Origin of the sequence: Corynebacterium evansiae (assembly GCF_027570065.1) — a bacterium.
Lineage (GTDB): Bacteria > Actinomycetota > Actinomycetes > Mycobacteriales > Mycobacteriaceae > Corynebacterium > Corynebacterium evansiae.
In genome coordinates, this window is record NZ_JAKMUT010000010.1 from 1 (window position 1) to 57,671 (window position 57,671).

Genomic DNA, 57,671 nt, shown 5'->3' on the forward strand with positions numbered 1-57,671 from the left:
AGCACAGCCCATGTCTTGCTCGAAACACTCCACCAGCTGCTCACGCTGATGCTCACTCAGCGAACTTCGTGCTCTCAATGAAAACTACTCCCCACTAGTCGGTAACTGATTTCTCAGTCCAACTAATGGGGAGCAGTTCAGAACAGGTGGGGCGTTCATGCCGCTCAGAACAGCATTTGACCGTTAGAACCGTCAGAACCGTCAGGCATTAGCCCTCGTCTTCGACGGCACCCAGGGAGGTGATAACCAGCCCCGGAGCATCAGCCACGCTAGCGCTACCACCGGCGCCCTCACCGCCAGCACTGTCAACGCCAGCACTGTCAGCGCCAGCACCAGCACTGCCACTGCGGTCAATGTCCACGCGCACCGTGTCACCATCGCGCACCTCGCCGGCCAGCAGCTTCTTGGCCAGCTGGTCGCCGATTGCCTTCTGAATCAGGCGGCGTAGCGGTCGGGCGCCGTAGGCAGGATCGTAGCCATGCTCGGCCAGCCACGACTGGGCGTCATCAGTAACATCCAGGATCAAACGACGGGCCGCAAGGCGCTCAGCAAGAGCTCCCACCTGGATAGACACGATGGACTTCAACTGCTCAGCAGACAGCGGGTCGAAGATCAGCACGTCGTCCAGTCGGTTAATGAACTCCGGCTTGAAGGCGCGTTTCACCGCCTCCATGACCTCCTCGTCCGTGCCGCCGGCACCGAGGTTAGAGGTCAGGATCAGGATCGTGTTGCGGAAGTCCACGGTCCGGCCCTGGCCATCGGTCAGGCGCCCCTCGTCCAGCACCTGCAGCAGCACGTCGAACACGTCCGGGTGAGCCTTCTCCACCTCGTCGAACAGCACCACCGTGTAGGGGCGGCGCCGCACGGCCTCGGTCAGCTGGCCACCGGCGTCGTAACCGACGTATCCCGGAGGGGCACCGACCAGGCGGGCGACGGAGTGCTTCTCGCCGTACTCCGACATGTCGATGCGCACCATGGCGGTCTCGTCGTCGAAGAGGAAGTCGGCCAGAGCCTTCGCCAGCTCCGTCTTACCCACGCCCGTCGGGCCTAGGAACAGGAAGGAACCAGTCGGGCGGTTAGGATCCGCAACGCCGGCGCGCGCACGGCGCACCGCGTCGGATACCGCATCGACTGCACGGTGCTGGCCAACCACGCGGCTACCCAGCACGAGCTCCATGTTCAGCAGCTTCTCGGTCTCGCCCTGCAGCATCTTGCCCGCGGGCACGCCGGTCCAGGCGGAAACCACGTCGGCGATAGTGTCCGGCGTGACCTCCTCCGTCAGCATCATGCCTTCTTGCTGCTCAGCTACGGTCTCTTCGGCCTCGGCCAGCTTCTTCTCCACGTCCGGGATATGTCCGTAGCGCAACTCGGCGACCTTGGCGAAGTCGCCCTCGCGCTCGGCGATCTCAGACTCGCGGCGCAGGTTATCCAGCTCTTCCTTCAGCTCGCGCAGGCTGTCGATGCTGCCCTTCTCGTTCTCCCAGCGGGCGGTCAGGCCGGCCAGCTTCTCCTTCTCGTCGGCCAGCTCGCTGCGCAGGCGCTCGAGGCGGTCCTTCGAGGCAGCGTCGGTCTCCTTCTCCAGCGCCATCTCCTCAATCTCGAGGCGGCGGACAACACGCTCCACGTTGTCGATCTCCTCAGGTCGCGAGTCGATCTCCATACGCAGCCTAGAAGCGGCCTCGTCCACCAAGTCGATGGCCTTATCCGGCAGGAAGCGGCTGGTGATGTAGCGGTCCGACAGGGTCGCAGCCGCCACCAGCGCGGAGTCCTGGATACGCACGCCGTGGTGCACCTCGTAGCGTTCCTTCAGGCCACGGAGAATACCAATAGTGTCCTCCGTCGTCGGCTCGCCGACATAAACCTGCTGGAAGCGGCGCTCCAGCGCGGCATCCTTTTCGATGTACTTGCGGTACTCGTCCAGAGTGGTCGCGCCGACCAGTCGCAGTTCACCGCGGGCCAGTAGCGGCTTGATCATGTTGCCGGCGTCCATGGCGGAGTCCCCGCCCGCACCGGCACCGACGATGGTGTGCAGCTCGTCGATGAAGGTAACAACTTCGCCCTCGGCCTCCTTAATCTCGTCCAGCACAGCCTTCAGCCGTTCCTCGAATTCGCCGCGGTATTTCGCGCCGGCGACCATGGAGCCCAGGTCCAGGCTGATTAGCTTCTTGCCGCGCAGGGACTCGGGCACATCGCCAGCGACGATGCGGCGGGCCAGGCCTTCGACGATTGCGGTTTTTCCGACGCCAGGCTCGCCAATGAGCACAGGGTTGTTCTTCGTGCGACGGGAGAGCACCTGGACGACTCGCCGGATCTCCTGATCACGTCCGATCACTGGGTCAATCTTGCCTTCGCGGGCGCGTGCAGTCAGGTCAGTGGAGTACTTCTCCAGTGCCTGGAACTGGCCTTCCGGCTCCTCGGTGGTGACCTTTCGGTTGCCGCGAACGGATTCGAAAGCTCCACGGATGGCCTCGAAGGTGGCGCCTGCCTCGTGCATCACCTTCGCAGCGTCGGAGTTGCCCTTGGCAATACCGGCCAGCAGAACCTCGGTGGAAACGTAGGTATCGCCCAGCTGTTCTGCCAGCTCCTGGGCGGCGGTCAGCGCGTTCAGCGCGTCGCGGTTGAACTGCGGGTTTGCCATCTCGCTACCGGTGGCCTGCGGGTATCCGGCGACCAGGTTCTTGGCCTTAGCCGCGATTGTCTGCGGCTCCACGCCTGCGGCCTGCAGCACTGGCAGAGCAATGGAATCTTCCTGCTCCAGCAGCGCAACGAGCAGGTGCGCCGGTCGAATGTCCGGGTTGCCCTTGGCGGAGGCATCCTGGAGTGCAGCCTGCATTGCAGACTGGGTCATTGTGGTGGGGTTGAAGCTCGTCATTTCTACATCTACCTCCTACGGCTTCATGCCGGTCGCGGTTGCACGCTCCCGACTTTACTTGAGTACACCTGACTCAACCACCACAACCTTGAGTCTATTCCGCTCAATTTACGTATATGAGTGTGATTTACCCCACAAGTTCACCCCCGATCTACTTTTCTCGACGAAAACTATCGCCTTTTGAATGCTTTAAAGGTTAGATGAAACTTATCCAAATCGGGAACAGATTACCTATATCCGTAAAACGCATCCGTAACGAGAAGGTGATAGGGACCATGCTCCGACTCCACAAAAACCGCCCCACCCGCCGGGTCGCCTCCGCCATCGCGGCAGTCGCCATGACGGCCGCCCTGCCCGGCGCGCTCACCGCCTGCTCCAGCTCCTCCGCTGAACCTTACGCCCCCGGCAGCACTGCGGAGCTAAAGATGGCGGATAGCTATTCGCTCACCCACCCCGTCGGCACAGGTGGCACTCAACCCTTCCTCGACCAGCTGGAAAAAGACTCTTCCGTGGACGTCGAGTATTACGCCTCCGGACAAATGGGCAAGCAGGCCGACATCCCCTCCGTCGTCCGCAGCGGCGTGGTCGACATGGCGGTCATCTCCCCCTCCTACGTCAGCTCCAGCTTCCCACTCAGCAGTGTGGGCGACCTTCCGGGGTTCAGCTCCGATGCATGCGTGACCGCCTACGCACTTCGCGACCTGGTGAAGCCAGGGGGCGTCCTCTATGAAGAAGAGCTCGAGCCCATGAAATTCATGCCGCTCTGGACCGGCTCCATCCCCGGCTACGAGGCCATGACGGCCGGCCAGGACCCCTCGCATCCGAACAGCTTCCAAGGCGCAGTGCTCCGCTCCACCGGCGGCGCCCTGGACCGCGTAATCGACGAAATCGGCGCCGCCGGCGTGAGCATGCCCATCGGCGACATGTACGAGGCAATGTCTCGCGGCACCGTCGAAGGCACGCTCGCCAGCCCGATCTCCATCACCCCCTACGGGCTGGAAGACGTGGTCCACGCCAGCACTTACGGCGCTCAACAGGGCAACTTCACCTTCTTCTACGGCATCAACCTGGATACCTGGAACCGACTGAACGACCAGCAGAAGAAGGCGCTCACCGACGCTGCGGACAAGTCCCAGCAGTCCGTCTGCGAAGAGCTCAACGCAGCGCGCGAAGACTCAGTGCAGAAGATGAAGGATGCCGGCGTGCGCTTCTACGACGTCACCGACGGCGAAACGGCCAAGGAGTGGGAGAACATCTCCCAGCCCGTCCTAGACAAGTGGATCGAAGTCGCCGAATCCAAGGGGCACCCCGCCCAGCGGGTCGTGGACGACTTCGAGGACGCGCTGAAGCGCCATGCGGATCGCGCGGGTGCGGGCGTCACCGACCCGAAGACCCGAGCGGAAGCAAAGAAGGAGCAATCATGACTAGCAGTAACTTCATCCGCGTCGGCCACCACGGCACCGCCGATCGCAGCACATACGGCTACCACACCGAGGACCACCCGGGCTTCGACAAGATCCAAAACGCGGTCTCCGCGGTGTGCGCCTGGATCGCCGGCGCGGCCATCCTCGGGCTGGCGCTGGTCACTTTGGCGGAGATCGTAGCGCGCGAGTTCTTCGGCGCGCCTCTGGGCTGGAACATCTCCGTCACCGAGCGCTACCTGCTGCCGATCACCGCGTTCTTCGGGCTGGTCACCACGTACCGCACGGGCACGCACATCGCCGTGGAGTCGCTGTTCAGCAAGTTCGCGCCCAAAGTACAGAAGACCATCCTGCTGCTGATCCACCTGGCCGTTGTCATCTCCATGATCTTCGTCTTCATCGGCGGGTGGAACGAGACCTACATGGCGTTTTCCCTGGGTCACGCCACCCTGCCCGGCATGGCTGACCTGGCCACTCCCGACTGGACCTACCGCGTGATCGTGCCGATCGCCGCCGCCCTGTGTGCCTTCGTCGCCGCGCTGGACTTTGTGCGCGAAGTGATCACCCCGTGGGATCGCCCCTACACCGACTACGACCCCGGCGAGGAAGAGGTTTAAACCATGCTTGCGCTTACTATCGTTGTGCTGCTGGTCGCGCTAATTATCCTGCGCGTCCCCGTCAGCTTCGCCATCTTCGGCACGGCCACGGTCGGCCTGATCGCCCTCGGCGGGGTCGAGCTGGCCATCGCCACCATGGAGACCTCGCCGTTCGCGGCCGTGCGTTCCAACTCTTTGTCCGCCGTGCCGCTGTTCATCCTGATGGCGCAGCTGATGCTGATGTCTGGTCTTCTGGATTCTGTTTTTGACGCCGCCAAGGCGCTCGTCGGCCGCATCCCCGGAGGCACCGCCATCGCCTCCATCGGTGCAGGCACCGCGTTCGCGGCTGTCTCGGGATCGTCCACCGCTGCCGCGGCCACGCTGGCGCAGACTTCCTCTACCCGCATGATCGAGGAGGGGTACCACAAGGGCACCGCCACCGGCCTGGTGGCCGTGGTCGGTACGCTGGCGGCGATGATCCCACCGTCGATCATCCTGGTCTTCTACGCGATCACCGCTGAGGCTCCCGTGGGGGACGTTCTGATCGCAGGTTTCTTTCCAGGCGTGGTAGTGGCGCTGGGCTTGGTGCTGGTGATGTACATCGGCTTCCTGAAGGACAGCTCCCGCGCCCCGCAGGGCGAGTCGGTTCCCCTCTCAGAGAAGGGGCTGCAGCTGCTGAAGTCTTCCCCACTGCTGCTGATCTTCCTGGCGGTAGTCGGCTCCATCTTCACCGGCATCGCCACGCCCACAGAGGCCGCCGCTCTGGGCGTGCTGGCCGCGCTGATCCTGGTGATCGCGAAGGGCCGCTGGAATACCAAGAAGTTCGGCGAAACTGTACTGGGGACGGTGAAGACCACCGGCATGATCTTCGCCATCATCATGTCCGCGCACGTGCTGGGCCACTTCCTCACCGAAACGCGCGTCACCCCGAAGCTGGTCAGCGCCATCGGCGAGTCCTCCCTGCACCCGCTGGTAATCATGGCTCTGATCGGCGCGGTGTACCTGATCCTGGGGTTCTTCATGGACCAGATCGCCATCATCGCCCTGACCGTGCCGGTGACCCTGCCCATCGTCGAAGCCCTGGGTTACGATCCCGTCTGGTTTGGCATCTTCATCGTGCTGCTGGCTGAGACCGGAATGGTCACCCCGCCCATGGGCCTGAACGTGTTCGTGGTCTCCAAGGCCGTGCGCATCAACCCGATGATTGTGTTCAAGGGAGCATTCCCCTATGTCGTGATCATGCTGGTCATCGCCCTGGCCTTCCTACTGTGGCCCCAGCTGGTGCTGTGGATGCCGGAGTTAGCCGCTTAAGCTGGCCCGTGCCCATCGGGGATGGGGTTCCTTTCTAAAACACTAGAGAACGCATAGTGCTCAAAACCTGTTTAAGCTGCAGAGCATCCATTAGCGTTTAGTCCATGTACAAGGATCGCTACGTTGTCCTGCAAGCATCCACCTTCACCGAAGAGAAGGTGGATCCCGACCTCTTTTTCGACCGGTTTCGCTGGGCCGAATTATCCCTGAGTTTTTCCTACACCGGCGATTCCGACGGAAAGGTAATCCCTCTTAGCCTTTGGGAAATTAATGATGCTACCCACGACACTATTGAAGATCTACAGACTATTCGCGCACACTTAACCGTGCGATCGAAAGAGGATCGCTTCCCTCTTCGCCCGTTATTTGCCGTGTGGGACTCCGCATTGCCAAGTTCCGCGCTCTCAGCTCTCCACTCCATCAGTATGAGCGCGATTTCCGACTTCGGCATACCTTCAGTTTCCGATATCGAAGCTATCTCCGCTTGCGAGCGAAGCGTCAACGCATATGAACAGGACGAACCTTGGGCCAGCTCCGTCAAATTGCTCGAACAGACCATCTCTCGTCACCACATGAAGCAACGAGGGAAGATCACCGCATTCTCCGGTGAAAAAGTGGTTTCCAAGGAGGCGTACTACGCGGAAAGCTTTCGCCCCGCACTAATCTCCAGCGCCTTTGAAACCATCTTGCACGCCCTCCCCCAGGGAGAGGACTGGCGAATCACCGCCACTTCTTCAACGACGAACTCAGCTTAAGCTGCTAACGGTTCCAGCGGGAGCTGTGGCGTCTTAAGACCTCAATAATCCGATCCGCGTCGCGCGCGATCTGCTCGGTCGAGGCAATGACGGACACCGAGGCCACCGCCACTCCCTGGCTCTCGACGCGCACGGCCACACCATCCGCACCGTTCAAAGCCACGCCGGGGGCCACGCACTCGCCGGTCGCGCGCATGTCTGGGTACCAACGCTGGAACTTATTGATGGTCTCCTGCGAGCTCTCAGACGCCGCCAGAATCCCCCACACTTGCTCGTGCCCCAGCCCGGAGAGGATCGCCCATCCCGCCGATGTCTCGAGCGGCGGGCGCTGCAGCCGGTTTTGCGCCAGGTACTCGAACTCGGGGTCCGATAGCGCGTAGTCGAGGTAGTAGACATTGTCGCCCACCAATGACGCCAACACGGCGATATAGCCTGTCTCTTCCACCACGTCTTCCAGCATCTCGTGGGTGACCTGATCCACGGGGCGGCTACCGGCGAGGGTGCTCAGCAGGTACGGAGCCAGCCCCAGGCGGAAGGCTTTATCCCGTTCCTCCAGGTATCCGGCCGCGACCAGACCATTCACCAGGGATTGGGTGGAACTTACCGGGGCGCCAATGGCCTTGGAAATGTCCGTGAGTCCGCGCGGCTGCGGGTTGCGGGCCACGAACTCCAGGATGTCCGCGATCCGGTCGACGGTGCGGTGGTGGGATCTACCGGGCTGCTGGTCGACGGGAAAGGGGAACCGCGGCGCGGACTCTGAGTGGGGCGCGTCGGACATTGGGGGTTCCTTTCGGCTTGGGGCGGCAGGACTGCGCAGAACGATAGCTGAGAAACTCAGTTTCACAGCTAAACGTCACAACTCCAAGTCTTCGGAATCCTGTGGTTGCCGCTTCTCACGACACTCGGTGTGTAGTGGATCCTCTTCATTTAAAGGTGGACGTCTTACACATTCTCGGACTCCGTCGACGTGTTCATTTAAGCTATCCGAAATACGTGCCCATAGTGGATCGATAATAAAATCAATGCCAGCACGCCGGGCATACTTCGCCGCAGGCACAAAATCACTGTCTCCTGAAATCATTATTATCTGTGTGACAATGCCCCGTTCTGCCATGGTGGCTATATCGAGACCGATCCTCATATCCACGCCTTTTTGGATGATATCCAGATAGAAATCCTCAAGCCGTAGATCATCGACGCTGATCGTGCCACGGCACAACTTCTTCAAAGGCGCGGACTTCAACATGTAGCCGTTTTGCGTCTCTAATTCTTCACCTCGTCGGAGGGCAACTTTGCGCTTCTTGACAATTTCCTTGAGAAATTCAGAGTTCCACCTGAACTCTTCGCTCTTACCAAGATTGACTTGCTTCTGAGCCAGCGGGGGAAACAAGACCCGTTCCGAAGGCTGACAGTCGTAATAGAAGATTCGGTAGAGATTAGCCCCTGCCGTACGGATATGACGGCGACAGTAATCCACTAATTCGTTAGCCCTTTCAGAAGGTTCCTTGTCCCCGAAGAGCAATCTAGCTCGTCTCCTGTAAAACCCTCCGTCCACCAAGATTGCAGTCACCACTGGCCGCTGAGCCCCCATTTCCTCCCCTTCACTAATCCCCCAGGAGCATGAAAGCCTTAGTCATCGGCGCTCTCCTGATCAATGGAGGGTCAACGGCTAAGGCTGATGGCTCTGATTCTAGTCAGCCCCACGACATACGCAACCCCTAACGCGCGCGCCTTCCCATGCGGGGCATGAAAGAATTTTCGCAAAAGCCTTTCGGAACGAAACAACTTCCCCTACACTCAATACTACGCAAATCAGTATCCCGATACCTATATACGTAAGGAACAGACTGGCATGACTACCTCCCCGCTCGACCTCACCTCCTTCAACAGCCTGCTCTCCGACGAAGAGCGCATGCTGCAAGAAGCCATGGCGGACTTCGCCAACAAATCCCTCAAGCCCAACGTTCAGGAGTGGTTCGACAACGGCACCCTGCCCGCCAAGGAGCTCGGCCCGCAGTTCGGACAGCTCGGCGCACTGGGCATGCACCTGGAAGGCTACGAGTGCCCCGGCGCCTCCGCCGTCGCCTACGGCCTGGCCTGCATGGAGATCGAGGCCGTGGATTCCGGCCTGCGCTCCTTCGTCTCCGTCCAGGGCTCCCTGGCCATGTTCGCCATTCACCACTGGGGCTCCGAGGAGCAGAAGGAAAAGTACCTGCCGAAGATGGCCGCCGGCGAGTACCTGGGCTGCTTCGGCCTAACGGAGCCCGATGCCGGTTCCGACCCGGCGTCCATGAAGACGCGCGCAACCCGCGACGGCGACGAGTGGGTCCTCAACGGCACCAAGATGTGGATCACCAACTCCCCTGTCGCCGACGTGGCCGTCGTCTGGGCCCGCACCGAGGATGGCTTCGCCGGCTTCATCCTGGAAAAGGGCATGGAGGGCTTCACCGCCCCGGAGATCCACAAGAAGCTCTCGCTGCGCGCCTCCATCACCGGCGAGATCGTGCTGGACAACTGCCGCGTGCCGGATTCCCAGCGCTTGCCGAAGATCGACACCCTCCGCGGCCCGCTGACCTGCCTGAACGAGGCCCGCTACGGCATCATCTGGGGCGCCCTGGGCGCAGCCCGCGACAGCCTGGAAACCGCCATCGAGTACACCGAGACCCGCGAGGTATTCGGCAAGTCTCTGTCCAGCTACCAGCTCACCCAGGCGAAGCTGGCCAACATGTCCGTCGAGCTCAACAAGTCCGTCCTGCTGGCCCTGCAGCTCGGTCGCCTGAAGGATAAGGGCGAGCTCGCCCCGCACCAGGTCTCCGTCGGCAAGCTGAACTCCACCCGCGTGGCCCTGGAAATCGCCCGCGAGTGCCGCACCCTGCTGGGCGCTTCCGGCATCACCCTGGAGTACTCACCGCTGCGCCACGCCAACAACCTGGAATCCGTGCTGACCTACGAGGGCACCGCCGAGATGCACCAGCTGATCATCGGCCAGGCCCTCACCGGCAAGGGCGCATTCCGCTAAGCCCTGCGCTCCCAAACCCAGCCCCCACCCCCTCCCAACCTTCCCCAACCAGAAAGGAACCTATGGGTCCCCTCGAAGGCATCGTCGTGGCCGATTTCTCCCGCGTCCTCGCCGGCCCCTACGCGACCATGATGCTGGCGGACATGGGCGCGCAGGTCATCAAGATCGAACGTCCGGGCGTCGGCGACGACACTCGCTCGTGGGCACCGCCCGTCAACGCGCAGGGCATGTCCACCTACTTCGCCGGTGTGAACCGCAACAAGAAGTCCGTGGAGATCGACCTCTCCACCGACGAGGGTCGCGAGCAGGCCCGCCGCATCGCGGAGGAAGCCGACATCCTGGTGGAGAACTTCCGCCCCGGCACGATGCAGCGCATGGGGCTGGACTACGAGACACTCCGCCAGCACAACGAGGGCCTGATCTACGCCTCCCTCTCGGGCTTCGGCTCCGGCAAGGGCGCGGACATCGGTGGCTACGACCTGATGGTGCAGGCCGTCGGCGGCCTCATGTCCATCAACGGCGAGGAGGGCCACCCCGTGAAGGTCGGCGTGGCGCTGGTGGATGTCCTCACCGGCCTGCACATGGGCATGGGCATCCTCGCCGCCCTGCATTCCCGTACCTCCTCCGGCAAGGGCCAGCACATCGAGATCAACCTGCTGCACACCCTGCTGTCCTCCCTGGCCAACCAGGCCAGCGCGTTCGTCGGTGCGGGCGTAATCGGCAAGGCGATGGGCAACACTCACCCTTCCATCGCCCCCTACCAGGTCTTTAAGACCCAGGAGGGCGACCTCGCCATCGCCGCGGGCAACGACTCGCTGTACCACCGGACCTGTCGGGTGCTGGGGCTCGAGGAGTTTATTGATGACGCCCGCTTCGCCACCAACAGCGACCGTGTCGCTCACCGTGCCGAGTTGGCGGAGATCATCGAAGGTGCTTTGGCACAGGCTGGTGCCCAGGAGTGGTTCCAGAAGCTGCGTGCCGCCGGGGTTCCTGCCGGCCCAGTGAACAACATCAAACAGGCCTTCGAGTTCGCAGAATCCTTAGGCCTGGATCCGATCGTCGAGGTCGAGGGCATGCGCAGCGTCCGCAACCCAATCAACTTCTCCGATACCCCAATCGAGTACCACACTGCCCCGCAACAGCTCGGCAATCCTGCTTTCCAATAGGGGAGTTCCAATTCACAGGTTCGGGTGCGACAATGAGGAGCAACCAATCGGCCCCTCACCCGGTTGCCTCAGCCCGCCCCTGTAGAACCCCCTGTAGAACAAGGAGACTTCGAGTTCGTGGCACGCCACTCTTCGTCCGACGAATACAGCTTCGCAGAGTTCCTCACGCTCATTGAAGAACACCGCCACGACCTGGTCCAGCTCACCCGCGCAAAGCTGCACGCAATGGATCCCAAGCCCATGACCGTGCACTTCCCGCACGTCGCGGGCGCCGAGTACGCCAACCCCACCCCGGATTTCGCTCAGACGATGGAGCTGGACGAGGCCTACCTGGACCGCACCATCCGCTTCGTCCTGCGCGGCATCACCTCCGGCGGTGAGTTCGCCACCGACCAAGCCGAATTCTTGGTCGCTACCGGCCGGGATTTCCGAAAGTTCGGCGTGGGTTCTCAGCATTATGAGGCGCTAGAGTCCGCATTGGTGGAGGCTGTTGGGGAGTATATGGGCGTCACAAAAAAGCTCAGCGACACAATCAACCTCGGATGTAGCTTGCTTGCCTACGGTGCGCTCGAGGACGAGGAAGTCGACGTGCCTGCGACCTCGGCCGCACAGGTGCTCGAGGTGCTTCATCCTTGTGACGCCATCGCCGTGATCCGCGCGCAGATGGATCCGCCGTTGCCGTATTGGTCCGGCCAGCATGTGGAGGTCCGCACGCCGCATACTCCGCAGCTGTGGCGGGCGCTTTCCCCGGCGATTCCTTTTAACGAGGACGGTTTGGTGGAGTTTCACGTCCGCGCCGTCGGGCCGTTTTCCCGTGCGATCGTGGAGGGCTCCCAGCCCGGCGAGCAGTGGGTGGTGGCCAATCCATATGGCGACCTGCAGATTTCCGGCGAGAAGCCGGTGGTGATGGTGGCCGGGTCCACGGGTCTGGCGCCGGTGCGGGCGATCCTTCTGGACCTGATCCAGTCGGAGGAGCGCCCGCCGATGGTGCAACTGTTCTTCGGCGCGCAGAACCCGGACGAGCTCTACGAGTGGAAGGGCCTGGTGGGCTTCGAGGATGCCTTCGATTGGCTGGATTTGTACCTGGTGGTGCAGGAAGATGCGCCCGCCCCAGAGGACTTCGAGGCCTACACCGCCCGCGGCCTGGTAGGGGATGTGGCCGCCGAGCGCGGTTCGTGGCGCGATGCCGAGGTGCTGATCACGGGTGGCCCAGAGATGAAGCGCCACACCGTGGAGGCTTTCCTCCGCGCTGGTGCGAACCGCGAGCAGCTGCGTTTCGACGTGCCTAACTAATTCAGCTACTTCAGCTGCTGAGCTTCCTCCACGTCACCGACCAGATCGACCCCCACGCCGAGCTCACGGTCGGTGTGGTGGCCTTCCAGTACGGGCAGGTTCTTGCGAACCTTGTCCACGTAGTTCGGGTCAATGTCGATGGTCAGCACCTGGGCGGCGTAGCCGGTCTCCGCCAGTCGGGCGCCGTTCGGACCAATCGCCACAGAGTGGCCGATTCCGGTGGGGCCATCCGCAGTACCGTAACGCTCCGGCGAGCCCGGGCGTGCCATGCCCGCGGCGATCAGGTAGCTGGCGGAATCCAGCGCGCGGGCCGCGGTGAGCTCGCGCCACTGCTCCAGCTTGCCCGGACCATCAGCCCAGCTAGAAGGCACAACCATCACCTTCGCGCCCGCGGCAGCCATAGCCACGAAGTGGCCGGGGAAGCGGATGTCGTAGCAAGTAGCCAGACCCACGCCCACGCCACCGACGTCGATGACTACCCGGCGCTTACCCGGCTTGACGGTATCGGACTCGCGGTAGCCGAAGGCGTCGTAGGTGTGAATCTTGTCGTAGTGCGTCACGTAGTCCGGCCCCGCGACCAGCAGGGTGTTGTTCACACGGCGGAACTGGTTGGCCTCCGGGGAGTCGCTGGGTTGTTCCTCCACCAGCTGCCCACTCGGGGTGCGGTAGACCGTGTCGGCCGGGGTGAACATGCCGACGACTGCGGTAGTTCCGTGCTTCTTGGCCGTGTCGATAATCGCCTGGGCAAACGGCCCATCCAGCGGTTGGGCGACAGTATCCAGCCGCCCGCTATCGAAGGGGAACATGGCCGCCTCGGGGAAAACGACCAGGTCGGCACCGTTTGCCGCGCCGGACGCGATGTACTTCAGGATGCGAGCCAGGTTGGCTTCCACGTCCGGTTCGGCCTTCATCTGGATGACAGCGATACGCATACAGTCCACCCTAGCGACATTGCCGACATCGCGCCCCCTTTTGGCAGCGCCGCGATGGCCGCCCTGTGGATAAAGCTGAGTTATCCACAGCCCCGAAAAGTTTTTCTTTTTTGACGCCCCTAGCCTCCCTACACTCACTCCCAGAAAGCAGGTCGCGATCTCCAGGGGGTAAGCACGTGAACTATTCGACGATGGGATTTTTGGACTATCTGGACACAATGGCGCTGGATACAACAGCAATCCACGGGCGCTGCGAGGTGATTAACGAGGACGGAGTGCAGTGCGCCTCGGCTGGCTATTCGGTCGCCAATGCATCGGCACCGGACATTCCGGGCGGCGCCACCACGCGGGCCATCAATACGGCCGCCGACAGGCTCCACGCGGCCTTCACGGGGTTCGGCCGCCAGCTGTCGAACATGGGCCGCACCATCGGCATGTACGCCGACAACGTATCCATCGCCGACACCGACGGCTCCGATGCCCTCGCGGGGGCCGGCCGATGATCAGTTCAGCAACCAGCACAGTCACCGTAGACGCCCTAAAAAGCGCAAAGGTAGAGGCCCTGCGCTCCGCCGCCGACCTCTTCACTCGCAATGGCGACAAGACATCCCGCCACGCTGCGAACGCCCGGGAGCAGGCCAAGTGGGGTGCGGATTGGTCCGGCCAGGCCGCGGACGCCGCCGGTCACGCCACCGATTCTGCCGCGAACCAGCTGGATACCGCCGGTTTCAGCAGCAGCACCATCGGCCAGCTGGCGGATACCCACGCCGACGTTCTGGGGCCCACCCGGTCTGTGGTGCGTACGACCGTGGGGTTGGCTCGCGGGGCATTGATGTCAGTGCACCAAGACGGGGAAGTCTCCGCCCGCCACCTGGCCTTGATCCCCGGCATCGGTGAGGCCGCGCAGAACCTGGCGCTGGTGCTGACCAATATTCTGCGCGGGGCTCTCCAGCTGGCGAGTGTGCTGGACCGGGTGTCCGGCACCGCAATCTCCGCGATCAGTGGCACGGTCGCGCCACCCCGAAGTGATGTTGGGGTCGGTGAGGTCGAGGGGGCGTCATCAATAAAGGGTCCCCAGAACCTGCCTCCGGTGCAGAGGGTGGATACGCCGCACGGGCCGGTGGTGACCGTCGGTGATGTCGAGGGCGCCGACGAAGTGATTACGCTGGTCAGCGGCGTGGGGTCGAGCAATGCGGACGCGCTGACGCGCACCGAGGCGTGGGCGCGGGCGACAGCTGCAGATGCCGCGGCGCACGGCAGGAACGTGGCGGTGGTGGCCTGGCATGGCTACTCGGCTCCGGGGGATCTGCCCGGCGCGATCTCCCGGGCGCCAGCGCAGGAGGGCGCCACCGCGCTGCGAGAGCATCAGCGCCAACTGCGCGAGCGGAACCCTGACGCAAAGCTGCAGGTGGTGGGCTATAGCTACGGTTCGGTCGTGGTCGGGGAGGCCGCGGAGAAAGGCAGCGAGGGGCTCGCCGCCGACGAGGTGCGCTTCTGGGGCAGCCCCGGCGTGCACGCACAACACGCCGAGGATCTGCAGCTGAACTCACAGGCCGGCCACGGCCAGGTCATCAACGAGCATGTGCCCGGCGACATGATCCGACTGGCCACCACCCCGGGCTTTGGGGTGCACGGCAAGGATCCGGCGTCGCCAGACTTTGCCCCTAACTCTGGCAGCTGGAGCAGCTACGGCTGGGGCCGAATCCTGGACCTCTACCTCATGAGCCGTGGGGAAACCGACGCCCACAGTTCCTACATGTGGTCCCCAGAGGTGAATGTGCAAAATTAGAGTGCGCACTCCATCTCCAGCAGCGCCCGCTTGGTTTCCACGCCACCCCGGTACTCGCCGAGGCTCCCGTCGCTGCGGATCACCCGGTGGCAGGGGTAAAGGATCGGCAGCGGGTTGCGCGCACACGCCGAGGCCGCAGCCCGGACGGCACGCGGATTGCCCGCCAGAGCCGCCAGCTGGGCGTATGTAATGGTCTCCCCATACGGAATCTGCGCCAGAGCCTGCGTTGCCCGGCGTCGGAAGGGAGTGGTCACGCCACTGAAGTCCACGGGCACGGTGAACCCCCGCCGCTCCCCCGCGAGGTACTCCCCCAGCTGCCTCGCAGCCTCCTCCAAGTGCTGGGCGGCCGCGCCCTCGGCAGGTGGCAATTCTCGCCCCTGCCGCAAGTGTGCAAACTCTATGGCCACCAATCCCCGCTCCGTGGCCAGTGCCAACAGCTCGTTTCCGGGGAAGACCTCAGACTTCAGTGCATCAAACTTCAGCGCATCAAACTTCAGCACTGCCCCGCCTACCTGCCCTGCCACTAGCCTTCGCCGCCCAGCTCGCCCGTCAGGCGCGTATGGAAGGCCGAGGAGAACTCGTTCATCCCCACAAACTCCACCGTCTTCCCACGCTGCCGGTACTTGTTCTCAATGGTGTCCAGCGCAGCCACCGAAGAAGCGTCCCAAATGTTGGACTTCGAGAAATCAATAACAACCCGATCTGGGTCCTGCGCGTACTCAAACTGCGTGGTGAGGTCGTTGCTAGATGCAAACAGCAACTGCCCCTCGACCGTGTAGCGAACCAAAGCTGCGGCGTCATCAACCTCGCGACGCACATCAATCAGGTGGGCCACACGGCGCACGAACATCACACTGGCCATCATCACGCCTACCACCACGCCGATCGCCAGGTTATGGGTGGCCACAACCACCACAACGATGAGCACCATCACGAAGGTCTCGCTCTTCGGCATCCGCTTCAACGTCGACGGCTTAATCGAGTGCCAGTCGAAAGTGCCCACAGAAACCATCACCATCACCGCAACCAGCGCCGCCATCGGAATGATCGCCACAATGTCCCCCAACACCAGCAGCAGGAAGAGCAAGAAAACGCCGGCCATGAAGGTAGAAATGCGAGTCCTCGCGCCCGACGCCTTCACGTTGATCATCGTCTGGCCGATCATCGCGCAACCGCCCATTCCGCCGAAAAAGCCGGAAGCAATGTTTGCAATGCCCTGGCCGAAACTCTCGCGGGTCTTGTTGGAGTGGGTATCGGTGATCTCGTCCACCAGCTTCGCCGTCATCAGAGACTCCATCAGCCCCACCAGCGCCATCGCGAAAGCTACGGGCGCGATGATCTGCAGCGTCTCCAACGTCCACGGCACCTGGGGGATGAACAGCTCCGGCAGGTTGCGTGGCAGCTCACCCTTGTCGCCCACCGTCGGCACGGAAATGGAACAGACCACCACCAGCACCGTGACGACCACGATGGAAACCAGCGGCGCCGGAATGGCCGTAGTTAACTTCGGGAAGAACACCAGCAGCAAGATCCCCAGCGCCACCAGCGGGTAGACCAGCCAAGGAACATCAATGAGCTCCGGGATCTGCGCGGAGAAGATCAAGATGGCCAGGGAGTTTACGAACCCGACCATCACGCTCCGCGGGATGAAACGCATCAGCTTCGCCACCCCCAGAACCGCCAGCACGATCTGGAACACGCCCGCCAACAACACGGTGGCGATCAGGTAGTCCATGCCGTAGTTCCGGGCAATCGGTGCGACCACCAGCGCCACCGCACCCGTCGCTGCGGAGATCATCGCCGGGCGACCGCCGACAAAGGCAATTGTTACCGCCATGATGAAAGCCGAGAAAAGCCCTACCTTCGGATCCACGCCCGCGATAACGGCAAAAGAGATCGCCTCCGGGATCAGCGCCAGCCCCACCACCAGCCCAGCGAGCATCTCCCGGACCAAGATCCGCGGGGTCGTCAGCGCTACTTTCACCGACGGGTCCGGCCGATAACGCTCCGGATCTTCTTTGCTCCTTATTACTGCAGCCGACAAACCAGGCACCCCTCTTAATCGCGTCAGAACAATCATTGTTATACCGGCTTTACTTTCCGCCCCGCCAACCCAGCCCCGCCAGCCCAGCCCTCACCCATCTAGTTGATACATCAACTATCTTCACGTACACTAAAATCATGAAAGCCTTCGGATTCCTCAGCTTCGGCCACTATTCCCTCAACCCCCAGCCCGCGCACCCGCACATGCTCAGCGCGCGTGACATGCTGCACCAGTCGATCGAACTTGCAGTAGAAGCCGACCGCCTGGGCGTGAACGGCGCCTACTTCCGCGTCCACCACTTCGCACCCCAACAGGCTGCCCCCATGCCCCTGCTGGCCGCGATCGCCGCCCGCACCAAGAACATCGAAGTCGGCACCGGCGTGATCGACATGCGCTACGAAAACCCTCTTCACCTCGCCGAAGAGTCCGCTGCGCTGGACCTCATCGCCGACGGCCGCATCGCCCTCGGCGTTTCCCGCGGAGCCCCCGAGGCTGTCGAACGCGGCTGGGAAGCCTTCGGCCACACCGGCTCCACCGACCCCCGAGGCGCCGACATCGCCCGCGAGCACTTCCTGCGCTACCTAGCCGCCATCCGCGGGGTCGGCATGGCCACTGCCCCCTCGGCGGAGAAGCAATACCCGCACATGTACCAGCCCGGCGCCTCCATCCCCGTACTCCCGCACTCCCCCAACCTGGATCGCCGCGTCTGGTGGGGCGCGGGCACGCGCGAAACGGCCAAGTGGGCGGGGCAGGTGGGCGTCAACCTCATGAGCTCCACCCTCCTCACCGAGAGCAACGGCGACAGCTTCGGCGACCTGCAGGCACAGCAGCTCCAAGTCTTCAAGGAGTCCTTCGCCAGCAGCGGGCACGGCTGGACCCCGCGCACCTCCGTCTCCCGCAGCATCTTCCCCATCACCAGCGCCGAAGACCGGGCGATCGTCGGCACCCACGGCATGAGCCGCGACCACTTCGGCGTGATCGACGGCTACCGCTCCACCTTCGGCCGAACCTATATTGGTGAACCCGACGAGCTCATCGAGGATCTTCTTAATGACGCCGCAGTGGCCGAGGCCGACACACTGATGCTCACTATCCCGAATCAGCTGGGCGTAGAGGCCAATGTTCGCCTGCTGAAGAACTTCGCCACGCACGTCGCGCCTGCACTGGGTTGGGAGCCGAGCACTGCCGAGCACAACTAGCGAGAGCTAGCACCACAAAACCACAACAGGTTGGCCTAACCAACGGGCACGTTGTACGGTACTAACCGTGAATATCTCTAATAATGGGGATACCCCATCTACTCAGGATGCTGCCGAGGTTTATCACCCGCAGGCCTCCACTGCTGAAGTGCTGGTCAAGGACGACCCACGCACCGTCCGCATGGGCACGCTCGTCAGCCTGATCATCGGCTCCACCGTCGGCGCCGGCATCTTCGCGCTGCCGCAGAACATCGCGTCTGTCGCCTCGCCGGGTGCTGCACTGATCGGCTGGGGCATCACCGGCGTGGGCATGCTGTGCATCGCCTACGTCTTCCAGGCCCTGGCGCTACGCAAGCCGCACCTGGATTCCGGCGTGTATTCCTACGTGCGCGCCGGCCTGGGCGACTTCGTGGGCTTCGCCTCCGCGTGGGGCTACTGGCTGGGCACCATCATCGCCCAGGTGGGCTACGCTACGCTGTTTTTCGGCTCGCTGGGCTTCTTCTTCCCCATTTTCGGCGGCGATCACCCGCTGGTGCAGTCGATCTGTGTATCGGCGCTTACCTGGGGAATCTTCCTGGTTCTTTCCCGCGGCGTGCGCCAAGCGGCGATCATGAACGTCATCACCACAGTGGCGAAGATCCTGCCGATCCTGGCGTTCCTGGTGCTGGTGGCCTTCGTCGGCTTCAACACGGATGTCTTCACCTCCGACTTCTGGGGCCGCGCCGCCACCTTCGGCGAGAACCAGGACCAGGCGCTTTCCCTCGGCGACCAGGTCAAGGGCATGATGCTGTTCACCGTGTGGGCCTTCATCGGCGTGGAGGGCGCCTCCACCTACTCGAAGCGCGCACGCCACCGCAAGGACGTCTCCCTGGCCACCTTCCTGGGGTTCGTCTCCGTGTTCTTCCTGCTCACCGCCGTGAGCTTCCTTTCCTTCGGCGTGGTCTCCCGCGAGGAGCTCGCCGCAATGGGCGATAACTCCATGGGCACCGTCCTGGAACACGTCGTCGGCCCGTGGGGTGCTGGCCTGATCTCCGTCGGCCTGTGCATCTCCGTGCTGGGCGCCTACGTCTCCTGGCAGATGCTGTGCGCCGAGCCGATCACCCTGATGGCCCAGGACGGGCTGCTGCCGAAGGCCGTGGGACGCACCAACGACATGGGCGCCCCGTACGTCTCGCAGTTCCTGTCCGCCGTGGTTATCCAGGCGTTCATCATCGTCTTCTACCTGAACGAATCCACCTACACCACGATGGTGCAGCTGGCTACGTCCCTGTACCTGGTACCTTACGTGTTCTCCAGCCTGTACCTACTATTCCTGGCCACCCGTGGCCACGGGTTCAAGCACCCGGACGCCGGCTCGAAGTTCGACATCTCCGGGCCCGAGGTCGGCAAGAAGACCAACCGCGGGCACCTGCTCATCAGTGCCGTGGCTTTCGGCTACTCCCTCTGGCTGCTGTACGCCGCCGAGCTGCAGTTCGTCCTGCTCGGCACGCTGCTGATCGTACCCGGCCTGGTGGTCTACGTCGCCACCCGCATCAAGGCCGGCGGGCGCGTATTCAACGCCTTCGAGTGGGTCATCAGCGCCCTCGTCGTGGCCTCCGCCATCGCGGCGCTGTACCTCATCGTCACCGGCCAGATCAGTCTCTAGCTACCGCCGCTGTAGTTAGCGCAAGCTACCGCCGCTTCTGCCGGTCCCACAGAACCACAGAGGTAGAACGCGGGACGTGCACAATCTCGCCGCGCGAGCGCCCGCCCGCGCCTGCGCCCTCGCCCCGCTCCACGCGGGCCTGCATCTCCGCCAGGCGGCGGCGCAGTGCCGCGTTTTCTTCTTCCAGCTCGTCCAGCCGGTTCTGTTGGGCGATGATCGTCTTGATGCCTGCCAGGTTCACGCCCTCCTCGTGGGAGAGGCGCTGGATCTCCTGCAACTGCTCTATATCCTCGCGCGAGTAGCGGCGGCCACCGCCACTGGTGCGTTGGGGCGTCACCAAACCCATCCGGTCATACGTGCGCAGCGTCTGGGCGTGCATTCCAGTGATCCGCGCGGCGACGGAGATCACGAAAACCTCGCGCTCGCCGCCGTTTTTACCGGTACTCATCAGTTACCCTCCCATCCTTCGCGGGGGTCGAATCCGGAGCGCTTTTCCTCTTCCGAGTACTTGCGCAGCGCGCTCATCGCACCCTCGTCCAGGTTCTTCGGCACGGCCACCTTCACGGTCACCAGCAGGTCGCCGCTAGCGCCGTTGCGCTTGTTCACACCGTGGCCGCGCACGCGCAGCGTGGTGCCATCCTGCGTACCGGCGGGGATGCGCACCCGCACCTTGGAGGCCAGGGTCGGCACCGTCACCGCACCGCCGAGCACCAGCTCGGGGTAGCTCACCGGCACGGTCAACTTCAGGTCGTCGCCGTCGCGGCTGAACACCTTGTCGGGCTTCACGTGCACCGTCACGAACAGGTCGCCAGCCGGTTTGCCGCGCTGCCCCGCCGAGCCCTGCCCGGCCAGGCGCACCTTCTGCCCGTCGACCACGCCCGCAGGCACGCGCACGGTGATCGTGCGGGACTGGGTAGTCCGCCCCGTGCCGGAGCAATCCGGGCACTTGTCCTTAATCACCGAGCCAGTGCCGGAGCAGTCCGCGCACGGGCGGGAGAACCCGAAGGTTCCCCTGTTCTCGCTGACCATGCCACTGCCGCTACAGGTGCCGCAGTTCTGTGGCGAAGTACCCGCCTTAGCACCGGAGCCGTGGCAGCTCTCGCACGGCTCGGGCTTGGTCAGGCGGATCGGCACGGTCACGCCCTTGGTGGCCTCGCGGAATTCCAGGGTCAGCTCCGTCTCCACGTCCGCCCCGCGGCTGCGCTGGGTGCGGCGTCCAGCCCGACCACCCCGGCCACCGAAGCGGCTGCGGGAGGCGCCAGCGGTCGGATCATCGCCGAAGAGTCCGCCGAAGACATCACCGAATCCGCCACTGGTGGCGTCATTTCCAAAAAGATCAGAGACATTAAAGCCGCCGCCAAAGCCTGTGCCGCCGGCACCGCCAAAGCCAGTACCGCCTGCACCGCCAAAGCTCGAGTAGGCTCCGCTAGCAAGCATCTGCTTCAGCTCGTCGTACTCCGCGCGCTTTTCCTTGTCCCCCACCACGCTGTACGCTTCGGAAGCCTTCTTGAACCGCTCCTCCGCCGCTGTGTCTCCCGGGTTCGCGTCCGGGTGATTCTCGCGGGCGATCTTGCGATAAGCTTTCTTGATCTCCTCTGCCGATGCGGTGGAGGACACGCCGAGGTCTTTGTAATAATCCTTCTCGGCCCATTCACTGTGCGCCATGTGTCGCTCCTTCCTTATTGCGCTGTGTTTACTGCGCTTAGTTACTGCGCTGTTCACGCGGGGTATCAATACTCAACCTTGAGTCTACCGCGCTGAACTTTCGTTATCTAATCTTCTTTAACGACGCCCCCACGTATTTATTCCCTCCCCACATCACTTCGGGCCTTGCAGCGTGCATTGCTGGAGACTTGCCAGCCCGAAACTAGCTAGGGTGGGGGTCATGGCACCTAAGAAGCGCAACTGGTTTAGCCGACTCTTCGGCTCGCATGACGCATCGCATGACACCCCGCACAGCACCTCGCCTGCACCCAATTCGCCAGCAAGCCCCAGCGCGCCGCTTGCAGAGCCCGGCCCGCAGGACCCACCGGTGCCGCTGCCCCGCCTGGATCTGCACCAATCGACGGCGCTGATCCGGCAGATCGTGCAAGCGCTCAACGAATTGGGCTACGGCGCAACCCCCACGCCCGAGGTCGTGTACTACAGCAAGCCCGAACACATTCAGAAGCCGCTGAGCTACCCGGGCCCCACGCCCGGCCCCTATGGCGGGCGACTCCCCGCGCCGGACTATGGCGAGGGTTCGCAACTGGGGCTCGAGAACATCACGAAGCAGTGCGCCAATGCCGAGGATTTCGGTCGGGATATGCCTGTGCTGGTAGAGCATTTCGTCAATAGTCTGCTCGGGCCGGCTGCCAGCTCGGAGCGGGATTTGCTTTCACTTCCGGATGCGGAGTTCTACTCCCGTTTGCGGGCGCGCCTAATGGCGATCGATCTTCTGCCGGAGCAGTCGCGGGCGGATGCGCTAGAGTTCAACCCGGATTCGCCAATTCGACCCTATTCGGATGACCTGTGCATCAACCTGGTTCTGGATACGCCAAACTCCGTTTTGGCGCTGAGCCCAGGTTCGCTGAACAATCGCGGTCCGATTGAGGACTTGTTCCGGATTGGCTACCGCAACCTGTGGCAGGAGCTGATCGATTCCGGCCTGGATGTGCAGCCTGTTCGAGCGAGCGAAGACCGCCCCAACGAGCGCTTCTGGGCGATCGAAAGCGGCTCTTACTATGCGGGATCAGTACCCCTGCTCATGAACGAGATCCTCGAGCGCTACCTGCCGCAGATCGATCCCAGCGAAGGACTTGTTTTTTCCACGCCGCATCGCCACATCACCCTGGTTCGAGAGATGAGCGAAGGCACCGACATGCTGGGCTCCGTCAAGATGATGGCGGCCGTGACCGCCCAGGAGTTCTCGCGGCAGGCGGGCGCGCTGAGCCCACGCCTGATGTTTTCGCACATGGCTGAGATCACCACGTTCACCGACATCAAGGCGAAAGGTGACGGCAGGGCGGAGATCGACATTCAGCCCCCGGCGTACCTCATGGAGAGGATCAACCAGGGCAAGCGCTAGAACGGCGGCGCTAGTGCGTCCTCGCTAGAACGGCGGCTCGTCCTCCAGGTTGCGCTTCTGCTTCCGCTGGTTGTGCTCCACCACCTTCCGCGCTCGCTTCACTGCTCGGTGCCGGAAGGTGATTCTTCCCAGCGGGCCGTTTGGCGTGGTGATCACCGTGTGGCCGTCTCCGAAGCTTGTCCAGGTTTCCTCCCCGTCGGGGTTGATTGTCACGTCCCAGGCTCCCGTCGTTTTCGCGTTGTGGTGTTTGGTGCAGAGGCAGTGGAGGTTTGAGGTGTCGGTTGGTCCGCCGTTCGGGGCGCCATGCACGAAGCGTTTGACGTGGTCTAGCTGGCATTTGTGCGCTGGGGTGTCGCAGCCCGGGAAGCGGCAGGTCCCATCCCGACCCTCCACGCTCGCGCGAATGAGGGGCGTCGGGGTATAGCCGGCGGTAGCGGCCTTCCCCGGAGCCTGCAGGTGGGTTATCCGCTCCATCCACTCCTTCGTGGCCAGCGCGTTGAGCCAGCTGCCGGCGGCCCAGATCTGCGCCTCCGGAGCATCCACCTGGCGGTACAGGTTGAGGTTCACCTCCGCAGTCACACTCCCCCGCACCAGACTCAAAAGCGCCCGCACCCTGGAACAATTCTGCTTGTTCCTCACGCTGTCGAGCGCCTGGATCAGCTCCAGCGCCTCCAGCTTCGGAAGGGTCAGGTAGAACTCGGTGTAGTCGGCCGACCGGTCGTCGATAGCTAGCCGCGTTGCGGCGCCGAGGACGGCCAGGTCTTCGGTACTGACGCCCTCTACGTCAGAACCCGTGCCGTCTGCGCCATCTGTACCGTCTGCCCCGGCTGCGCCATCCGTACCTTCGCCCGCTGGAGAGGTTAGTTCGGCGGGATCGATCGGGCAGGCCAAAGGCTCGTGATCCATGACGATCTTCTTCAGGCGTTGGCGGATCGTACTCTGCCCCAACATCGCCTGGTTAGGCCGAGTGGGTGAAAGTGCAGTGTAGACATCGGCTTCTACAGCGGAGATGTGGGCGTCACTAACTGCAACAAGGCTATGAGCGACGATCCGCCACAGCTCGATAGAGTAAGCCCCGGTTTCCGCCAGCTCCACCAGCGATGGGAAGCGGCGGAAGGTGGTTCCGACGTCGACGAGCTGGACCACTCGGAACTCCGGGAGACCCAGGCGCGCGCCCAGGCGGGTGGTCACGTCGGTGATGCATTCGTCGTCGTGCGGTGTGCACGCCAAGGCGAGGCGCGCGTGGTTGCGGTTGATGTCGCAGATCGCTGCGCTCATCGGGTCGGTGGGGTCGGTAACTTTCCAGAACGGCCCCTGTGGTTGGCCTTGTGGTTGGCCTTGTGGTTGGTTATGCGGTGGGTCTTGCGGTGGTCTGTCGGGTGGTGTGGGCTGGTCAAACATCATTCCCCTTCAATGATGGAAGTCCCCAGTGTGTCGTGGCTCGTGTCCCGTGGTTTTCCGTACGCGATCAGCATAGAAAACGCCCCGGACAACCCTCCAAGAAAAACTCACTTAATCGAACACTTGTTCTAGTTCTTAGATCCTACCTGCCCCTTCACAGATACCTCCCACAAATACACCCCACCACACAAAAAAGAGAGCCCCACAGCAAAAGCCGTGAAGCTCTCTGGATCTCACGCCACCCCTGGCGCTAACCCCTAATAACTACTGCGGATCGCCGATAATGACCATCGCGTTGCGCAGCACGCGGTCGCCCAGGCGGTAGCCGCGACGGAGGACGGTGGCGAGCACCTTGTCGTCGCCACTGCTCGTGTCTTGCACGGCCTCGTGGCAGTTCGGGTCGAACTCGTCGCCTTCCTCGCCAAACTTCTCCACCTTCATGGACGCCATCACAGACTGCAGCTTGTCCGACATGGACTTCAGCGGCCCGGTAAGGTCGCCGTGCTGCTCTGCCATCTCCAGGTCGTCCAGGATCGGCAGCAGTTCGGCGGCCACCTCGGCCTTCGCGCCGGTGATCACGCTCGCGCGGTCACGCTCCACGCGACGGCGGTAGTTGGTGTACTCCGCCGTCACGCGCTGCAGATCCTCGGTGCGTTCGGCCAGCTCGGCTTCGATGCTGTTGTTGTCTTCGGGATTGACGCCCTCAGCATCAGCCGCAGCAGCTTCAGCATCGGCCAGACCCTCGTCGACACCCTGCGCCTCCGCGGCTTCCGCGGCGGCAGCTTCGGCACTTTCGGCCGAGGTTGCCTCCGGGTCGGTGTTCTCCGGGGCGCCCGGGTCCTGATTCAGATCTTCAGCCATTACTTCTTATCATCCTCTGCGGAAGTGTCCTCGTCGACAACCTCGGCGTCCACAACGTTCGGGTCATCGTTTGCGGCGGAGCCTGCGTCCGCACCCGCACCAGCACCAGCGCCCTCGGCGCCGGCGGCTGCCTCAGCCTCGTAGATGGCCTTGCCCATCTCCTGAGACTCGGCGTTCAGCTTCTCCACTGCATCCTTGATGGCCTCGATGTCATCACCCTTCAGGGCCTCGTCAACAGCCTTGGCTGCTTCCTCGACCTTGTTCTGGGTGTCCTCGTTGACCTTCTCCTTGTTGTCCTCGACGAACTTGCGGGTCTGGTATGCCATGGACTCTGCGGAGTTGCGGACTTCCTGCTCCTCGCGGCGCTTCTTGTCCTCTTCCGCGTGGGTCTCGGCGTCCTTGACCATGCGGTCGATCTCCTCCTGGGACAGGCCGGAGCCTTCCTGGATCTTGATCGTGTTCTCCTTGCCGGTGGCCTTGTCCTTCGCGGAGACGGAGACGATGCCGTTGGCGTCAATATCGAAGGTGACCTCGATCTGCGGAACGCCGCGCGGTGCCGGAGCGATGCCCGCCAGCTCGAAGGAGCCGAGCAGCTTGTTGTGCGCAGCCATCTCGCGCTCGCCCTGGAAGACCTGGATCTGCACGCTGGGCTGGCTGTCCTCAGCGGTGGTGAAGGTCTCGGAACGCTTCGTCGGGATGGTGGTGTTGCGCTCGATCAGCTTGGTCATCACGCCACCCTTGGTTTCGATACCCAGGGACAGCGGGGTGACGTCCAGCAGCAGCACGTCCTTAACCTCGCCGCGCAGCACGCCAGCCTGCAGGGCAGCGCCCACGGCCACAACCTCGTCCGGGTTTACGCCCTTGTTGGGCTCCTTGCCGTTGGTCAGCTCGGTGACCAGCTCAGAGACGGCAACCATGCGGGTGGAGCCACCGACCAGCACGACGTGGTCGATCTCGTCCACGCTGATTTCCGCGTCCTTCAGCACTGCCTGGAACGGGGTCTTGGTGCGGTCCAGCAGATCCTGGGTGATCTTCTGGAACTCGGTGCGGGTCAGGGTCTCGTCCAGGAACAGCGGGTTCTTGTCCTCGTCCACCGTGATGTACGGCAGGTTGATGGAGGCCTGCTGGGAGCTGGACAGCTCGATCTTGGCCTTCTCCGCTGCCTCGCGCAAGCGCTGCAGGGCCATCTTGTCCTTGGTCAGGTCCACGCCGTGGCTTGCCTTGAACTTGTCGGCCAGCCAGTCGACGATGCGCTGATCCCAGTCGTCGCCGCCCAGCTCGTTGTCGCCGGCGGTTGCGCGAACCTCAACCACACCGTCGCCGATCTCCAGCAGGGAGACGTCGAAGGTACCGCCACCCAGGTCGAATACCAGGATGGTCTGCTCCTTGTCGCCCTTCTCGAGGCCGTAGGCCAGGGCGGCTGCGGTCGGCTCGTTGACGATGCGCAGGACGTTCAGGCCGGCGATCTGGCCGGCATCCTTGGTTGCCTGGCGCTGTGCGTCGTTGAAGTAGGCGGGGACGGTAATGACTGCGTCGGTTACGTCCTCACCCAGGTAGCTCTCCGCGTCCCTCTTCAGCTTCTGCAGGGTGCGGGCGGAGATCTCCGGAGCGGTGTACTCCTTGTCGTCGATGGAGACCTTCCAGTCCGTGCCCATGTGGCGCTTAACGGAGCGGATGGTGCGATCCACGTTGGCTACCGCCTGGTTCTTAGCGGACTGGCCGACCAGCACCTCGCCGTTCTTGGCGAAAGCCACGATGGACGGGGTGGTACGGGATCCCTCGGAGTTGGCGATGACCTTTGCCTCGCCGCCTTCCAGAACAGACACCACAGAGTTGGTGGTGCCCAAGTCAATTCCTACTGCGCGTCCCATATCAGTTCCTCCTATTTTTTCTGGGGCGAATGAAATCTATCGAGCCTTAGTCGAGCGGACTCAACTTCGCCCGTCTCTGCCAACCAGTATCCGCGTTTTTCGCGCCTAGTCAAGCTGACTTGAGTTAGCCTCACTCAACTTGCTCACATCCTCTACAACTCATCCCTGCTCAAAGTTGTTCCCACTCGGCTCAACTTTTTTTAAAAAAGCTAGAATTGTGCCCATGTCTTTCCTCAAACGCCTGGTTGGCCGTTCTTCCGGAACGGGTAATGACGCCACCTTCTCTACCCCTCCCGCCCCAGCCGAACCGCCGCATTCCCTGCGGCAACACTTTGCCGTCACCGAACGCACAGAGGGCGATTCCGGCGAATTCACGGTCTACTCGGTGGCCCCCATGGAGTTCGGAGGTGCGGGCGACACAGGAGATTACGACCCGCACACAGCAGCAATTAAGGAGCTCTCCCCCGCGCAGGCAGCAACGAAGGCCGTGCTGTACGTGCTGCCCGGCGGGTTCGTGAACCCGATCAAGCAGCGTAACTGGGACTTCGTCGCCCAGTTGGCGGACGCGGGCGTGCGGGTGGACATCCCCCTCTACGGCCTGCTGCCCGAGCACAACCACGCGGAGGCGCTGCCGTTGATCCGCCGCTGCTATGAACAACTGGTGGCGGAACATGGTGCCAAAAACATCACCATTATTGGGGATTCAGCGGGCGGCGGGCTGGCGTTGTCCGCCCTCGCTACTACCCCCGAGCACACCCAGCAACCAGAGCCGCCAGCGCGCCTGATCTTGAATGCCCCGTGGCTCGACATGGACCTCGCCAACCCGCGCATCCCCGACTTCGAGCCGAAAGATGCAATCCTCAACCCCGTCCAGCTGCGCCGCCAGGGCGCACTGTGGGCGGGCGAGATCCCCACGGAGGATCCGCGGGTGAGCCCCCTACACCTCACTGCCGACCAGCTCCAAGGAGCTTTCGGAAGCTCCGAAATCACGCTCTACTGCGGCGACCGCGATATTTCACTGCCAGACGTGGAGGAGTGGGCGTCAACAATAAAGAAACAAGGAATCACCACTAACCTCAACGTCGCGCGTGGCGAGCAACACATGTACCACCTCGGCAACACCCGCGCAGGCAAGGCGGCGCGACGCGAGCAGATCGGGATCGCCAGCCGCATTTAAACAACACGAATGTTGCCTATTTCGCCAGGTCAACGCTAGGTCCACCCCAAGTTCGCGCCAGATCCGCTCGGAATTAGAAAAGTTCAAATAAAGCCCCACTCCCTGATAATCTGCCCCAGTAAGTAATTACTTCATACATAACTGGACTTGCGAGGAGCTTCACATGTACCTGCTGGCAGCAGGGCAGGCGACGTCATCCGATATCCCCTGGGGCATCACCGTCCCACTGGGCATCATTGGCGCACTGCTATCCCTCCCCGCCTGGGTGTTCTTCATCCGCGGCGCGGCGCAGATCTTTACCACGATCCGACTGGGCCAACCGGCACTGAAGAGGACAGATAACCCCGCCGGCCGACTGATGAACCTGATCAAGGAGATCATCGGTCACACCAAGATGGCCAAGAAGCCAGGCGTGGCAATCGCCCACTGGCTCGTCATGGTCGGCTTCCTGCTGGGAGCCATGGTGTGGTTCGAGGCCTACATTCAGATCTTCAACCCTGAAGGCGGCTGGCCCATCATCGGTGACTGGGCCGTGTACCACTTCGTGGACGAGCTGCTGGGCCTGGGCACCGTCATCGGTATCATCACGCTAATCATCATTCGCCAGAAGATCGGCGACAAGGACAAGAAGGCCCGCTTCTACGGCTCCAACTCCGGCGCGGCTTACTTCGTTGAGGCCGTTGTGCTGATCGAGGGCCTGGGCATGATGTTCGTGAAGGCATCCAAGATCGCCACTTTCGCCAGCTACGAGGGCGGCCACGCGGCCACCGACTTCTTCACCATGCAGCTGGCCAAGATCCTGCCGGAATCCCCGCTGCTGGTCTCCATCTTCGCGCTGATCAAGCTGCTGTCCGGCATGATCTGGCTGTTCATCGTCGGTATGAACATCAAGTGGGGCGTTGCCTGGCACCGCTTCATGGCGTTCTTCAACATCTTCCTGAAGCGCAACGCCGACGGCCGTAACGCACTGGGTGCAGCGAAGCCGCTGACCTCCGGTGGCCGCATGCTGACCATGGAAAACGCAGACCCGGAGGAAGACTCGATCGGCGTTGGCAAGATCGACGACTTCACCTGGAAGGGCTGGATGGACTTCACCTCGTGTACCGAGTGTGGCCGCTGCCAGGAGCAGTGCCCGGCTTGGAACACCGCGAAGCCGCTGAGCCCGAAGCTGCTGATCACCAACCTGCGTGACCACGCCATCGAGTCCGCGCCGTACCTGAAGGCCGCACGTAAGGAAGAGGCCCACGCAGGTGGCATGTTCTCCGGCGAGGCTACCGACACCGCCGTTCTGGACGATCCTTCTGTTGACGCCCACGCGGACATGCCGTTGCTGCAGCTGGTTGCTGCGGGCGAGATGGGTGTTATCGACCCCGACGTGCTGTGGTCCTGCACCAACTGTGGTGCCTGTGTGGAACAGTGCCCGGTGGACATCGAGCACATCGACCACATTGTCGACATGCGCCGCTACCAGGTGCTGGTTGAGTCTGACTTCCCGACCGAGCTGGGTGGCCTGTTCAAGAACCTGGAGACCAAGGGCAACCCGTGGGGCCAGAACAACAACAAGCGCTCCGACTGGATCGAGAAGGCCAAGGAAGACGGCATCGAGGTGCCGGTCTTCGGCGAGGACATCGAGAACTTCGACGACACCGAGTACCTGTTCTGGGTCGGCTGTGCAGGCGTGTACGACGACAACGCGGTGAAGACCACCCGCGCTGTTGCCGACCTGCTGTACACCGCCGGCGTGAAGTACGCCGTGCTGGGCGAGGGCGAGGGCTGTACTGGTGACTCCGCCCGCCGTGCCGGTAACGAGTTCCTCTTCCAGATGCTGGCAGAGCAGAACATCGAGATCCTGGACAACGCCTTCGAAGGCGTGCCGCCGAAGCAGCGCAAGATCGTTGTGACTTGTGCGCACTGCTTCAACACCCTGCGCAATGAGTACCCGGAGCTGGGCGGTAACTACCAGGTAGTCCACCACACCCAGCTGCTGAACAAGCTGATCCGCGAGGGTCGCCTGGAGCCAGTATCTGCACCGCAAAACGGCCGCCAGGTCACCTACCACGATCCTTGCTTCCTGGGCCGCCACAACAAGGTCTTCGAGGCTCCGCGTGAGCTGATCGGCGCTTCCGGCGCCAACCTGGTGGAGATGGAGCGCAACCGCAATACTGGCTTCTGCTGTGGTGCCGGTGGTGCCCGCATGTGGATGGAAGAGGATCTGGGCGAGCGCATCAACCTGAACCGTACGGACGAGGCTCTGGCCACCGGCTCGGACGCCATCGCCATCGGCTGTCCGTTCTGTAAGACGATGATGACCGACGGTGTGAACAACCGTCAGGCCGACATCGAGAACAAGCAGGACCGCACCCAGGTTCTGGATATCGCCCAGATGTTCCGCGAGTCCGTCCTGGTGGACGGCGAGCTGCCTGCACCGAAGTCTCCGGAGTTCCTGGTTGCGCCTGAGCGTGGCTGGGTAGACGAGGAGAAGCTGGCCCGCGAGGAAGCCGAGCGCAAGGCCGAGGAGGAAGCCAAGAAGAAGGCTGCCGAGGAGAAGAAGCGCAAGGCCGAAGAGGCCAAGAAGAAGAAGGAAGCTGCTGCCGCCGCTGGTGGCGCTGCTGCTGGTGGCGCTGCCGCGGCGGGTGCTGCTGCGGCTGCCCCGAGTGCTCCAGCTGCTCCGAGTGCCCCGGCTGCGCCGTCTGCTCCGGGTGCTCCGGCTGCCCCGTCTGCACCTTCCGCTGGCGCACCTGCTGCACCGTCTGCACCGTCCGCACCTTCCGCTGGCGCACCTGCTGCACCGTCTGCACCTAGTGCTCCTTCCGCTGGCGCTCCGTCGGCGCCTTCCGCTGGCGCACCAGCAGCCCCGGGTGCTCCTGCTGCCCCGGGCGCGCCTGCTGCTCCTGGTGCTCCTGCTGCTCCGGCCGCACCTGCTGCTCCGTCGGCACCTTCCGCTGGCGCCCCGGCAGCTCCGGGCGCACCTGCTGCTCCTGGTGCACCTGCTGCTCCGGGCGCTCCGGCAGCGCCTGCTGCTCCGGGCGCTCCGGCAGCGCCTGCTGCTCCGGCTGCTGAGTCCAACAAGTCTGCAGAGGCTCCGAAGGCTGAGCAGTCTGCACCGGCTGCACAGCCGGCTCAAGATGGTGGCCCAATCAAGCTGAACGCCACCGCTCCGGGTGCCCCGGGCGCTCCTGCCGCAGCTCCGGCAGCCGCCGCTGGTGCAGGTGCCGCCGCAGCTGGCGCTGGCGCTGCTGCAGCCGCTGCTTCCGACGACTCGGACCAGGCAGAAGCTCAGGACGCCGCTCCGGCCGAGACTGCAGCCGAGTCCGCTGAGGCTCCGCAGGCAGCTCCGCAGGCAGCTCCGGCTGCACCAGCTGCACCAGCAGCTGAAGCCCCGAAGACTGAACAGTCTGCACCGGCGGCTCAGCCCGCACAAGATGGTGGCCCGATCAAGCTGACGGCCACTACTCCGGGCGCACCGGGTGCCCCGGCTCCTGCAGCCCCAGCTGCAGCTGCTGCTCCGGCTGCACCGGCTGCTCCGGCAGAGAATCAGCAGACTGAGGCTCCGTCCGAGGCACCTGCTGAGGCAGAGGCTCCGTCCGAGGAGCCACAGGCTGAAGTTGAGCAGACTGAGACCGAGCAGGCCGAAGCTGAACAGGCCGAGGAGACCACGGCAGAAGAAGCTCCGGCGCAGCCAGCACAACCGGCACAGCCGGCCAACGATGGCGGTCCGATCAAGCTGACCAACATCGTCCCCGGCGCTCCGGGTGCCCCTGGCGCACCAGGCGCACAGTAAAAGCGACTAGCTCGCACGCTGAATAGCGGCGGCGGGTCCAGCAGAACGCTGGATCTGCCGCCGCTTTTGCTTTAGCCACCAACGTGATGTCCCAAATCTTCCACTTTTGACGTTTTCCACTGAAATGATGACATCGTCAAAACGTCCTGACCTGCACAAAAGAAATAGTTATATAAACAGAGTGGAAGATTTGGGACATTCGCCCGCCAGCCAATCCCGGGGCTGGGAATGTACCCGTGGCGCGCAATATTCTAGAATGAAATCTCATAGAAAGAGCCCGCGCGCACAAGCCTCACGCCCACAGATAGAGGTAGGTTTCCATGACTGACGCTGATTCGAACGACAAGAACAACCCCCTCAACTCGGGGAAGTCCGTCAGCGACGCTGAAGAAACCTCCGTGATGAAGGCTGTCAGCGACTCTGACCTAAACGCTGGTGGCGCAGCTGCTGGCAAAACCTCGGGCACGGCCGCTAACCCCAATACCCCGGAAGCCCAGGAGAACCCCACCAACTCGGAAACCCAGGCAAACCCCGATACCTCAGCCGATAATTCGGCCAACCCTGGAGAAGACGAACAAGAGGAAGAAGAAAAGCCCAAGTCCGGCCTCCGGAAGTTCTTCGGGATCATGCCCTTCTGGGCCTGGGTACTCACCTTGGGCCTGATCGCCACCATCATCGTCGCCATCGGTGCGTTCGCCACCATGCGCTCCACAGAAACCGGCGCCCCCGGAAGCTCCAGCAACACTGAGCAGCTGAAGCCCTCGTACCCGAAGCCCACCACCACCGGAAAGTACGATGACGACGAAACGCCGCCGACCCCAGACGCGGGCCCCGGCTACGGAGGCGGCAACCAGAACTACTACGCACCCCAGGCACCCGTGCAGACGGAGCAGGAAACCCCCACCGAGTCCGAATCCGAAAGCTCCGAGCCGTCTAGCAGCGCGAAGCCCTCTCGCCCGCCACGCGATAACGAACCGCGCCCCAGCTCGCCAAACCGAGGCACCCCTCGCCCCGGTGGCATCGGCGGAGATGCCGGTGGCAACCCCTCCCCCGGCACCGGCAATAACGGAAACGGCAACGGCAATGGGCCCGGCAACGGTGCTGGCAATGGCGCCACGGATCCCGACGAAGACGCCACCCCGGACGACGACTAACCCACCCGACAGCCACACCTCGACCGGTCGAACCACGAGGGGGCGTCAATAAGAAAAACTATAAAAATAGCAGCCACAATGGCACAATGGGGAGAATGAGTACCCCCAAACGCCCAAGCGAACTGCGCACGCTGGATCAATCGACGAAGCTGCAAAACGTCCTCTACGAAATTCGCGGCCCGGTGAACACCGAGGCGGAGCGGATGGAGGCCGACGGGCACCGCATCCTGAAGCTCAACACGGGCAACCCCGCGGTGTTCGGCTTCGAGGCGCCGGATGTGATCATGCGCGACATGATCGCCGCGCTGCCGACGGCGCAGGGCTACTCCACGTCGAAGGGCATCATCAGCGCCCGCCGCGCGATTGTCTCCCGCTACGAGGTCATCCCGGGCTTCCCCCAGTTCGACGTCGAGGATGTCTACCTGGGCAACGGCGTTTCCGAGCTGATCACCATGACGATGCAGGCGCTGCTCAACGACGGTGACGAGGTGCTGATCCCCTCCCCGGACTACCCGCTGTGGACCGCCTCCACCTCCCTGTCCGGCGGCCGCCCCGTGCACTACCTGTGCGACGAGGAGAACGACTGGATGCCCTCCATCGAGGACATCAAGGCGAAGGTCACGGAGCGCACGAAGGCCATCGTGGTCATTAATCCGAATAACCCGACGGGCGCGGTGTACTCTCGCGAGATCCTGCAGCAGATCGTGGACGTGGCGCGCGAGCACTCCCTGCTGATCCTGGCCGACGAGATCTACGACAAGATCCTGTACGACGATGCACAGCACATCAATATCGCTTCCTTGTGCCCGGATCTGCTGTGCATCACCTACAACGGCCTGTCGAAGGCTTATCGCGTGGCGGGTTACCGTTCGGGCTGGATGGTGATTACCGGGCCGAAGGGGCATGCGAATGGCTTCATCGAGGGCATTAACGTGCTGGCGGGCACGCGCCTGTGCCCGAATGTGCCGGCGCAGCATGCGATCCAGGTGGCTATTTCCGGCCGCCAATCCATCGACGATTTGGTGCTGCCGGGCGGGCGCCTGCTGGAGCAGCGCAACGCCGCTTACGAGGCGCTGAACGAGATCCCGGGCGTGAGCTGCGTGAAGCCGATGGGTGCGCTGTATGCCTTCCCGCGCCTGGATCCGAACGTGCACGAGATCCACGACGACGAGCAGTTCATGTTCGACCTGCTGCGCTCGGAGAAAATCCACCTGGTGCAGGGCACGGGCTTCAACTGGCCGACCCCGGACCACTTCCGCGTGGTCACGCTGCCGTGGGCCCGGGATCTGCGCGCCGCGATCGAGCGCTTGGGGAACTTCCTGGCTAGCTACCGGCAGTAGCTGTTTTTCTTAGCGACGCCACCTCGCGCCCCAGCTAGTTCTGGAAGTTCAGGTAGGCCTTGGAGGGGGTCGGGCCGCGCTGCCCCTGGTACTTGGAACCCAGGGCGCCGCTGCCGTAGGGGGCTTCCGCCGGGCTGGTCATGGTGAATAGTGCCAGCTGGCCGATCTTCATGCCCGGGTAGAGAGCGATGGGCAGGTTAGCGGTGTTGGAAAGCTCCAGGGTGATGTGCCCGGTGAAGCCCGGGTCGATGAACCCTGCCGTGGAGTGCGTCAGCAATCCCAGGCGCCCCAGGGAAGACTTGCCTTCTAGGCGGCCGGCCAGGTGGGCGGGGATGCCGAAGCATTCCAGGGTCGCACCCAGGACGAACTCGCCGGGGTGCAGGATGAAGGCCTCGTCGTCGGGGACTTCCACCAGAGTGGTGAGTTCCTCCTGCGGCTGCTTCGGGTCGATGTGCGTGTATTTGGAGTTATTGAACACGCGGAACAGGCCGTCGAGGCGCACGTCGATGCTGGATGGCTGGACCATCTGATCGTCGTGGGGGTCGATCTTCAGCTCACCGGAGTTGATGGCGGCGCGGATGTCTCGGTCTGAAAGTAACACGCTCTATAGCCTAGCGGGTGTGGCGCTGTGCGCAGCCAGCTAGCCGTGTACTAGCCCCGCCCCAGCGCCAGGAAGTTCCAGCCCGCGGCTTCCCATTCCTTGCGCGGCAGGCAATTGCGGCCGTCCAGCACTGTGGGGTTGTCCCCGGCCACCAGCTTGCGGGCGGCTACCGGGTCGAGCTCCTGGAACTGCTTCCACTCGGTTGCCACGATCACGATCTCCGCGCCGTCGAGCGCTTCCTCTACGTTCGGCGCGTAGGTCAGCGTGGGGAAGATTTTCGCAGCGTTCTCCATACCCTGCGGGTCGTACACGGTGACGTTCGCGCCGCTCAGGGACAGCGAACCCGCTACGGCCAAGGCCGGGGAATCGCGCACATCGTCGCTGTTGGGCTTGAAAGCCGCACCCAGGACCGTCACGTTGCGGCCGATGAGGGAGCCGCCCAGCGTCTGCCGCGCCAGCTCTACTGTCTTCTCGCGGCGACGCATGTTGATGGCGTCCACCTCACGAAGGAACGTCAGCGCCTGGTCAGCGCCGAGCTCACCTGCACGCGCCATGAACGCGCGGATGTCCTTCGGCAGGCAACCGCCACCGAAGCCCAGGCCGGCGCCGAGGAACTTCCGCCCGATGCGGTCGTCCATGCCGATCGCGTCGGCGAGTGCGGTGACGTCCGCGCCGACGATCTCGCATAGCTCGGAGACCGCGTTGATGAAGGAGATCTTGGTGGCCAGGAAGGCGTTTGCGGAAACCTTGACCAGCTCCGCGGTCGGCAGGTCCATCACCAGGAACGGCGTGCCCTCCTCTAGCGCGGGGGCGTAGATTTCGCGGGCGAGGTCCTCTACCCGCTGCTGCTCGGCGCGGTCATCGCTGTTGGAGCTATCGCCGCCGAGGCCGAGGACGATGCGGTCGGGGTGCAGCGTGTCTTTCACCGCGTGGCCTTCGCGCAGAAACTCGGGGTTCCACGCGATGGTGATTCGGGCATTGTTTAGGGACGCCGCCACGATCTCATCTGCCTTCTGCTGCAGCTCGTGCGCAGTGCCGACCGGGACGGTGGACTTGCCAAAGATGGTGTGGTTGCCGCTGACCAGTGGGGCGAGCGTTTCGATGACGGCATTTACATAGGTGGTGTCCGCGGCATAGGAGCCCTTGCGCTGCGGGGTGCCCACGCCGATGAAGTGAACGTCGGCGAACTCGGCGGCCTCGGCGTAGTCGGTAGTGAAGCGCAGGCGGCCGGCTTCGATGTTGCGGGTGAGGATCTCCGGCAGGCCGGGCTCGAAGAAGGGTACGCGCCCTTCTGAGAGAGCTTGGATTTTTTCCGGGTCGACATCGACTCCGAGCACGTCGTGGCCCATCTCGGCCATGCAGGCGGCGTGGGTTGCGCCAAGGTATCCCGTTCCAAACACTGTCATACGCATAGCAGGCAAATTTACAATTGCTAGGTAAACGGGAAGTGACCTTCAGGTGATCTTGTGCGCAGCGTTTGGTTAACTGCGCTTAAGTGCGAGTGAGCGGAAGCTGAGGCGAGGCTGTGTGCCGAATAGTCGCGCTTTACCGCAGTTTCTGAGTATTTCCGGGAGGCACGATACACTATCCCCCCTCAATTCACCCCCAAAGCGAAGAGGGTGTGCAAGCCCCACATCGGCATATTTTTATGCGCATACCTGGGGAAATGACGTCGAATTCAGGAAATGTTCCCGAGGGTTCCACCATAAGTGACCTATATCACCGAGAAAGTCTCGTCCTCGCTTACCGAAACCCTGAAATCCCTGTTAAGGTAGCTATCTGTTAGGACTTGCCAGCGTTTCTACAGCTTCGCAGCCGGAATCTCTTATGAAAGAGCTAGTGGCGATCAAGGAGCCAAGAGAAGCTTAAGTGAAGTCCTTGACTTCGAACCACTCACACTTACAGAAAGGCATTTCAGATGCGTAAGTTCCGTAACGCAGCTCTGGCTGTTGCTACCGCTACCACCGTTGCCATCTCCGGCGTTTCCGTTGCTGCTGCCGAGGAGGACACCACTCAGGGCTCCGGCAAGGGTGTCTCCAGCTCCTCCGAGCTGAAGGACAAGCTGGGCTTCGACCAGGAAGTGACCGGCGAGCAGATCGGCAACTGGCTGAACCCGAAGTACGAGGGTGACAACAACAACCCTGCACCCTGGGCCAAGATCTTCGTTGCCAGTGGCATCGCCGCTGCTGCTGCTTCCGTTCTGGGCCTGATCATCGCTCCGGCCTACAACTTCCTGAAGTACAACGGTTTCCTGGGCTAATCCAGAGCTGCAATTCTCTTTCATCACACGATTTCAAGGAAAAGGATTTCTAACATGAAGAACTTCCGCAAGGCCGCTCTGGCCATCGCCACCGCTTCCTCCGTTGCTCTGGGCAGCACCGCTGTTGCTTCCGCTGATCAGGTCAACCTGACCGGCCCGAAGAAGGACGAGAAGGCTGTCTCCCAGACCCTGGGCAGCGACCAGGGCATCTCCGGTAAGGACGGTTTCGGCCTGACCCAGACCACCGATCAGCCGGGCTGGTGGATCCTGACCAAGACCCTGACCTACGGCGCTTTCGTTGGCGTTATCGCTAGCGTTGGCATCGCCATCGGCAACTACCTGAAGAACCAGGGCATCATCATCTAAGACCTGTTAGAGCTATAAGCTCCAGGCTATGATAGCCAAAGGGGCGGGAACGAGTAATCGTTGCCGCCCCTTTTCGCATGTCTATAGGGCCTTTTGTAGAAGATGCAATAGAGGCTTAAGTCGCTCTACTCCACATCAAGAGGCAGCCCTCACCGCTTCACACTGAAGCAAACTAGACCGGTGCCCGACAGTGAAAGGCTAGGCTGTCCACCTTTAACTGCTATCTAAAACAAACAAAAAGCGGGGAGCGTGCCATCATGCACACTCCCCGCTGAGGCTCTCTCTAAAAAATCCCCTGCCCGGCTGCTCCTCCGACCCGCAACCAAGGGTCTATCTCCTCCCCTACTTACAGCTCACGATCGGCTGCGGGTCGTAGACCGTGCGCTGGGTCTCGCGGGAAAGCTCCTTGCCCTTCAGATCCTTCACCACGCGGGTGTCGGTGATGGTGAAGCCCGGTGCGCCGGAGGACGGCGAGCAGTCGTCACCGTCCAATTCCATCTTCTTCGGTGAGGTCGGGTTTGTGCGCTCACCCGGGATCGATTCCACATCCACCTGCTTCACGCCGTGCAGACGCACAGTGACGGAATCGCCACTCACGTCCGTGGTGATGCGCACGGGCGTATCAAAGGGGTTCTTGAACTTCAGGTCGATCGCGCCCTCATACACGGTCGCCTCGCGGCCAGCCGGGTAGCGGGAAATGTAATAGGAGTGCGGGGTGTGTGCCACGTCCTCCATGCCCGCGAAGTACGAAGCGTTGTACAGCGTGGTTGCGAACTGCGAAATACCGCCGCCGACCGCCTTGCCGGCGTGGCCGTCGATAATAATGCCGGACTCCACAAAGCCCTGCGCAGTACCGCGCGGGCCAGTGTGACCATTCAGAGAGAACGTCTCCCCCGGCAGCACAATTGCGCCATTCACCATCTCCGCCACGCGGCGAATGTTGGTGCCCGAAGGGCCACTGAAGCCACCGGTAGTGAAGGTGCCCACCACATCGTCGAAGTGAGCCTTCTTCGCCTGCTCGGTGGTGTACTCGGCCTTCTTGTCCTCGTACACGACCTCGTGGTCGCGCTGCTTCTTATCCAGCGCCTTGCCCTGCAGGTCGCCCAGCGTTTCCTTCCACTTGATCTCCACGCCATCCTTGGACGGCACCACAGTGATGTCATCGCCGTTAAACTCAAAGCTCGCATCGCGGTATTCCACCTCGGTGCTAGAAAGCTGCTCGCTCAGGATCTCCTGCGCCTTCTCGGAGTTCCACTCCGGCATGAACTCGCCGCCGTCCACCTTGAAGGTCAGGATCTCGTGCCAGTTCTGCGGAGTGATCACACCGTCGACCTTGTCGCGGCCGTGGAACACCAGGTTCTTCGCCGTCGCCGGCTTCACGTACTGCTTGGCGGCCCGCTCGGCGGCGTCCTTATCCGCATCTGCCGGGGTGATCGTGGCCTCCACGTTCACGCGCCCGTCGGTGTTCAGCCAGTTTTCCCGCACCTCGGTATCCAGCAGTTCCCGGTCCACGGTCTGCCCCGGCTTGTCTTCTTTAATATCCGCCTTGCCGTCAGCGCCGACGGACAACTTGGCGTTTTCCGCGTCGCGGGTTAGCTCCCGCTCCACGCGGTTCAGGGACCGATTCAGGCCTTCGTCCGTAATCTTCGAGATAATGCCCACCTCGCGGGTCTCGAAGAAGGAACGGATGCGCGTAATCGGGTTCAGCGGCTGCTGGCCCGCCTGGTCCACCGTGGCGCCCCAGTCCACCTGCATGCCGGACTTGGCGGGCTCAATGGTGGAGCTCATGTTCCCTGCCAGAACCGTCACCGGCTGGCGGGTGCGTTCGCCCAGGTCATTGCGCAAACGCTGCTCCGCCTGGGACTTATCCACACCACTAATGTCCACGCCGCCGACGGTCACGCCGCGCGGCACCTTGCCTTCACTCATGGCCAGATCCACGCCGTAGAGGAGACCCCCCAGGCCGATCAACCCGACGAAGAACCACGCCCACCACGGAATGCCGCGGCGCTTGCGTGGCTTGACGGGCCGACGGCTCCGGTTAGTCTGATCCTGAGAATTCACGCAGGTTAGTGTATCGCGAATCCCCCGATCAGGGAATTCTTTTACTCGGTTACACAGGTACGATTCACAGAATCGCGCACTCGATCCTCAGGGATCCGCCCGTCGTCGATCGCCACGCGGATGGCCTCCACCACATCGGGGATCTCCACGGCCCCCGCTGCGGCAAGCGCCACGTCCGCTCCCGCCGCCAGCGCGGCCACGGCTGCCTCCGGGCCGGGGTAACGATCCGTCACGGCCTTCATGCCCGTCAGGTCGTCGGTGTAGATCACGCCGTCGAAACCTGGGGCGTCATGCTTCGGCCCATAACCGCCCTCCCGCAGCAGCTTGTAGGCCGCAGGGTTCACCGAGGACGGCAAAGGCTCGCCTAGCCCCGGCACCTCCACGTGGCCGACCATCACGGCCATGCCCTCAAAATCAACCAGCTCGCGGAAAGGCAGCAGGTCGTTGCCCTGCATCTGCTCCAGCGGCGGAGTGGTCACGGCACCCATGTGCGAATCCCCCGTTGCATGGCCGTGCCCCGGGAAGTGCTTCAGCACCGGGGTCACGCCCGCCTGCTGCAGGCCCTCCGAGTAGGCGCGCGCGTAATCCGCCACCACCTTCGGGTCGGCGCTGAAGGACCGCGAACCGATCGCGTTATCGGAAATCTCCTGCCCACCGGCCAGGTCCACCACCGGCGCGAAGTCCACGGTGATCCCCAAGTCACGGACCTTCTTGCCGTGTTCGGCCATAAGGTCACGGACCTGCTCGGGGCTCATCGTCTCCGCCATCTGCTGCGCGCTCGGCAGCTCCCCGACGATCCCGGAGAGGCGCTGCACCAGCCCGCCTTCCTCGTCCACGCTCACGGTCAGCGGTTCGCCCGCGCGCTCCTCAAGCGCCGCCAAACTACGCGCGGGGTCGCCCTGCCCATTCAGGATGGATCGATCGGTCTGCGAGCCAATGAAAAGGTGGCGCACACCTTCGTCGACGGCTTGTTCTGCTGATTCGTAGGTTGTGACGCCCACCGCAAGCATCCGGCCAGCCATCTCCCTAGGTGTCTTACCCTCCACCCGGGCACAGACCTGCCGGTTCTCCGCTGGGGGTGCGCTGGATTCGGCGGCACCGGAGCTTTCGGAGCTGGGCGCTGCGGAAGTGGCCGCGGAGGTGGAGGTATCGGCTGGCTGGTCAGTGGGCGTCGATAAGGAACAAGCGCTAGAGGCAACAACAAGAACGAAACCTAAAGCGCCAGCGGCTACGTGTCTACGGGGCATAGTATTAACGTAGTAACAAACGCAACGAGCAGTGCACCAATCGTGCAGTGCCCACCGAGGAGCGATACACATGACCGAGCAGGCAGAACAAGCCCAGCAAGCACACCAGCAGGCTTTCGACGCGAGCGGCGATACCGTCCTGATCGCCTACGACGGCTCCGCCGAAGCCCGTGGCGCCGTGGAGCACGCCGGGCGCTTCCTGTCCGCGAAGAACGCCTACATCCTGACCGTGTGGGAGCCGATCCACCGCCAAGCTGCGCGCGCGGCGGGTATGAGCGGCATGATGCAGCACGATTGGTCCAACGAAACCGGCGAGCAGCCGGAGGACGACGATCCGGCGTACGCAGAGGCAGTGAACATCTGCAACGAGGGCGTGGACCTGGCCAACTCCCATGGTTTTGTCACCGAACCCTTTCTGGTAGAGTCCGGAACAGCTATTTGGAGCGCCATCGTTGACGCTGCCGATGAGCTGGACGTGGATCTGATTGTCACGGGCACCCGTGCCCTGTCGGGTTGGAAATCCTTCCTGCAGTCCAGCGTGTCGGACAGCATCATCAAGAACGCTGGTCGACCCGTATTGATCGTCCCGCCGATCGAAGATGAGGACTAGTTTTCCCAAACGAAGGTCTGCTGGCGTTTCATTGGGTACTATCCACAAGAAGCTAGTACGCTAAAACCACAACAATCCCACTAGGAACAGGAATTAACATGGCTAACGAAACCGCCTCTAACCGTCGCGGCCTGGGCGCACTGGTCGCCTCCGCAGTTGCAGGCCTGGTCCTGGGCGGCGCCGCAACTTTCGGCGCTGGCGCAATGGCCGATACCACTGAACTGCCCACCGACGAACAGATCGCCGTGAACCAGGACAACGCATTCCTGGGCGCCGTCCAGTACGGCGGCCGCATTTCCGAATAAAGGCGCACCATCACGTGCCAACCACGGCGCATCGCCCCCTTTCTCGCCGCGCTTGGGTGTATAGCACCCTCGCGTGGTTTCTTTTCGCATTCCTACAGTCCCCCGGGCTGACCTCGGCCGACACGAAGCTGGACCTGACGGCCAACCCCTGGGGATTCCTCCGCCAAGCGCTGTACCCCTGGACGGATACTTTTCCGCTCGGGCAGCTGCAGAACCAGGCTTACGGGTACCTGTTCCCGCACGGCCTGTTCTTCGCCGTGTTTTCTTTCCTGTCCGGCTGGGTCACGCAGCGCCTGTGGTGGGGGCTGCTGCTGGCGCTCGCGTTCGCCGGCACGGTCCTGCTGCTGCAGCGGCTCGGCATCGGCAGCCGCGGCTCGCGGGTGGTCGCGGGCATTCTCTTCGCGCTCTCCCCGCGGGTCCTCACCACGCTCGGTGCCATTAGCTCCGAGGCGTGGGTGTGCGCGCTGGTGCCGTGGGTGCTGCTGCCCGTAGCAAGTGCGGCGATGCTGGGGCGGGATGCCCAGCTAGACCGCCGCACACGCTCCCACCTGGCAAAATACGCGCTACTTAGCGCCCTAGCCGTACTGTGCCTGGGCGCGGTGAACGCCGTCGCCACCGCCGTGGCCATCCTGCCTGCCGTGATCTTCTGGCTGGGCATGTGCATCCGCCGCCCGCGCGTGGGCCTGTACTTTGCGCTGTGGTGGGTGCCCGCAGGCCTGCTGGCCACGTTCTGGTGGATCGGCCCGCTGCTCCTGCTGGGCAAGTACTCCCCGCCGTTCACGGACTACATCGAGTCCGCATCCCTGACCACCAACTGGATGAACCTCGCGGAGATCCTGCGCGGCACCACCAGCTGGACTCCCTTCCTCTCCTCCGAACGCCAAGGCGGATACGAGCTGGTCGGCGAGCCCGTCTTCGTCGCGGGCACCCTGCTGGTGGCCTTCCTGGGCCTGTGGGGGCTCACCCGCCCGCAGCTGCCTTTCGCCCGCCGCTGGCTGGCGATCCTGCTGCTGGGCGTGGCCGCGATGGTATTCGCCACCGCCCCGATCTCCCCGCTGGCCTCCTGGGGCCGGATTTTCCTGGATGGCGCGGGCGCCCCGCTGCGCAACCTGCATAAGTTCGACCCCCTGGTGCGGTTGGCGCTGGTGGTGGGCATTGCCCACGGCCTGGCGCGCCTGCCCTGGCCGGGGCTTAGCCGCGAACGCTGGGCGCGGTGGCTCCACCCGGAGAAGCACGCGGAGGTTCCCCGCGCCATCGCCATCTGCCTGCTCGTCGTCGTAGTCACCGCCACCGGCTGGTCGGGGCGCATCGCCGCCGCGGACGCCTACCGGAGCGTGCCCGACTACTGGACCGAGGCAGCGGACTGGCTGAACTCGGAAGTCGCCAAAGAAGCCGGAGAAACCCACGCCCCCGCCCGCACCATGATCCTCCCCAAGGCGCGCTTTGCCCGCCAGACCTGGGGAAACACCCGCGACGAACCCGCTCAGCCCCTGTTGGACATGCCGTGGGTCGTGCGCGACTCCGTACCACTTGTGCAACCCGAGGCCATCCGCGGCCTCGACGGCGTGCAGCGGGAGCTGGAAGCCGGCACCGCCATCCCCTCCCTCGCCGCCGCACTATGGCAGCAGGGCGTGGGCTACCTGGCACTGCGCTACGACCTGACCACCGCCGCAGACACCCCAGGCGCCAAGCGGATCGAACGCACCCTCGAGCGCTCCGGCGGCTTCAGCAAGGCCGCCGCCTTCGGCGACGACGAGCAGGTGCGGATCTATCGGGTCGATCCTGTTGCTTCTGACACTGGGGGCACTGGGGGCACTGCGGGTGACCTGCGGATTATTGACGCCGAACGCCTCGACGTCTCCCATTCCAGCGCCGAATCCCTCCCCCGCCTGGCAGCGGCGGACGCGGCCCTGGGTAGGCAGGGTGCGGCGCGGGCGCGTGTGGGGGCGTCACAAGGCAAGGAACTAGAGCTACCCGCGCAAACGGTGACGGACACGCCCGCGCTGCGCGACCACAACTACGGCAACGTGGTGGGCGCGGACAGCGAGATCCGCAGCGAAGACGACCCGGTGCAGGTGCTGAACCCGGTGCGCGACTACCCCGTGCGCGATGCGGACGGGCAGGAGGTTCCGCCGGAGCAGATGACGCGCGTGGAAGGCCGCGGCGAGGTGCGGGTCTCCTCCACCGCCGCGGACCCGACGAGCTTCGGCGGGGCGGAAACGTACTCTTCTGCAACCTCCGCGGTGGATGGTTCACACAGGACCGCGTGGCGGCCGACGGTCGGCAACGTGGCGGGGCAGTACATCGAGTTCCGCATGGACGAGGCATACAACAGGCTGGGCTTGCACCTGGACATTCAGGGCCGGCCTGCGCGTGTGCAGGTGACGACGTACCTTCAGGGCAAGATTGTGTCGGGCACGTCGGCAACCCTTAAGACCGGCGAGACCAACAAGGTGAAGGTGCCCGCCGGGCGGGCCGATGCGATCCGCGTGACGATCGTGGGCTCCTTCGGCGACTTCGGCGTGGCCGAGGCGAAGGTGCTGGCCGATGGGGAGAAGGACGTCACGCCGCGGCGTGTGCCGACGGTGCCCCCGGTGGATGGCGGCGACGACTCACAGGGCAACGCAGGGGCAACAGGGGCAACACTGAACCGGTGGGTATTCGGCCAGGAAATCAGCGAATCCGTCATGCTTCGCGGCTTCGAGGTGCCGGAGGCAATTGGCAACGGTGCGGGCGAGCTGCCGGTCGTGGTGCACACCTCCGAATGCGCCCGCGAGAACCCGGCGCCCGTGACCATCGACGGCAAGGACTACACCTGCGGAGACACCCTGAACCTTCCCGCGGGCAAGCACGTGCTGTCCACCACGGCGCGCTGGGCGGCACTGTCCGTCGCCGAGCCGCTGTACGGCGCGGCGGTGCGGGAAACCCCGGCGGCGCAGCCGGTGGAGCAGGCCAGCCCGCGGGAGCAGCTGGCACCCGGCGAACAGTCCGCCCGCTTGGAGGCCTCGAATAAGAAGCGCGTGCTGTTCAGCCCCTCGCAGGCGAACCCCGGGCGCATCGCCACGCTGGAAGATGGCGGCGAAACCACGCAGCTCACACCGATCACGGTGAATGGGTGGCAGCAGGGCTGGATCGTCCCGGAGGGCAAGTCCGGTCTGGTCACCATCCACTTCGAGGGCACGAAGCTGTACCGCGCGTGGCTGGCCATCGGCCTGGTGGCGGCGCTGGTGCTAGTGGGGCTGTGCATCTTCGTGGTGCGGCGGACCCGCCGGATGCCGGGGCTGCCGGAGGTATCGGCAGCAAACGAGACTCAGGCCACGGGGCGCACCCAACGGAGCCGTGCCTTCCGCCGCGCCATCCTGGCGGGCAAGGCCATCACCGGGGCGGCCGCGTTCCTGGCGCTATTGCTATGCATCCGCGGCGCTTGGGGCAGCGGAAACTACTACGCGGGCGGGTTCGTGGTGAACGGCGCGCTCGCAGTCGTGCTGCTGGCCGTGGTGGTCTCTGTCTTGGCATCCCGCACCGAGCGCCACCAGGAATTAATAGACCGGCGCGCGGGCTCCTCCACCAACGAGTAGCTCAGCGCGGCCACCGGCACGCTCAGCACGAAGGTTGCCACCAGCACCAGGGCGGTGTGCCCGCTGAACAGCGGCACGCCCAGCAGCGGAAACACCAGCGATAGCAGCGACATGTGCCACAGGAAGATCGCATACGACCAGCGGCCCAGCGCCTGCATCGGCGCCGACTCCAGGAACTTCGACCGTGGCGCCAGCGTGTAAGGAACGATCAGCGCGGCGGCGAACACCAGGCCGTAAAGCGTTCGGCGGGCAAACTCCGCCGGCGCCGCGTGCGTCAGGCCCTCCGGTCCGTCCGAGGCCGCGACCGCCAGCGCGCCGATGGCCAGCAACCAGAACACCCAGCGAAACTTCGCTACGAATCGCACCTCCGGCAGCTGGTACCGGGCGTCTATACCCTCGGCCCCATCCTTACCCGTGCGCGCGTAGGCACGATCCTGCACGATAGACTCCAGCTCCGCGCCGAGCAGCCCCACCCCGAACCACGCGATAAACGCAGGTGGCATGATGTGCGGGTTCAATCCACCCGGCGCCGGCGGCTCGGCGAACGCGGGGATGAAGGCCCAACCGAAGCTCGCCGCCGCCACTACAACGATCCACACGATGCGCCATTTTCTTTCTCGACGCCCCCACGCCACCGCAATCACAGGCAGCACTAGGTAGAAAGCCATCTCTACGCACAAGCTCCACAGGTGGGTCAGCCCGCCGATCAGTCCGCCGTCGACGTAGATCTGCACCATGATCACGTTCGAGATCATCTGCCACGCCGTCGGCGAGCCCGCAACCGGAAAGAACAGCAACACAACCGCAACGGTAACCAGGTAGGCCGGGAAGATGCGCCCCAGGCGCTTCACGTAGTAACCCGCCAAGGTCAGCAGATTGTCCTGCGAAGTAGATACCGCAAAGTCCGCGCGGTGGCGACGCCACAGCAGAAACCCGGAGAGGGCGAAGAACACGGGCACAAAGAAATCCGTGCGCGCCATCATGCGGTTCAGCAGGTTCCCCGTATCCGCGCCGGTTTGGAACGCAACGTGCGTGATGATGATGCCGGAGCAGGCAATCGCGCGGAGGCCTTCCAGTGCAGGTAGGAAGGGCGCGGGGCGGGCGGAGGGAATCTTCGTGCTCATCGGGATCAGCTTAACCGACCGGCACGCGAAAACACCCCCGAAGACTTTTCTAGAGAAAAATTCTAAAACTGCGAAGTATCTAGTTTTGATTGGCTAAAGTATTGGAAGCTTTACAGGCTAACTACAGTCACCGGATAGATATAGACAGATAGAGTCAGGAAACCCCATCCTATGAAGAGAATCCTCTCCTCCGTAGCGATCGTGCTCGGTGTAGCCATGCTGGTCTTTGCCATCGCACTGCCCACCTATGTCGTCCCGAAGGGCAAGGTGCTGCCGCTGGACCTCGTATCCACCACCATCACCCCGAAGACCCCCGGCAACCTGCTGGACTCTGGGGCGCTTGCTGCCGGCAAGCCGGTGGGCAACAACAAGGACAAGCCCGAGTGTAAGGGCGACAACCCGCAGGTGAGCTGCTTCATCAACAAGGACTTGGAGATGCAGTCCCAGCGCTTCACCACCGCCCAGGAGCCGTCGGACAAAGAGGTCGTGACCCTCGAGTCCGGCCAGACCCTGTTCCGCACGGACCGGGAAGAGCCGAAGAACCTGATCAGCGCGTCGATCGACCACATCACCCTGGATCGCAAGACCCAGATGCCCGTGCCGGAGCCGACGTCCTCGATCGAGCTGAACGCACCGGCCCTGGATGCAGCTGCCAACGAGGGTAAGGACGAAGAGGTCGAGGCCTCCGTCGCACCGTTCACCCGCCCCGGCATCACCTACCAGTTCCCGATGGGCACGGACCGCAAGTCCTACGACTACTTCGACATGCAGATCCTGAAGACCCAGCCGATCGACTACGTCGGTGAGGAAGAGCAGGACGGCGAGAAGGTCTACCGCTTCGAGCAGACCGTTCCCCCGACCGAGCTGTACCCGGCTCTGCGCGAGCGCCTGGAGGCCGACGGCGAGCTGTCCAAGGGCGACAAGGGTACCCTGGCCGCGCTGCGTCTGAAGTTCCCGGCGAAGGTCTGGGGCATCGACCCGGACGACATCAAGAACAAGGGCGACGAGAAGGCCGAGGAGAAGAAGGAAGACGAGAACGGCGAGGAGGGCGAAGACGGCGAGAAGGAAGAGGACCTCGGCCCCGAGGTTGAGCTGTCCCGCTACTACACCGTCCACCGCGTGCTGCGCGTGCAGCCGGATACCGGCGTGATCGTCAACGGTTCCGAGGAAGTCTTCCAGTACTACGCGCAGGACGACGAAGAGGCGCAGGAGATCTTCGAGAACAAGGAAGAGGAGATCAACAACCCGACCCGTACCGCCGTGTACTTCCCGGGTGCCTGGGATGACGAGTCCCGCGACGGCCAGATGAAGAAGGCCACCGACGGCCTGGAGAAGATCAAGCTGATGGGCACCATCCTGCCGTGGATCCTGGGCGTGGTTGGCTTGATCCTGCTGGTAGTCGGTTGGATAGCTCACCGCTCCGCTCGCCTGGCAGCTAAATAATTCCCGCAATTATTTCCGCTGAACCACTAGACTATTGGCTGTGAAGCCGCAGCCCCCGAAGACCACCGCCAAGCGCGATCGCCGGATCGCGCTGGGGTGGTCTTTCCTCGTCTCTGTCGTCACTTTGTGGCCGTTCTGGCTGGGTCTGCGCCCGGATTCCTCGAAGGCGTTTCTGCTGCGGGACATGTTCGTGCCTGATTCCCTGCCGGAGAACTCCAACAACCTGGGCATCAACGATGGCGCCCCGCGCGCCCTGCCGCAGGATGCGGTGCTGACACTCTTCTCCCCCACCGTCCCCGCTACGCTCCTGGCCAGCGTGCTCGTGCTGGTCTCCTGCCTGATGGGCTGCTACTTCGCCGCCGCGATGGTGCGGGATATGGCGGGCGGGCGGCTTTCCGCGCAGCTGGTTGCGGCTTTGTTTGTGGTGTGGAATCCGTTCGTCATCGAGCGTTTTCTGCAGGGCCAGTGGACCGTCGCAACCGCGGGGATGCTGCTGCCTGCGGTCGCTTTTCTGGCCGCCGCGCGCTCCCACGGTCTGTTGTATGTGGCGATCTGTTTGTGTGGCTTTGTGCCGACAGGTCTGATCCTGGCGCTGATCACGGCGCTGGTGTTCGCACCTTCGCACGGGGAGCGTCTGCGCAGCCTCGTTGCCAGCATCATCGCCGCGTTGCCGTGGTTGCTGCCGGCGATCTGGGTTTCTAACCCTTCGCAGACCCGCTCCGATGCCCTGTCCGCGGCTTTGTTTTCTGCCCGCGGCGAGACCTTCTTAGGCCCGCTTGCCTCCACGATGGGGCTTTCGGGGATTTGGAATGCCGAGGCCACCCCGCCGTCGCGCACCCTGTTTTCAGTGCTCGTGAGCGCGGCCCTGTGCGTGGTGCTGATGCTCGGCTTCAAGGAGCTGTGGCGCGTCTATCGCGGCGTTGCGGTGCTGACTGTCCTTGCCTTAGTGACGCCCCCTCTGCTGGCCACCGGCTGGGGCGTGGACTTAATGGGCCTTGCAATTAGCCACGTGCCCGGCGCGGGCATGTTCCGCGATACCACGAAGTTCGTCTGTCTGGCGATTCCGGGATTTGTGCTGCTGATAGCCGTGGCGGTGGAGCGGATGGACCCGCGCCGCCGCGCTGGGGACGTCCGAGAGACCCCGGCTAAGGCGGACAGTTCCAGCCGTTCGCGGTGGGCGCCGCGTGCCGCGGCGGCCGGCCTGGCTGTGGCGTGCGTGCTGACTGTCCCCGCGTACCCGGCGGATATGGCGCCGCTGAAGCGGGTGCAGATCTCGGAGACGTGGAGCCAGATGTTCACCATCATCTCCGGCGCTCCGAACGGCAAGATTGTGCTGCTCCCGCCGGGCAACTACCGCACCCGCGGCGACCGACCACACGTGGATCCGGGGCTGAAGTTGCTGCCGGGTTCACCGATGGATCCTGGGTTCCTGATCGTCGATGGCCAGGTGGTGGATGGCAACCCGGCCAGCATGGGGATCCTGTCGGACCTGATGAACGGCAAGAACACCCTGAAACGAAATGGCGTGAGCTGGGTGCTGGTGGACTGGTATTCCATCACCGACGGCGCCGCGATGACCAAGGCGCTGCAGGTGCTGAACTCCAAGGGCATCCGGCGCGTACTCAGCTCAGATAACTACGACCTCTACCGGGTGCAGAGCCCCACCCTGCCGCGCTCGCCGGTCCAGGATCGCGCGCCGCTGTTCGTGGGCATGACGTTCTACTGGATGCTCATGATGTGGGGCATGTGCGTGTGGCTGTGGCGCGTGACCCGCCAGCTGCAGATGAACGGCCGCAACCGGCCACTGCCTGACAAGGCTGACAAGGCGGGCAAGGCCGACGGCGCTAACAGCGCTGACTAGCGACCGCGCGCGGACTCCTGGCGCAGCAGATTCTCCCATGCCGCGCCGGTGGCGTCCCAGGAGAACTCCTCGGCCCGGCGCTTCGCGGCCCGGCCCATTTCCCGGCGCTTCTCCGGGTTATCCAGCAGGTATTCGACCGCGTTCATCAGCCCGCCGGGGGAAGAACACAGCAGGCCGGTCTCCCCGTCGATGACGGAATCGCGCAGCCCGGCGGAGGACTCATAGCCGACCGTCGGCACCCCGTGCTGTCCCGCCTCGATCACGGCCAGACCCCAGCCCTCCTTACGCGAGGGCATCACGTGCACAGAGGCGCGGTTGAGGATGCGGTGCTTCAGTTCCTCGGACACGAAGCCGTGGAACACCACCAGCGGCTCAATCCCCAGCTCGCGGGCGTAATCCCGCAGGCGATCGGCCCACCATCCGTCGCCGATAACATCCAGGCGCACGTTCGGGTGGGTGCGTGCCACGGCAGCCAGCGCGTCCAGCGCGTGCTCGATCTGCTTGTGGGGGACCAGCCGAGACAGCGCCACCAGGTGGATCGTCTGCTCCTCGCTGACGTTGTCGGAGTTGGGGCTGGGGGCGTCCGGAATCAAAGAAGGAGCGACCGGATCAATGCCGTTACGAATAATCTCGATGTTGCCGCGCGGCACGCCAAGCTCCACCAGCTCCTCGGCGGAGGGGGCGGAGACGGTGACCCAGCGGCGGCGCCGGTGGATCCACGGCGAGATGGTGGATTCGATCAGCCAGCCGATGCGGGAGAGGATCGGGCCGGCGACGGACCACTGTTCGCGGTGGCAGTGATGCGTCAGAACAACCGTGGGCGCGCCGCTGACCACGGAGGCGAAGAAGGGCACGCCGTTTTGCGTATCCACCACAACGTCCGGGCGGCCAATATCCGCCAGGGACCCACGCCCCCGGCGGGCGGCCAGGATCGCGGCCAGCGCACGCGGGTAAACCGTCAGGTTGCCGCCGCCACGAGAGAAACGGAAATTGCGGCCGACCTGCTGCGATCGTGTGGAGCCGGGATAGTGGGCAGTGCGGAACACCACCTGGTGGCCCTGGTTGGCCAGGTACTCCCCCACGCGCTCCAAGTAACGTTCGCTGCCGCCACCTTCGGGGTGGTTTGTGTCGCGCCAGCAGAGAAGCAGTACTTTCATGATGGACACTATGTTAGTCGCCACCGCCTGCGACTTCGCCGGGTTTGGTGAATCCGTGCAAAGAGTCGGGCGCAACCTGAAAAGATAGACACTCGATGAGCCCGAACAACCACCCCGCCCGCCAGCGCCAGACGCTGAGCGTTTTCCGCCGCCGCGCCACCCTGCGCCGCTCCTTCGGCCTGCTGAACGACTTCAAGTACGAGCAGACCCGCCCCGACATCTTCTACGGCCACCTGGCCGAGGACACGGTCGGGCTGATCCGCGACATTTACGCGGGCGTGCGTGGTGCTGGGCAGGGGCCAGACCAGAGCGAGCCCCTACGCAACACGAAGATCCTGGACGTCGGCGGCGGACCGGGTTACTTCGGCGTGGCCTTCGACAAGGCCGGCGCGGACTACTACACCTGCGAACCCGACGTCGGCGAGATGGCCGCCGCGGGCATCAAGCTGCAGACCTCGGTGCGGGGTTCGGGGCTGGACCTACCTTTTCTTAGTGACGCCTTCGACATCACCTACTCTTCCAATGTCGCCGAGCACGTACCGGATCCGTGGCGGATGGCTGACGAGATGCTGCGGGTGACAAAGCCAGGCGGAGTGATGATCTACAGCTATACGGTGTGGCTGGGGCCATTCGGCGGGCACGAAACCGGGCTGTGGCAGCACTACGTGGGCGGGGAATTCGCCGCCCGGCGCTATGAGAAGAAGATGGGCAAGCCGCCGAAGAACCGCTGGGGCGAGAGCCTGTTCAACGTCTCCGCAGCCGAAGGCCTGGAGTACGCGCGCAAGGTGCACGGCGAAAGTGCCGAATTAGTGGCCGCGTTCCCGCGCTATCACCCCTGGTGGGCCTGGTGGATGGTGCGCGTGCCGGGGCTCCGCGAGTTCGCGGTTTCCAACCTGGTGCTGGTGTTTCAGAAGCGCTAGGACTACCCCCAATTCAGCGGGGGCACCTTCTAGGGGCAGAAAAAGACATAAGACTACAACTATTTCCCCGAAGAACGGGTAATGTGGCGTGAGACACAAGTTTAGTGTTGCGACCTGCTAGGTCACTGGATTCATGAGCCGCTGGATTCATGAACCACTGGATTCATGGGCCACTGCCCTAGCCGATCACTGCACGAACGGATCACTGTCGAGAACGATAGGAAATAGGACTGACATGACCAGTAACACTGGCGCCCCTGAGGCATTCATTTACGACGCCGTCCGCACCCCCCGTGGAAAGGGCAAGCCGGGCGGTTCCCTGCACACCGTAAAGCCCGTTGACCTGCTCTCCGGCCTGATCGAATCGATCATCGAGCGCAACCCGGGCATCGACCCCAACCGCATCAGCGACGTCATCGCTGGCTGTGTCACCCCCGTCGGCGACCAGGGCATGGACATCGCCCGCACCGCCGCACTGAACGCCGGCCTGCCGTACACCGCCACCGGCTTCCAGGTGAACCGCTACTGCGCCTCCGGCCTGACCGCCGTGAACCTGGGCGCACAGAAGATCCGCTCCGGCTGGGACGACCTGGTCTTCGTCGGCGGCGTGGAGTCCATGTCCCGCGTCCCGATGGGCTCCGACGGCGGCGCCCTGGCAATGGACCCGGCCTCCAACTTCTACAACGACTTCATCCCGCAGGGCATCTCCGCTGACATCATCGCCAGCCTGGACGGCCTGACCCGCGAGGACCTCGACACTTTCGCCGCCCGCTCCCACGAGCGCGCATCCAAGGCCTGGGAAGAGGGTCGCTTCGACCGCACCGTCGTTCCGGTGAAGGACCAGAACGGCATCACCCTGCTGGACCGCGACGAGACCATCCGCCCTGGCACCACCGTCGAGGGCCTGTCCGGCCTGAAGCCCGCCTTCGCCATGATCGGCGACCAGGGTGGCTTCGACGCTGTCGCGCAGACCAAGTACCCGCAGCTGGAGCGCATCAACCACCTGCACCACGCCGGTAACTCCTCCGGCATCGTCGACGGCGCAGCCCTGCTGGCCATCGGTTCCGAGCAGGCCGGTAAGGACTTCGACCTGACCCCGCGCGCCCGCGTTGTCTCCGTCGCCACCTCCGGTGTGGAGCCGACCATCATGCTGACCGCCCCGGCACCGGCCTCCCGCGCCGCTCTGGCAAAGGCTGGCCTGAAGCCCGAGGACATCGACATCTGGGAGATCAACGAGGCATTCTCCTCCGTCGTCCTGCGCGCACAGCGCGAGCTGAACATCCCGGACGAGAAGCTGAACGTCTCCGGTGGTGCCATCGCCATGGGTCACCCGCTGGGTGCAACCGGTGCGATCATCACCGGCACCGCCGTCGACGAGCTGCACCGCACCGGCGGCCGCTACGCCCTGATCACCCTCTGTGTCGCAGCCGGCATGGGTGTGGCCACGATCATCGAGCGCGTCTAACCGACCTTCCCGCAGACCAAAACACAAGAAACACTCAATTTTCCTCTGACAACCTCCCGCGGACGCAAGCGTGAGGGCGTCAATAAATAAAACAAGGAGCATCACACATGAGCATGTTCAAGTGGGACCAGGATGGCGACGGCATCGTAACCATCACCATGGACGACCCGAACCAGCCGGTCAACACCATGAACGACACCTTCCAGGGCGAGCTGCCTGAGCTGGTGGAGAAGCTGCAGGGCGCAGTGGAATCCGGCGAGGCCAAGGGCGTGGTCATCACCTCCGCGAAGAAGACCTTCTTCGCCGGCGGCGACATCAAGTCGATGATCAAGTCCACCCCGGAAGACGCAGAAGCAATCACGAAGCAGATCAACGGCATGAAGGCCGGTCTGCGCGCAATCGAGACCCTCGGCGTGCCGGTCGTCGCTGCCATCAACGGTGCGGCGCTCGGCGGTGGCCTGGAGATCGCTCTGGCCACGCACCACCGCATTGCTTCTGACGCCAAGGGCCTGAAGGTTGGCCTGCCAGAGGTCACCCTGGGTCTGCTGCCGGGTGGCGGCGGTGTGACCCGCGTGGTCCGCATGCTGGGCATCCAGGACGCACTGATGAAGGTCCTGACCACCGGCCGCCAGTTCCGCGCAGAAGACGCACTGAAGACCGGCCTGATCGACGAGGTCGTCCCGGCAGACCAGCTGATCGACGCTGCCAAGAAGTGGATCAAGGAGAACCCGGAAGCATCCCAGCCGTGGGATCAGAAGGGCTTCAAGATCCCGGGCGGCACCCCGACCAGCCCGAAGCTGGCACAGTTCCTGCCCTCCTTCCCGGCTAACGTGACCAAGCAGATCAAGGGCGCACCGATGCCGGCTCCGAAGGCCATCCTGAAGGCCGCCGTTGAGGGCGCACAGCTGAAGAACATCGAAGAGGCCCTGGCTGTGGAGACCCGCTACTTCGTGGAGCTGGTCACCGGCACGACCTCTAAGAACATGATGCAGGCATTCTTCTTCGACCTGCAGTACTGCAACGGTGGCGGCTCCCGCCCGAAGGACGTTGAGAAGAAGCAGTTCAAGAAGCTGGGCATGGTTGGTGCCGGCATGATGGGCGCAGCGATCGCCTACGTGGCAGCGAAGGCTGGCATGGAGGTCGTGCTGAAGGACATCAAGATGGAGGCTGCCGAGAAGGGCAAGTCCTACTCCGAGGGCCTGGAGGCCAAGGCGCTGAAGCGCGGCAAGACCACCGAGGAGAAGTCCAAGGCTCTGCTGGACCGCATCAAGCCTTCCGTCGATTACTCCGACCTGTCCGACTGTGACATCGTGATCGAGGCCGTGTTTGAGAACACCGAGCTGAAGCACAAGGTCTGGGCAGAGATCGAGGCAGCCGTGCCGGAGGATTGCGTGCTGGGCTCCAACACCTCCACCCTGCCGATCACCGAGCTGGCTACCGGCGTGAAGCGCCCGAAGGACTTCATCGGTATCCACTTCTTCTCCCCGGTAGACAAGATGCCGCTGGTGGAGATCATCAAGGGCGAGGAGACCTCCGACGAGACCCTGGCTGCGGCCCTGGACTTCACCGGCCAGATCCGCAAGACCCCGATCGTCGTGAACGACTCCCGCGGCTTCTACACCTCCCGCGTCATCGGCTTCTTCCTGAACGAGGCTATGCGCATGCTGGCTGAGGGCATCGACCCGGCCGTCATCGAGGCCGCTGGCCGCCAGGCTGGCTACCCGGCACCGCCGCTGCAGCTGCAGGACGAGCTGAACCTGAAGCTGGCCCGCAAGATCGGCGCCGAGACCAAGGCAGCTCAGGAGGCCGCTGGCCTGACCGTCGACGACGGTGGCGTGACCGAGATCGTGGACAAGATGCTGGACGAGTACGACCGCCCGGGCAAGCTCGAAGGCAAGGGCTTCTACGAGTACAACGAGGAAGGCCGCCGCACCGGCCTGTGGCGCGGCCTGTGGGACGAGCTGGGCGCCGGCAAGGTGAAGGTCGCCGACGGCGAGTCCACCGTTGCAGGCACCGGCCTGGACACCGCTGCCGCCGGCGCAGCCCAGAAGGCCGCCGCTGACCCGAGCGGCGTGGCTGCTGGCTCCAACGTTCCGGCTGACGCGCCGGCCTTCATCGACCTGGTGGAGCGCCCGCTGTTCGCCGAGGCTCTGGAGACCCAGAAGTGCATCGACGAGGGCGTGCTGACCTCTGATGCGGATGCCAACATCGGCTCCATCATGGGCATCGGCTTCCCGGCCTGGACCGGCGGTACCCGCCAGTACATCAAGAACTACGACCGCCCGGCCGCCGCTACCCTGCCTGAGGGCAAGGTCGCGGATCGCGACGGTGGCGACTACCCGACCCGCGGCGTTGCAGGCTTCGTTGCCCGCGCCGAGGAGCTGGCCGCTAAGTACGGCGAGCGCTTCACCCCGCTGGAGTCCCTGAAGAAGTAGTTCTTCTATCGCCCCAGAGCTAGGCCTCCGGGCGAGCCTCCAGGGCGAGAACGCTTAAAGCCCCCAACTCCCTTCGCGGATTACCTCCGCTGGAGTTGGGGGCTTAGTTCATACGCGGGTAGGGCGCCTAGCGCTTAGCACCTAGCGCCAAGCGCTTAGCGTCTAGCGCCTAGCGCTTGCGGCTGTAGGCGAGGGCAACACCGCCACCGCCCAGGGCTATCAGCATTCCCACAACAAGGCTGTACCAGATCAGGTTACTGCTCGAGTCGGACTCCTCGCTGTCCTTTTCCTCGGATTCGTCGGCCTGCTTGGAGTTGTCTTCACTGTCCTCGTCCTGCGGATGTGAGGCCTCGGAGAACGTCGGGCCGGGGATCTTCTCCCCCGTGAGCTCTGTAGTGAGCTCATAGGTGGCGGCCTCGTTCTTCACCTCTGAAACGTCCCGGTGTTCGCCGCCACCCCAGCTGTTGTTGAAGAAAACCACGATGTACTGGTCCCCATCCAGCCAAGATTTCCGCGCCGCAACATCGCTCGGTTGTTCCTCACCATCGCCCACCATGTTGCGATAGTTCAGCCTGGCGGCGTGGCCGAAGGCAACGGACTGGCCCTCAGTGTGCGGGTTGACGGATTGACTTTCCTGCAAAGAAGCTGCTTGTCGCACAGAGTTTAGGGTCCGTACCTGCAATTGAGAGATGCGCGCCAGCTCCTTGTCAGGAGCCGCGACCAGCTTCATCCCACCCCGCAGCTTCTGCCCATACTCAGCCTTGATCTTGTACACGTGAGTTTCGCCCGGCACGATGTCGGCCTTCACCGTAGACTTTCCGTCTGCCTTGAGCTCCGTGGCGTCGTGGAACCACGCCCCTGGCTTCACCGTCTCTACGTCTTCGGCCGCTTGCGGGGCATCCTCACGGGAGTAGCTCTCTTCCTCGAAAGGCTCCGGAACACCATTGAGGTCTTCGTTCGCGAAGCGCTTGATGGTGACCTCCGCGGGGATCTCCTGTCCCTCGTACGGGCCACTCTTTCGAACTACCTTGAACTTGAAGTCGCCTGCCGGGCAGTCTTCGCCCGCTCGCTTCGTTGTGTAGGAGGCAAAGTACGGCCCGTTGGAGTCGATAATCCCAGTGTCTCCACTGTTGTCCAGGTAGCAATCTAGATCCTCTGCGTCCAACTTGAGCGCGAAGTTGGACTTCCCCAGCCCATCGCCCTGGGAGGGCGGAGGCATCGTGGCCACGCTGAGCGCCAGGCGCTCGCCTTCGGCGATGGGGGTACTGAAGTACTCGGCGCCGTCCTCGTCCGCCCGGTCGCCATCGGACTTTTCACGCAGCTTCGTAGAGAAAGTCTCCACATCGGCCGGCACCTTAGCCGCCGATGAGTAATCATCGCCTCCGCTGATCTCCTCCGCTTCAGTCTCAGTGGTCTGGGCCGTGCGGGTAGTCAGCCGCTTCATGGAATCAGCCAAACTCACGGTGTCCTTGGCATCCATGTACTCGCCGCCGCCTGCCTCGGCGATGCACTCCAGCTCCTTGCGGGCCTTGGAGTCCACT

At 63.5% G+C, this 57,671-nt stretch carries 43 protein-coding genes and 1 pseudogene (1 of these 44 running past the window's edge); 26 read left to right on the top strand and 18 right to left on the bottom strand.

All coding sequences use genetic code 11. The features are described 5' to 3' along the window. Window positions 1-208: 208 nt before the first annotated feature. A complete protein-coding gene (clpB, locus tag L8V00_RS09420) occupies window positions 209-2,872 on the bottom strand; it encodes an ATP-dependent chaperone ClpB (protein WP_269944865.1) in 2,664 nt (887 codons plus the stop codon). A gap of 275 nt (window positions 2,873-3,147) precedes the next feature. On the opposite strand from clpB, the gene L8V00_RS09425 reads away from it, so the two are divergent. The 4 genes from L8V00_RS09425 (at window position 3,148) to L8V00_RS09440 (ending at window position 6,955) form a co-directional block, all read left to right on the top strand. Further along, the gene (locus L8V00_RS09425; RefSeq protein WP_269944866.1) at window positions 3,148-4,296 is read left to right on the top strand and encodes a TRAP transporter substrate-binding protein; all 1,149 of its coding nucleotides are present in this window, start codon (window positions 3,148-3,150) and stop codon (window positions 4,294-4,296) included. Continuing rightward, window positions 4,293-4,910: a TRAP transporter small permease gene (locus L8V00_RS09430; protein ID WP_269944867.1), complete on the top strand. Its 618-nt coding sequence runs from the start codon at window positions 4,293-4,295 to the stop codon at window positions 4,908-4,910. The genes L8V00_RS09425 and L8V00_RS09430 overlap by 4 nt, the downstream gene beginning before the upstream one ends. 3 nt (window positions 4,911-4,913) lie before the next feature. Then, a complete protein-coding gene (locus L8V00_RS09435) occupies window positions 4,914-6,200 on the top strand; it encodes a TRAP transporter large permease (protein WP_269944868.1) in 1,287 nt (428 codons plus the stop codon). A 104-nt stretch (window positions 6,201-6,304) separates the two neighbouring features. After that, complete coding sequence (locus L8V00_RS09440) at window positions 6,305-6,955, top strand: hypothetical protein (RefSeq protein WP_269944869.1); 651 nt, start codon at window positions 6,305-6,307, stop codon at window positions 6,953-6,955. Between the two features lie 4 nt (window positions 6,956-6,959). Here the strand turns inward: L8V00_RS09440 and L8V00_RS09445 are convergent, their stop codons facing one another. Together L8V00_RS09445 and L8V00_RS09450 are read right to left on the bottom strand one after the other, a co-directional pair. Then, a complete protein-coding gene (locus tag L8V00_RS09445; RefSeq protein WP_269944870.1) occupies window positions 6,960-7,733 on the bottom strand; it encodes an IclR family transcriptional regulator in 774 nt (257 codons plus the stop codon). Window positions 7,734-7,808: 75 nt separating this feature from the next. Beyond that, window positions 7,809-8,477, bottom strand: a complete 669-nt coding sequence (locus L8V00_RS09450; protein ID WP_338027552.1) for an NYN domain-containing protein — start codon at window positions 8,475-8,477, stop codon at window positions 7,809-7,811. A 330-nt stretch (window positions 8,478-8,807) separates the two neighbouring features. Here L8V00_RS09450 and L8V00_RS09455 point away from each other — a divergent pair, with 330 nt between their 5' ends. The 3 genes from L8V00_RS09455 to L8V00_RS09465 all read left to right on the top strand — a co-directional run bounded on the left by L8V00_RS09455 (window position 8,808) and on the right by L8V00_RS09465 (window position 12,433). Next, on the top strand, window positions 8,808-9,974 hold the full coding sequence (locus L8V00_RS09455; RefSeq protein WP_239316262.1) for an acyl-CoA dehydrogenase family protein: 1,167 nt from the start codon (window positions 8,808-8,810) through the stop codon (window positions 9,972-9,974). A gap of 62 nt (window positions 9,975-10,036) precedes the next feature. Continuing rightward, window positions 10,037-11,140 carry a CaiB/BaiF CoA transferase family protein gene (locus tag L8V00_RS09460; protein ID WP_269944872.1) on the top strand — a complete coding sequence of 368 codons (1,104 nt, stop codon included), beginning with the start codon at window positions 10,037-10,039 and terminating at the stop codon, window positions 11,138-11,140. A 117-nt stretch (window positions 11,141-11,257) separates the two neighbouring features. Then, window positions 11,258-12,433 (top strand): FAD-binding oxidoreductase, encoded by a 1,176-nt coding sequence (locus L8V00_RS09465; RefSeq protein ID WP_269944873.1) that lies wholly within the window; start codon window positions 11,258-11,260, stop codon window positions 12,431-12,433. 5 nt (window positions 12,434-12,438) lie between these two features. Here L8V00_RS09465 and L8V00_RS09470 read toward each other — a convergent pair whose 3' ends face one another. Continuing rightward, window positions 12,439-13,365, bottom strand: a complete 927-nt coding sequence (locus L8V00_RS09470; RefSeq protein WP_035004896.1) for a carbon-nitrogen hydrolase family protein — start codon at window positions 13,363-13,365, stop codon at window positions 12,439-12,441. Window positions 13,366-13,556: 191 nt separating this feature from the next. Between L8V00_RS09470 and L8V00_RS09475 the strand changes: the two genes are divergently transcribed. Both L8V00_RS09475 and L8V00_RS09480 read left to right on the top strand, forming a co-directional pair. Next, on the top strand, window positions 13,557-13,868 hold the full coding sequence (locus tag L8V00_RS09475) for a hypothetical protein (RefSeq protein WP_269944874.1): 312 nt from the start codon (window positions 13,557-13,559) through the stop codon (window positions 13,866-13,868). Beyond that, window positions 13,865-15,154 carry an alpha/beta hydrolase gene (locus L8V00_RS09480; protein ID WP_269944875.1) on the top strand — a complete coding sequence of 430 codons (1,290 nt, stop codon included), beginning with the start codon at window positions 13,865-13,867 and terminating at the stop codon, window positions 15,152-15,154. Before L8V00_RS09475 ends, L8V00_RS09480 begins: the two co-directional genes overlap by 4 nt. Here the strand turns inward: L8V00_RS09480 and L8V00_RS09485 are convergent. Continuing rightward, the gene (locus tag L8V00_RS09485) at window positions 15,151-15,678 is read right to left on the bottom strand and encodes a methylated-DNA--[protein]-cysteine S-methyltransferase (protein WP_269944876.1); all 528 of its coding nucleotides are present in this window, start codon (window positions 15,676-15,678) and stop codon (window positions 15,151-15,153) included. The two genes, L8V00_RS09480 and L8V00_RS09485, sit on opposite strands and share 4 nt — an antisense overlap. Further along, window positions 15,678-17,096 carry a SulP family inorganic anion transporter gene (locus L8V00_RS09490; protein WP_338027553.1) on the bottom strand — a complete coding sequence of 473 codons (1,419 nt, stop codon included), beginning with the start codon at window positions 17,094-17,096 and terminating at the stop codon, window positions 15,678-15,680. Before L8V00_RS09490 ends, L8V00_RS09485 begins: the two co-directional genes overlap by 1 nt. Before the next feature lie 239 nt (window positions 17,097-17,335). On the opposite strand from L8V00_RS09490, the gene L8V00_RS09495 reads away from it, so the two are divergent. Further along, window positions 17,336-18,397 carry an LLM class flavin-dependent oxidoreductase gene (locus L8V00_RS09495; protein WP_269944878.1) on the top strand — a complete coding sequence of 354 codons (1,062 nt, stop codon included), beginning with the start codon at window positions 17,336-17,338 and terminating at the stop codon, window positions 18,395-18,397. Between the two features lie 148 nt (window positions 18,398-18,545). Beyond that, window positions 18,546-20,042 carry an amino acid permease gene (locus L8V00_RS09500; RefSeq protein ID WP_269944899.1) on the top strand — a complete coding sequence of 499 codons (1,497 nt, stop codon included), beginning with the start codon at window positions 18,546-18,548 and terminating at the stop codon, window positions 20,040-20,042. A 25-nt stretch (window positions 20,043-20,067) separates the two neighbouring features. Here L8V00_RS09500 and L8V00_RS09505 read toward each other — a convergent pair whose 3' ends face one another. Both L8V00_RS09505 and dnaJ read right to left on the bottom strand, forming a co-directional pair. Further along, window positions 20,068-20,490: a heat shock protein transcriptional repressor HspR gene (locus L8V00_RS09505; RefSeq protein WP_034986709.1), complete on the bottom strand. Its 423-nt coding sequence runs from the start codon at window positions 20,488-20,490 to the stop codon at window positions 20,068-20,070. Further along, window positions 20,490-21,707, bottom strand: coding sequence for a molecular chaperone DnaJ (gene dnaJ / locus L8V00_RS09510; RefSeq protein WP_269944879.1), 1,218 nt, complete (start codon window positions 21,705-21,707; stop codon window positions 20,490-20,492). Before dnaJ ends, L8V00_RS09505 begins: the two co-directional genes overlap by 1 nt. 220 nt (window positions 21,708-21,927) lie before the next feature. Here dnaJ and L8V00_RS09515 point away from each other — a divergent pair, with 220 nt between their 5' ends. Beyond that, window positions 21,928-23,109, top strand: coding sequence for a hypothetical protein (locus L8V00_RS09515; RefSeq protein WP_269944880.1), 1,182 nt, complete (start codon window positions 21,928-21,930; stop codon window positions 23,107-23,109). A 24-nt stretch (window positions 23,110-23,133) separates the two neighbouring features. On the opposite strand, the gene L8V00_RS09520 is transcribed toward L8V00_RS09515, so the two are convergent. From L8V00_RS09520 to dnaK, 3 genes are all read right to left on the bottom strand, one after another. Then, on the bottom strand, window positions 23,134-24,387 hold the full coding sequence (locus L8V00_RS09520) for an HNH endonuclease signature motif containing protein (RefSeq protein WP_269944881.1): 1,254 nt from the start codon (window positions 24,385-24,387) through the stop codon (window positions 23,134-23,136). Between the two features lie 387 nt (window positions 24,388-24,774). Continuing rightward, on the bottom strand, window positions 24,775-25,371 hold the full coding sequence (gene grpE, locus L8V00_RS09525) for a nucleotide exchange factor GrpE (protein ID WP_269944882.1): 597 nt from the start codon (window positions 25,369-25,371) through the stop codon (window positions 24,775-24,777). Beyond that, entirely contained in the window at window positions 25,371-27,242 is a 1,872-nt protein-coding gene (gene dnaK / locus L8V00_RS09530; RefSeq protein WP_269944883.1) for a molecular chaperone DnaK, read from the bottom strand. Before dnaK ends, grpE begins: the two co-directional genes overlap by 1 nt. A gap of 223 nt (window positions 27,243-27,465) precedes the next feature. Between dnaK and L8V00_RS09535 the strand changes: the two genes are divergently transcribed. From L8V00_RS09535 to L8V00_RS09550, 4 genes are all read left to right on the top strand, one after another. Next, complete coding sequence (locus L8V00_RS09535; protein ID WP_269944884.1) at window positions 27,466-28,419, top strand: alpha/beta hydrolase; 954 nt, start codon at window positions 27,466-27,468, stop codon at window positions 28,417-28,419. A gap of 163 nt (window positions 28,420-28,582) precedes the next feature. Next, entirely contained in the window at window positions 28,583-32,200 is a 3,618-nt protein-coding gene (locus tag L8V00_RS09540; RefSeq protein ID WP_269944885.1) for a (Fe-S)-binding protein, read from the top strand. 320 nt (window positions 32,201-32,520) lie between these two features. Further along, window positions 32,521-33,354 carry a hypothetical protein gene (locus L8V00_RS09545; RefSeq protein ID WP_269944886.1) on the top strand — a complete coding sequence of 278 codons (834 nt, stop codon included), beginning with the start codon at window positions 32,521-32,523 and terminating at the stop codon, window positions 33,352-33,354. A gap of 95 nt (window positions 33,355-33,449) precedes the next feature. Then, window positions 33,450-34,694 carry a pyridoxal phosphate-dependent aminotransferase gene (locus L8V00_RS09550; protein WP_172457266.1) on the top strand — a complete coding sequence of 415 codons (1,245 nt, stop codon included), beginning with the start codon at window positions 33,450-33,452 and terminating at the stop codon, window positions 34,692-34,694. Window positions 34,695-34,728: 34 nt separating this feature from the next. On the opposite strand, the gene dcd is transcribed toward L8V00_RS09550, so the two are convergent. Then, on the bottom strand, window positions 34,729-35,295 hold the full coding sequence (gene dcd, locus L8V00_RS09555; RefSeq protein WP_111711748.1) for a dCTP deaminase: 567 nt from the start codon (window positions 35,293-35,295) through the stop codon (window positions 34,729-34,731). A 50-nt stretch (window positions 35,296-35,345) separates the two neighbouring features. Continuing rightward, a complete protein-coding gene (locus tag L8V00_RS09560) occupies window positions 35,346-36,707 on the bottom strand; it encodes a UDP-glucose dehydrogenase family protein (protein WP_269944887.1) in 1,362 nt (453 codons plus the stop codon). A 506-nt stretch (window positions 36,708-37,213) separates the two neighbouring features. Between L8V00_RS09560 and L8V00_RS09565 the strand changes: the two genes are divergently transcribed. Both L8V00_RS09565 and L8V00_RS09570 read left to right on the top strand, forming a co-directional pair. Beyond that, entirely contained in the window at window positions 37,214-37,555 is a 342-nt protein-coding gene (locus tag L8V00_RS09565) for a hypothetical protein (RefSeq protein WP_269944888.1), read from the top strand. Between the two features lie 54 nt (window positions 37,556-37,609). Continuing rightward, entirely contained in the window at window positions 37,610-37,921 is a 312-nt protein-coding gene (locus L8V00_RS09570; RefSeq protein ID WP_269944889.1) for a hypothetical protein, read from the top strand. A 342-nt stretch (window positions 37,922-38,263) separates the two neighbouring features. Here L8V00_RS09570 and L8V00_RS09575 read toward each other — a convergent pair whose 3' ends face one another. Both L8V00_RS09575 and L8V00_RS09580 read right to left on the bottom strand, forming a co-directional pair. After that, window positions 38,264-39,985, bottom strand: coding sequence for a VanW family protein (locus L8V00_RS09575; RefSeq protein WP_269944890.1), 1,722 nt, complete (start codon window positions 39,983-39,985; stop codon window positions 38,264-38,266). Between the two features lie 41 nt (window positions 39,986-40,026). Further along, complete coding sequence (locus tag L8V00_RS09580) at window positions 40,027-41,232, bottom strand: glycoside hydrolase family 3 N-terminal domain-containing protein (RefSeq protein ID WP_269944891.1); 1,206 nt, start codon at window positions 41,230-41,232, stop codon at window positions 40,027-40,029. Window positions 41,233-41,302: 70 nt separating this feature from the next. Between L8V00_RS09580 and L8V00_RS09585 the strand changes: the two genes are divergently transcribed. The 3 genes and pseudogenes from L8V00_RS09585 to L8V00_RS09595 all read left to right on the top strand — a co-directional run. Further along, window positions 41,303-41,842: a universal stress protein gene (locus L8V00_RS09585; RefSeq protein WP_049050193.1), complete on the top strand. Its 540-nt coding sequence runs from the start codon at window positions 41,303-41,305 to the stop codon at window positions 41,840-41,842. 98 nt (window positions 41,843-41,940) lie between these two features. Then, window positions 41,941-42,147, top strand: a complete 207-nt coding sequence (locus L8V00_RS09590) for a DUF2613 domain-containing protein (RefSeq protein ID WP_005297166.1) — start codon at window positions 41,941-41,943, stop codon at window positions 42,145-42,147. 56 nt (window positions 42,148-42,203) lie between these two features. Further along, window positions 42,204-44,225, top strand: a pseudogene (locus L8V00_RS09595) (DUF3367 domain-containing protein); the annotation flags it as partial. Window positions 44,226-45,589: 1,364 nt separating this feature from the next. Here L8V00_RS09595 and L8V00_RS09600 read toward each other — a convergent pair. After that, window positions 45,590-46,849 carry an acyltransferase family protein gene (locus tag L8V00_RS09600; RefSeq protein WP_269944892.1) on the bottom strand — a complete coding sequence of 420 codons (1,260 nt, stop codon included), beginning with the start codon at window positions 46,847-46,849 and terminating at the stop codon, window positions 45,590-45,592. Between the two features lie 171 nt (window positions 46,850-47,020). On the opposite strand from L8V00_RS09600, the gene L8V00_RS09605 reads away from it, so the two are divergent. Then, entirely contained in the window at window positions 47,021-48,292 is a 1,272-nt protein-coding gene (locus L8V00_RS09605; protein WP_269944893.1) for a PorA family protein, read from the top strand. Between the two features lie 40 nt (window positions 48,293-48,332). Beyond that, window positions 48,333-50,153, top strand: a complete 1,821-nt coding sequence (locus tag L8V00_RS09610; protein WP_269944894.1) for an MmpA family trehalose lipid delivery protein — start codon at window positions 48,333-48,335, stop codon at window positions 50,151-50,153. On the opposite strand, the gene L8V00_RS09615 is transcribed toward L8V00_RS09610, so the two are convergent. Continuing rightward, a complete protein-coding gene (locus tag L8V00_RS09615) occupies window positions 50,150-51,310 on the bottom strand; it encodes a glycosyltransferase family 4 protein (RefSeq protein WP_269944895.1) in 1,161 nt (386 codons plus the stop codon). The genes L8V00_RS09610 and L8V00_RS09615 overlap by 4 nt on opposite strands. A gap of 95 nt (window positions 51,311-51,405) precedes the next feature. Here L8V00_RS09615 and L8V00_RS09620 point away from each other — a divergent pair, with 95 nt between their 5' ends. From L8V00_RS09620 to L8V00_RS09630, 3 genes are all read left to right on the top strand, one after another. Continuing rightward, window positions 51,406-52,230, top strand: coding sequence for a class I SAM-dependent methyltransferase (locus L8V00_RS09620; RefSeq protein ID WP_269944896.1), 825 nt, complete (start codon window positions 51,406-51,408; stop codon window positions 52,228-52,230). A 235-nt stretch (window positions 52,231-52,465) separates the two neighbouring features. Next, window positions 52,466-53,695, top strand: coding sequence for an acetyl-CoA C-acetyltransferase (locus tag L8V00_RS09625; RefSeq protein ID WP_035004927.1), 1,230 nt, complete (start codon window positions 52,466-52,468; stop codon window positions 53,693-53,695). A gap of 107 nt (window positions 53,696-53,802) precedes the next feature. After that, window positions 53,803-56,130, top strand: coding sequence for a 3-hydroxyacyl-CoA dehydrogenase NAD-binding domain-containing protein (locus L8V00_RS09630; RefSeq protein ID WP_049050201.1), 2,328 nt, complete (start codon window positions 53,803-53,805; stop codon window positions 56,128-56,130). Window positions 56,131-56,299: 169 nt separating this feature from the next. Here L8V00_RS09630 and L8V00_RS09635 read toward each other — a convergent pair whose 3' ends face one another. Further along, a protein-coding gene (locus L8V00_RS09635; RefSeq protein ID WP_269944897.1) for a VWA domain-containing protein crosses the window boundary here: on the bottom strand, window positions 56,300-57,671 show its 3' portion. Its footprint extends 569 nt past the window's final position; only the last 1,372 of its 1,941 coding nucleotides appear in the window; its start codon lies off the right edge, out of view; it ends in the stop codon at window positions 56,300-56,302.

Bases quoted from the DNA above. Each gene is read 5' to 3' on its own strand.
- L8V00_RS09440 (WP_269944869.1), top strand. From the start codon at position 6,305: ATGTACAAGGATCGCTACGTTGTCCTGCAAGCATCCACCTTCACCGAA.
- L8V00_RS09435 (WP_269944868.1), top strand. From the start codon at position 4,914: ATGCTTGCGCTTACTATCGTTGTGCTGCTGGTCGCGCTAATTATCCTG.
- L8V00_RS09495 (WP_269944878.1), top strand. From the start codon at position 17,336: ATGAAAGCCTTCGGATTCCTCAGCTTCGGCCACTATTCCCTCAACCCC.
- L8V00_RS09480 (WP_269944875.1), top strand. From the start codon at position 13,865: ATGATCAGTTCAGCAACCAGCACAGTCACCGTAGACGCCCTAAAAAGC.
- L8V00_RS09515 (WP_269944880.1), top strand. From the start codon at position 21,928: ATGGCACCTAAGAAGCGCAACTGGTTTAGCCGACTCTTCGGCTCGCAT.
- L8V00_RS09475 (WP_269944874.1), top strand. From the start codon at position 13,557: ATGGGATTTTTGGACTATCTGGACACAATGGCGCTGGATACAACAGCA.
- L8V00_RS09615 (WP_269944895.1), bottom strand. From the start codon at position 51,310: ATGAAAGTACTGCTTCTCTGCTGGCGCGACACAAACCACCCCGAAGGT.
- L8V00_RS09580 (WP_269944891.1), bottom strand. From the start codon at position 41,232: ATGCCCCGTAGACACGTAGCCGCTGGCGCTTTAGGTTTCGTTCTTGTT.
- L8V00_RS09605 (WP_269944893.1), top strand. From the start codon at position 47,021: ATGAAGAGAATCCTCTCCTCCGTAGCGATCGTGCTCGGTGTAGCCATG.
- L8V00_RS09600 (WP_269944892.1), bottom strand. From the start codon at position 46,849: ATGAGCACGAAGATTCCCTCCGCCCGCCCCGCGCCCTTCCTACCTGCA.
- grpE (WP_269944882.1), bottom strand. From the start codon at position 25,371: ATGGCTGAAGATCTGAATCAGGACCCGGGCGCCCCGGAGAACACCGAC.
- L8V00_RS09585 (WP_049050193.1), top strand. From the start codon at position 41,303: ATGACCGAGCAGGCAGAACAAGCCCAGCAAGCACACCAGCAGGCTTTC.
- dnaJ (WP_269944879.1), bottom strand. From the start codon at position 21,707: ATGGCGCACAGTGAATGGGCCGAGAAGGATTATTACAAAGACCTCGGC.
- L8V00_RS09505 (WP_034986709.1), bottom strand. From the start codon at position 20,490: ATGAGTACCGGTAAAAACGGCGGCGAGCGCGAGGTTTTCGTGATCTCC.
- L8V00_RS09460 (WP_269944872.1), top strand. From the start codon at position 10,037: ATGGGTCCCCTCGAAGGCATCGTCGTGGCCGATTTCTCCCGCGTCCTC.
- L8V00_RS09540 (WP_269944885.1), top strand. From the start codon at position 28,583: ATGTACCTGCTGGCAGCAGGGCAGGCGACGTCATCCGATATCCCCTGG.
- L8V00_RS09620 (WP_269944896.1), top strand. From the start codon at position 51,406: ATGAGCCCGAACAACCACCCCGCCCGCCAGCGCCAGACGCTGAGCGTT.
- dnaK (WP_269944883.1), bottom strand. From the start codon at position 27,242: ATGGGACGCGCAGTAGGAATTGACTTGGGCACCACCAACTCTGTGGTG.
- L8V00_RS09545 (WP_269944886.1), top strand. From the start codon at position 32,521: ATGACTGACGCTGATTCGAACGACAAGAACAACCCCCTCAACTCGGGG.
- L8V00_RS09490 (WP_338027553.1), bottom strand. From the start codon at position 17,096: ATGCTCGCTGGGCTGGTGGTGGGGCTGGCGCTGATCCCGGAGGCGATC.
- L8V00_RS09560 (WP_269944887.1), bottom strand. From the start codon at position 36,707: ATGCGTATGACAGTGTTTGGAACGGGATACCTTGGCGCAACCCACGCC.
- L8V00_RS09590 (WP_005297166.1), top strand. From the start codon at position 41,941: ATGGCTAACGAAACCGCCTCTAACCGTCGCGGCCTGGGCGCACTGGTC.
- L8V00_RS09425 (WP_269944866.1), top strand. From the start codon at position 3,148: ATGCTCCGACTCCACAAAAACCGCCCCACCCGCCGGGTCGCCTCCGCC.
- L8V00_RS09445 (WP_269944870.1), bottom strand. From the start codon at position 7,733: ATGTCCGACGCGCCCCACTCAGAGTCCGCGCCGCGGTTCCCCTTTCCC.
- L8V00_RS09570 (WP_269944889.1), top strand. From the start codon at position 37,610: ATGAAGAACTTCCGCAAGGCCGCTCTGGCCATCGCCACCGCTTCCTCC.
- clpB (WP_269944865.1), bottom strand. From the start codon at position 2,872: ATGACGAGCTTCAACCCCACCACAATGACCCAGTCTGCAATGCAGGCT.
- L8V00_RS09520 (WP_269944881.1), bottom strand. From the start codon at position 24,387: ATGAGCGCAGCGATCTGCGACATCAACCGCAACCACGCGCGCCTCGCC.
- L8V00_RS09455 (WP_239316262.1), top strand. From the start codon at position 8,808: ATGACTACCTCCCCGCTCGACCTCACCTCCTTCAACAGCCTGCTCTCC.
- L8V00_RS09625 (WP_035004927.1), top strand. From the start codon at position 52,466: ATGACCAGTAACACTGGCGCCCCTGAGGCATTCATTTACGACGCCGTC.
- L8V00_RS09550 (WP_172457266.1), top strand. From the start codon at position 33,450: ATGAGTACCCCCAAACGCCCAAGCGAACTGCGCACGCTGGATCAATCG.
- L8V00_RS09630 (WP_049050201.1), top strand. From the start codon at position 53,803: ATGAGCATGTTCAAGTGGGACCAGGATGGCGACGGCATCGTAACCATC.
- L8V00_RS09565 (WP_269944888.1), top strand. From the start codon at position 37,214: ATGCGTAAGTTCCGTAACGCAGCTCTGGCTGTTGCTACCGCTACCACC.
- L8V00_RS09470 (WP_035004896.1), bottom strand. From the start codon at position 13,365: ATGCGTATCGCTGTCATCCAGATGAAGGCCGAACCGGACGTGGAAGCC.
- L8V00_RS09535 (WP_269944884.1), top strand. From the start codon at position 27,466: ATGTCTTTCCTCAAACGCCTGGTTGGCCGTTCTTCCGGAACGGGTAAT.
- L8V00_RS09430 (WP_269944867.1), top strand. From the start codon at position 4,293: ATGACTAGCAGTAACTTCATCCGCGTCGGCCACCACGGCACCGCCGAT.